The following is a 55,468-nucleotide window of genomic DNA, read 5'->3' on the forward strand; positions in this document are numbered from 1 at the left end:
GGTCCTCGAGGTCGCGCGGGGTGGCGACCCGGATCTTGAGGATGTACGACTCGTCACCGGCCACCGACCAGCACGACTCGATCTCGGGGATCTCCTCGAGGCGCTCGGGGTAGTCGTCGGGCTGCGAGGGGTCGATCGGCGTGATCGAGATGAACGCCGTCAGCGGCCGGCCGAGCTGCTCGTGGTCGACCTGGGCGCCGTACCCCCGGATCAGTCCGCGCGTCTCGAGCCGCTTGACCCGCTGGTGCACGGCGGAGGTCGACAGGCCGGTCGCCTTGCCGAGGTCGGTGAAGGACATCCGCCCGTCGTCCGCCAGCAGGGACAGGATCAAGCGGTCGGTGGTCTCCACGGCAGGGCTCGTCACGGGCTCAGAGTAGCGACGAGTCGTGGCAGGATCCGCGTGTGACCGCCCAGCGACTGATGCTCCTCGACACGGCCTCCCTCTACTTCCGCGCGTTCTTCGGCGTGCCCGACTCCGTGCAGGCCCCGGACGGCACGCCGGTCAACGCCGTGCGGGGGTTGCTCGACTTCATCAGCCGGCTCGTCGAGGAGTACCAGCCGACCCATCTCGTGTGCTGCTGGGACAACGACTGGCGTCCGCAGTGGCGCGTCGACCTGATCCCCTCCTACAAGGGCCACCGCGTCGTCGCGGCGCGCTCCGGCGTGCCCGACATCGAGGAGGTCCCCGATCCGCTGGAGGCCCAGATCCCGGTGATCGTCGAGGTGCTCAGCGCCTTCGGGATCAGCATCGTCGGCGCCGACGGCTACGAGGCCGACGACGTCATCGGCACCCTCGCCACCGGTGCCTCCATGCCGGTCGACATCGTCACCGGCGACCGCGACCTCTTCCAGCTCGTCGACGACGCGGCCGGGGTGCGCGTGCTCTACGTCGCGCGCGGGGTCGCCAAGCACGAGCGGATGACCGAGCACGCGGTGGTCGAGAAGTACTCCGTGCTCCCCCAGCAGTACGCCGACTTCGCCACCCTGCGCGGCGACGCCTCCGACGGCCTCCCCGGCGTCGCGGGCGTCGGCGACAAGACCGCGGCGAGCCTGCTCCTGACGTACGGCGACCTGGCGGGCATCCGCGCGGCCGCGGCCGACCCCGAGTCGGCGCTCGGTCCGGGCCCGCGGGGCAAGATCACCGCGGCCTCCGACTACCTCGAGGTCGCCCCGACCGTCGTCGCCGTGGCCCGCGACGTCGACCTCGGCTCGCCCGACTGCTCGTTGCCGAGCGCGCCGGTCGACCCGGACGGCCTCGCCGCCCTCGCCGAGCGCTGGGGCCTTTCCAGCCCCGTCGAGCGGCTCACGGGGGTCCTGGCGGCCCTCTGAGGTCGCGCTGCGAGGTCGCGGCTACTCCGCCACCGACGAGTAGGCGACCACACCCCGCTTGAGCGCGGCCACCGTCTGACGGGCGGTCTTGCGCAGTGGGGTGTCGCCGGCGGCGTCGGCGACCTGGCCGGCGAGGTCGAGGAGCTGCTTCATCCAGCGCACGAAGTCGCCGGCGGCGAGGTCGGTCCCGCCGAGGACCACGTCGAGGTCGTCGCCCTCGGCCCAGCGGTAGGCGGCCCACGCGAAGCCGAGGTCGGGCTCGCGCAGGAAGTCGAGCTTGTTGTCGCGCTCCAGGGCGTCGAGCTGGCCCCACACACGCACGGTCTCGACGAGCGCCGCCTGAACCCGCCCGCCCGGGACCCGCGGCGCGGTGGCGTCGTCGGCGCGCCGCGCCTCGTAGACGAGCGACGAGAGCACCGACGCGAGCTCGGAGGGGCTCAGGTCGTCCCACAGGCCTTCGCGCAGCGACTCGGCGGCGACCAGGTCCATGTCGGTGTAGATCCGTCGCAGGTGGCGCCCGCGCTCGGTGACGGTGTCGCCCTCGAGGTAGCCCAGGGCGGTGAGCACGTTGCAGACCCGGTCGAAGGTCCGCGCCACCGTGTTGGTGCGCGACTCGACCCGACGCTTGAGCGTCTCGGCGTCGCGGCCCAGCTTGAAGGCGCGCTCGGCCCAGCGGGCGTGGTCCTCGCGCTCGGGGCACTGATGGCACGGGTGCTGCTTCAGCTTCGCGCGGAGCTCGGCGATCTCGCGGTCGACCGGGCTGTCGGCGAAGGAGTCGCGGCTCACCGCTCGGCGCGGCGGCGGCGTGAGGTCGTGGGTCTTGGACCTCAGCGCCGAGGCGAGGTCGCGGCGCATCGCCGGGTTGCGCCCGTTGAACGTCTTCGGGATCCGCATCCGGGTGATCGCCTCGACCGGAGTGGCGAAGTCGACGGGCGAGAGCCGGCGCGCCTGCCGGTCGGCGGTCAGGACGTAGGGCCGTGGCTCGTGGCCGCTGGTCCCGGGGTCGAGGACGACCGCGTAGCCGGCGAACTTGCCGTTGGGGACCATGATCACGTCGCCCGGCCTCAGCCTGGCCAGCGACGCCATCGCCTCGTCGCGTCGACCCGACCGACGTTCCCGGGCCGCGCCCTTCTCGACCTCGGAGATGCGGCGGCGCAGCGCGGCGTACTCCATGAAGTCGCCCTGGTGGCAGGTGGCCGCCTCCTGGTAGCCCTCGAGCGCCTCCTGGGCCTTCTGCAGCTGCCGGGCGAGGCCGACGACGGCCCGGTCGGCCTGGAACTGCGCGAACGACTGCTCCAGCAGCTCGCGCGAGCGCTCCCGGCCGAACTGGTGCACCAGGTTGACCGCCATGTTGTACGACGGCCGGAAGGAGCTGCGGAGCGGATACGTGCGCGTGGAGGCGAGTCCGGCGACCTCGCGGGGGTTCATGCCGGGCTGCCAGAGGACGACGCCGTGTCCCTCGACGTCGAGTCCGCGTCGGCCGGCGCGGCCGGTGAGCTGGGTGTACTCCCCCGGCGTGATGTCGGCGTGCGTCTCGCCGTTCCACTTGGCCAGCTTCTCGATGACGACCGTGCGGGCGGGCATGTTGATGCCGAGGGCGAGGGTCTCGGTGGCGAACACGGCCTTCACCAGCCCGCGCAGGAAGAGCTCCTCGACGCAGGACTTGAAGGTCGGCAGCATGCCCGCGTGATGGGCGGCCACGCCGCGGGTCAGCCCGTCGAGGAACTCGTGGTAGCCGAGCACCTCGAGGTCGTCGTCGGGCAGGTGGCGACAGCGCTCCTCGACGTACGCGAAGATCTCGTCGCGCTCCTCGGTCGTGGTCAGCCGCACGTTGGCTGACAGGCACTGGGTGACGGCCGCGTCGCAGCCGACCCGCGAGAAGATGAACGTGATGGCGGGCAGCAGCCCCTCGCGGTCGAGGCGCTCGATCACCTCCACCCGGCTCGGGATCCACACGCGGCGCCCGTTGCCGACGCTGCGCGGGTTCTTGGACGAGCCCGGCTTGCCCTTGCGCGAGGAGCGCCGGTCGCGCATCAGGCGCGAGCTGGCCCAGTCGTCGCGCGCGATGCGCACCAGCTCGTCGTTGACGGGGGCGCCCTCCTTCACGAAACCGGCGCTGGCGTCGACGTCGGAGGACGCGAACAGGTCGAAGAGCCGCTTGCCGACCATCACGTGCTGGAACAGCGGCACCGGCCGGCGCTCCTCGACGATCGTGGTCGTGTCGCCGCGCACGGTGGCCAGCCACTCGCCGAACTCCTCGGCGTTGGACACCGTCGCCGACAGCGAGACCAGCGTGACCGACTCGGGCAGGTGGATGATCACCTCCTCCCAGACCGCGCCGCGCATCCGGTCGGCGAGGTAGTGCACCTCGTCCATCACCACGAAGCCCAGGCCCAGGAGCGTCCGCGAGCCCGCGTAGAGCATGTTGCGCAGCACCTCGGTGGTCATCACCACGATGGGTGCCTCGCCGTTGACCACGTTGTCGCCGGTCAGCAGCCCGACCTTCTCGGGGCCGTAGCGCGCGACCAGGTCGTTGAACTTCTGGTTGCTCAGCGCCTTGATCGGCGTCGTGTAGAAGCACTTGCGCCCGGTCTCGAGGGCCAGGTGTACGGCGAACTCCCCGACGATCGTCTTGCCCGACCCGGTCGGCGCCGCGACCAGCACGCCGCGACCGTCCTCGATCTCCCGGCAGGCGCGGGCCTGGAAGTCGTCCAGCGGGAAGTCGTAGAGGCCCGCGAAGCCCTCGTAGACGCTTGTGGTGCTCACGCGAACACCACCAGCGACGCGGGCTCACAGGTCACGGTCAGGGGCAGCGCCCCGAACCGTTCCCCGTCCGCGTAGGACACCACCCCCGGGGCTGCCACGGTCACGCTGCGGACCCGGTGGTGCTCGTACTCCGCCACGCTCGTGTGGGTGCCGGAGAACAGCTTGGGGTAGGTGCGCACCAGCTTGGGCTTGGTCATGCTGCTGATGATGACGACATCGAGCAAGCCGTCGTCGAGCAGGGCCCCCTCGGTGATGCGGAGGCCACCGCCGTACGACGTCCCGTTGCCGACCGCGACGAGCATCGCGTCCCGTCGCAGGGCGACCCCGTCGAGGTCGAGCGTGAACGGCAGCGGCCTGAACGTCCGCAGCTCGAGGAGCGTGGCGAGGTTGTAGCGCATCTGTCCCCGGGGCCAGGTCATGTCGTTGGCCCGCTCGTTGACGATGGCGTCGAAGCCGGCCGCGAGGACCGTGACGAACCAGCGCGAGCCGGAGCGAGCCAGGTCGACCGTGCGGGTGTGCGAGCCGATGACGCGGTCGGCGGCGGCGAGGGGATCGGCACGGGGCAGGTCGAAGTAGCGGGCGACGTCGTTGCCGGTGCCGGCCGGGATGATGCCGAGCGGGATGCCGGTGCCGGCCAGCACCTGGGTCGCCAGGTGCACGAGCCCGTCGCCCCCGCAGACGACCAGCGAGTCGACCCCGTCGGCGACGCTGGCGCGGGCCAGGTCGAGGGCCTCGTCCGCGTCACGCCCCTCGAGGTTGCGCACGACCAGCCCCGCGTCGCGCAGGCGGTCCAGGGCGGTCTGGCGGTAGCGCGCGCCCTTGCCCCTGCCCGACGTGGGGTTGGTGAGGAGGGCGATCTCGCGGGCCATGTCGCGACCCTATCCAGCGTCAGCGACGACCCCGCCTGTCCGCGCCGATGCGGAGCAGAGCAGCCATCCGGTCGGGCGATCCGCCCACGGCCCGCGCCAGCCGGGCGAGGGCGTCGAGGACGCGATCGGCGTCGAAACGGGTGCCAGGCACGGCGAGCACCAGCCGATCGGCGTACGACCCGAGGAGCACCTGGTCGTGCTTCCACGCCTGGTGGGCACGCAACCGCGACGCGTCGTCGGTGACCGGCACGGGGTAGGCCTCGTCGACCGCCAGGAGGTCGCAGGCCAGGACCGAGTCCTCCACCACCAGCCGGCCGGGGACGAGGTGTCCGGACCGGAGCCCCTCGTCGGCGTGCCAGACGACCTCGCCGACGCCGAGCCACTCGGGCAGGTCGAAGGGATCGACGTCGATGATCGGCGTGGGATCCATGCCGGTCACTGTGTCAGATGGACGACGGCTCGTCGGGGTCAGATGGACGACAGCTCGTCGGGCGAGAGCCCCGCGTTGGCCTTGGCGGCGGCCCGGCGACGGTCGTTCCACCGGGCGATGAGCTCGGAGATGAAGAACAGCAGCACCATCGGCACGGCCATGAAGGTCATCGTGAACGGGTCGGCCGACGGGGTCGCGACGGCCGCGAAGATGAAGATGCCGACGATGATCCACGGCCGGTGGGCACCGAGAGCCTTGCCCGACACGACGCCGGCCAGGTTGAGCATCACCACGAAGACCGGGATCTCGAAGGCGAGGCCGAACACCAGCAGGGTGCGCGTGAAGAACTGGAGATACTCGTTGAAGTCGACGAGGTTGAGGAGGTCCTCGGGGTTGAAGCCGATCAGCACCTCGAGGCCCTTGGGCAGCGTGACGTAGCCCAGCACGATGCCCACCAGGAACAACGGGCCGGCGACCGCGGCGAAGACCCGCGACCACTTGCGCTCGTTGGGGTGCAGGCCCGGGAGGATGAACGCCCAGATCTGGTAGAGCCAGAACGGCGCGGTCGCCACGATCGAGGTGAAGCCGCAGAGCTTCAGCCACAGCATCAGGCCGCCGCCGGCCCCGCTCGTGGTGGACTGCGTCGTGCCCGCGGGCAGCGCGTCCTTGGCCTGCTGGTAGGGCCCGCTGACGAACTCGTAGAGGTCGTAGCGGAAGTAGAGCGCGATGGCGAGGCCGATGATGATGAACGTCCCGGCACGCAGGACGCGGCCGCGCAGCTCACGCAGGTGGTCGCCCAGCGCCATCTGGCCGCCGGGGCCTACGGCCTGGGCGGGCTTGGTCGAGTAGAGACGGATGAACCGTCCGGCGAGGCTCACCGAGGTCTGGTCGTGGCGCCCGGCTCAGCCGGTGTGCTTGTCGGTGCGGGGCTGGGGGTCGACCACCGGATCGACGACCGGATCGACGACCGGATCGACGACGGGGTCGACGGCGGACTGCTGCGTCGGGGGCAGCTCGGGGGCCAGTGGCGCCGGCTTGTCGTCCTCGTCGTCACGCAGGCCCTTGGTCTCGGTCTTGAAGATCCGCAGCGCCTGACCGGTGCCGCGCGCCAGCTCAGGAAGCTTCGCGGCACCGAAGACGAGCACCACGATCGCGAGGATGACCAGCCATTCCGCACCCTGCGGCATACCGATCAGCGGGTTGATCATGAAGAGCTCCCAAAGTCGAGGTTGTCTGCGTCGTTCATCCTACGCCGGGCACCTCATAGAGGCTGAGCGCCGCCCGTGCACTCGCTGTGAACGACTCGGCGAAGTCGCGCGGCTCGAGGACCTCGGCGTGCGGGGCGATGCGGAAGAGCAGCTGGTGCAGCCACGCCTCGCTCGCCACGTCGAGGACCACGTCGAGGGCGCCGTCCGGGCCGGGCGTCGAGGAGACGACCGGGTAGTACTCCGGCACCCACTGCGCCTCGGGCGCGAGGCGGAGCGTGACCGGCACGGTCTCCCCGTCGCCGCTGAACCAGCCGCCGCTCAGGTCGCGCGGCTCGGCGGCCCGCTCCGTGACGGGGTCGGGCAGCTCGCTCGCGACCACGATCCGGTCGAGGCGGAAGGCGCGGTCGGCGTTGGCGGTGTGGCACCAGGCGTCGAGGTACGTCGCGTCGCCGACCCGGGTGATCGCCCGCGGCTCCACGACGCGCGTGGACTGGTCGTCCCGGCTCGGCACGTAGTAGGAGATCTCGAGCTGCCGACCGCGCTCGATCGCCCCCTGGAGCACCGGGAGCAGCTCGGCGCTCGGGGTCTCGTCGGCCTCGACGTGGATCTGCTGCGCGGCCGTCGCGGCACCCGCCGCCTCGAGCTTGGACAGGGTCCGGGCGACGACCTCCCGCGTCTCGGCCGAGGTGCTCTGCTCGAGCGCCCGCAGCGCGACCACCAGGGCCGCGGCCTCGGACGGACCGAACCGCACGGGCCGGGCGAGGTAGTCGGCGTTGTCGACGCGGATGATCCCCTCGCCCTCGAGGGCGTCGAGGTCGACGTTGATCAGGTCGTCGGGGAACCCCCCGGGCAGCCCGCACATGAAGAGCACGCGCAGGTCCTTGTCGAGCTGCGCGACGTCGACACCGAGCACCGCGGCGGCCTCGGAGATCCGCACCTCGCCGCGCTGGTGGAGGTAGGGCACGAGTGCCAGCAGCCGCCCGACCTGCTCGCGGGCCGCGTGCACCACGGGCTTCGGCGCGCTCATCGCGCGACCCCGCCCAGCCGGGCGACGATCTCGTCGCGCAGCTCGGCCGGTCCCTCGACGAGGGCGGTGGCGCCCAGGGCGAGCACCGCGTTGACCAGGTCACGCAGCTGGCCGCTGACCGTGAGCCGGTCCCACTCGGACGCGTCGTCGGGCCCCGTCACGTCCGCCTCGACGGCGCTCGCCGTCCGGCGCAGGGCGACGCCGGCGCGTTGCCGCACCAGCACCGTCGCCTCGATGTCGGGCGTGCTGTGGACCAGGCGCTGGGCGATCGCCTGGACGTCGGTGCCGACCGGGACGTCGTACGCCGCGGAGCGACCGGTCAGGGACACCTTGCCCTGCACCCGGGAGAGCCGGAAGACGCGCTCGGCCTGGCGGTCGAGGTCGTGGCCCACGACGTACCAACGACCGGACGAGCGGACCACGCCCCACGGCTGGAGGCGGCGTGAGGTCGTCTCGGCCCCGGGGCGGCGGTAGTCGAAGGTGATGACGCGGCGCTTCTGGGTGGCCTCCCAGCAGGCGTCGAAGGCCGGCTCCTCGGCGCGCAGGCTGGGCGGGACCAGGTCGAGACGGCTGGTGTCGACCTCCACCCCCTGCGCAGCCAGCTTGCGCATGGCCTCGGTGGTGGCGCGCGCCAGGGTGGCCTGCTCCCAGGCGCGGGCGGCGATGCCGAGCACGGCCGCCTCGTCGGCCTCGAACCTGATCTCGGGCAGCGACGAGGTGTCGGGCGAGATGCGATAGCCCGGCTCGTCGTCGAAGTAGCTGTCGAGCGAGCCGACCTCGATCACCACGCCGAGCTCGCGCAGGTCCTCCTTGTCGCGCTCGAAGGCCTTCTCGAAAGCCTCGAGGCCCTTGGCGTCGTCCCCGTAGTCGCCGTAGTGGGCGCGCCGGATGTCCTGCTTGGAGACGAAGCGGGTCTGGGCGAGCAGCATGATGTAGAGGTTGAGCAACCGCTCGGACTTCTCCGCCATGCTGCCGCCCGTCCGCTCAGGCCGCGGCGAGGATGTCGACGACGAAGAAGAGCGTGTCGGTGCCCTTGATCCCGGCGCTCTCGTTGCCCTTGTCGCCGTATCCGTCGGCGGGCGGGATCGAGAGGATCACGCGGGAGCCGACGGTCTTGCCGACCAGCTCCTTGTCCCAGCCGGGCACGACGCTGCCGACGCCGATCGGGAACGACGTCGGGTCCTTGGAGTAGGACTCGTCGAAGGGCTTCTTGGCGTCGTAGACCTGGCCGAGGTAGTTGACGGCGATGGTCTGCCCGCTCTTGACGACCGGGCCGTCGCCCTTGACCAGCGTGGTGTCGAGCAGGTTCTTGCTCGGCTTGTTGGCGTCGGCGAAGTCGAAGCCGGTGATCGTGCCGTCGGTCTCCACCAGGCTGGGCGCCCACTTGGCCGGCTCGCGCTCCTCGCCGGAGGGCTCGTCGCCGACCTTGGCGAGCACGTCGACGACGAAGACGATGCCGTCCTTGTTGCCGATGTTGAGCTGGGGGTTGCCGCCCTCGCCGAAGGCGTCCTCGGCGCTCGCGGCCACGGCGACGCGGGAGCCGACCTTCTGGCCCTCCAGCGCCTTCTTGAACGGCTCGGAGACGTCGCCGATCAGCAGCTGCGGCGCCTTGGACTCATAGCTGCTGTAGGCCTCGTCCTCGGTGTAGCCGTTGCCGATCCAGATGTGGGCCAGGGCGCCGTCGCCCGACTCGATCGTGTCGCCGTCGCCCTCGGTGATGACGTCAGTCTCGATGTCCTTCGGGTCGACCTGACCCTTCCACGACACCTTCGGGGCCTTGCCCACGTCGCCGCTGATGCTGACGTTGTCCAGCCCGACGCCCGCGTCGGAGGAGTCGTCGGAGCCGCAGGCGGTCAGCGACAGCCCGGTGAGGACGAGGACGCCGGTCGCGGCGATGAGCCTCGTGTGCGGGCGGGTGCGGCTGGAGCGAGACACGATGAAGTCACCTGTTCGTTGGAAGTGCAGGACGGCGCGGACACCCTATCCGGCCACTCTGAGCCGGACCTGAAGACCTCACATGCCGTCGATGAGACGCTGCACGCGCTCGTCGTACGCCTTGAACGGGTCCTTGCACAGCACCGTGCGCTGGGCCTGGTCGTTGAGCTTCAGGTGCACCCAGTCGACGGTGAAGTCGCGGCGGCGCTCCTGCGCCTTGCGGATGAAGTCGCCGCGGAGCCGGGCACGGGTGTTCTGCGGCGGGACGCTCTTGGCCTCGAAGATCTTCAGGTCGCTGGTCAGCCGGGCGACCGCCCCGCGCTTCTCCAGGAGGTAGTAGAGCCCCCGGTTGCGGTGGATGTCGTGGTAGGCGAGGTCGAGCTGGGCGATCCGCGGGTGGCCCAGCGGCAGCCCGTGCTTGGCGCGGTAGCGGTCGATCAGCTTCCACTTGATCACCCAGTCGATCTCGCGGTCGACCAGGCCGAGGTCGTCGGACTCGATCGCCTTGAGGCCGCGCTCCCAGAGGTCGAGCGACTGCTCGATGATCGGGGTGCTGATCTGGCGGCGGTCGACGAAGTCGCGGGCCTTGGCGAGGTACTCCGCCTGGATGTCGAGGGCGCTGGCCTCGCGGCCGTTGGCCAGGCGGACCTTGCGGCGCCCGGTGACGTCGTGGGAGATCTCCCGGATCGCGCGGATCGGGTTCTCCATCGTGAGGTCGCGCATCACCACGCCCTCCTCGATCATCCGCAGCACGAGGTCGCACGAGGCGACCTTGAGCATCGTGGTCGTCTCGCTCATGTTGGAGTCGCCCACGATGACGTGGAGCCGGCGGTACTTCTCCGCGTCCGCGTGCGGCTCGTCGCGGGTGTTGATGATCGGGCGGCTGCGGGTCGTGGCGCTCGAGACGCCCTCCCAGATGTGCTCCGCGCGCTGCGAGACGTTGTACGTCGCACCGCGGGGCGTCTGGGTCACCTTGCCGGCGCCGACGATGATCTGCCGGGTCACCAGGAACGGGATCAGGATGTCGGCGAGCTTGCTGAACTCCCCGGCCCGGCCCACGAGGTAGTTCTCGTGGCAGCCGTAGGAGTTGCCGGCCGAGTCGGTGTTGTTCTTGAACAGGTAGATGTCGCCGGCGATGCCCTCGTCGTGCAGCCGCTGCTCGGCGTCGAGGAGCAGGCCCTCGAGGATCCGCTCCCCCGCCTTGTCGTGCGTCACCAGCTCGACGATGTCGTCGCACTCGGGGGTCGCGTACTCCGGGTGGCTGCCGACGTCGAGGTAGAGCCGGGCACCGTTGCGCAGGAAGACGTTGCTGGAGCGACCCCAGCTCACGACCTTGCGGAACAGATAGCGCGCGACCTCGTCGGGGCTCAGCCGGCGCTGGCCCTTGAACGTGCACGTGACGCCGTACTCGTTCTCGATCCCGAAGATGCGCCGGTCCATGACCCCACACTAGGTCCGCGATGGTCACCGCGGGCCGAGAAACACGCGCGTCTCAGGGAAGGGGATCGCCCGGGTCGGCCGGCGGCGTCCCCGGGGCGGGCGGAGCGGCTGGGTCGGGGAAGGGCGGCTGCGGCGCCGGGGGCTGCGGCTCGCCCGGCTGGGCCGGGTCGGTCGGCTCCGGGGTCGGGCCCGGGGGCGGGTCGATCGGGGGCGCCGTCGGCGGGGCCGTCGGCGGGGCCGTCGGCGGGGGCACCTGATGCTCGGTCGGCTCACCGGTCAGGGGGTGCTCCAGCGGCGGCACTCCCCCGCTCACCTGGTCGGTGGGGTCGGCCGGGTCGTCGGTCGTCGGCGCGGACGGCGGGGTGGCGCCGACGTTGTCGTCGCTGCGCGCGGCGTCGGGCTGCTCGGGCCCGCGCTCACCGAGGATGTCGGTCAGCCGGGACTCCCGCAGCCGCACGAACTTGCGGGGCTGGGTGCGGGTGCGGTCGAGGATGGCGACCTCGAGGTCCTCGACGGGCACGACCCGGTCCCCGGTCTCGGCGTGACCGAGGGCGGCGACCGCGACGCCGAGCGCGGTCTCGAGGGTGGCGTCGTGCGTGTAGTGCTCCTTCAGGTGCGTGGCCACGGTCTCGGCGGCACCGCCCATGACCGCGAATCCGTGCTCGTCGGCGACCTGACCGTCGTAGGTCAGGCGGTAGAGCTGGTCGTCGGCGGAGGTCTCGCCCACCTCCGCCACGAAGATCTCGACCTCGTAGGGCTTCTCGCCGCCGCTGGAGAAGATGGTGCCGAGGGTCTGCGCGTAGGCGTTGGCCAGCCCGCGGCCGGTGACGTCGCGCCGGTCGTAGGCGTAGCCGCGCATGTCGGCGAGTCGGACCCCGGCGATGCGGAGGTTCTCGAACTCGTTGTAGCGGCCGACCGCGGCGAACGCGATCCGGTCGTAGATCTCGGAGACCTTGTGCAGCGCCTGCGACGGGTTCTCGGAGACGAACAGGATGCCGTCGGCGTACTGCACGGCGACGACCGAGCGGCCGCGGGCGATGCCCTTGCGCGCGAAGTCGGCGCGGTCCTTCATCAGCTGCTCGGGCGAGACGTAGAACGGGGTGCTCATCAGTCGGTCCTCAGATCAGGGCGGCGGCGGGGCCGTCGGGGCGCTGCATGCGGGCGGCGAGCATGCGATCGGCGATCTCGGCGACCTCGGCCTCGGTGACGCGGTGGCCGCCGTCGGCGGTGATGACGTGGACGACCGGGAAGATCCGGCGCGTCAGGTCGGGGCCGCCGGTGGCGGAGTCGTCGTCGGCGGCGTCGTACAGCGCCTGGATGACGGCGGTCACGCACTCCTCGGCGGTGAGGTCGTCGCGGTAGAGCTTCTTCAGCGAGCCGCGGGCGAACAGCGAGCCCGACCCGACGCTGTGGAAGGCGGTCTCCTCGTAGCGGCCACCGGTCACGTCGTAGCTGAAGATGCGGCCCTGGTCGGCGTGCAGGTCGTAGCCGGCGAAGAGCGGGACCACGGACAGACCCTGCATCGCGAGCCCGAGGTTGGCCCGGATCAGGGCCGCGAGCCGGTTGGACTTGCCGTCCATCGACAGCGTCGTGCCCTCGATCTTCTCGTAGTGCTCGAGCTCGGTCTGGAACAGGCGCACCATCTCGACCGCGAGCCCGGCGGCGCCGGCGATGCCGACCACGGAGTACTCATCGGCCGGGAAGACCTTCTGGATGTCGCGCTGGGCGATGATGTTGCCCATCGTGGCGCGGCGGTCGCCGGCCATGACGACGCCGCCCGGGAAGGTGGCGGCGACGATGGTCGTGCCGTGCGGCGCGAGGTCGCCGGCGTTGCCGGAGGGTACGGCGCGGCGCGAGGGCAGCAGGTCGGGCGCCTCGGCGGCCAGGAAGTCGCTGAACGACGAGGTGCCCGGCATCAGGTAGGCGGCCGGGAGACGAGGGTCGGCCATGGACCTACTGGCCGCCCTTCTGGATGAACGACTTCACGAAGTCCTCGGCGTTGGTCTCGAGCACGTCGTCGATCTCGTCGAGGATGGCGTCGACGTCGTCGTCGATGACTTCCTTGCGCTCGGCCACGTCCGACTCGACGACCTCCTCGGTCGTCGCCTCGTCCTGGCTGGACTTGCGCGGTTGCTTCTGTTCCTGGGCCATGCTCCGACCCTATCCACAAACCGAAGGCGCGCACGGCAAGGGACCACCACCAGTTGCGGGCCTCCTAGGCTGTGCGCATGGACGACATCGCGGCCAGCCTCGCCCCGACCGGGACGCTGCGTGCGTCGATCAACCTCGGCAACCCCGTGCTGGCGGGCGGGACGCCCGACGAGCCGTCCGGGATCACGGTGGCCCTGGCGCGCGAGATCGGGCGCCGGCTCCAGGTGGAGGTCGAGCTGCTCTGCTTCGACGCCGCCAAGGACTCGGTCGCCGCGATCGTGGACGGCCGAGCCGATCTCGGGTTCCTGGCGATCGACCCGGGCCGGCCGTTGAGCTTCACCGCGCCGTACGTCCTGATCGAGGGGGTGTACGTCGTGGGCGAGGACTCGACCATCGCGACGGCCGACGACGTCGACGGGTTCGGCATCCGGGTGGGGGTCAAGGAGGGCTCGGCCTACGACCTCCACCTCACCCGCACCCTCCAGCACGCAGCGATCGACCGCGGTCCCGAGGGCATCGACACGTACGTCGAGCGCCACCTCGACGTCGGGGCGGGGATCCGGCAGCCGATGACCGAGTGGGTCGCAGCGCACCCCGGCCACCGCGTCCTGGAGCCCGCCTTCATGCAGATCCGTCAGGCGGTCGCCGTGCCGCAGGACCGCCCCGACGCCGCTGTCGCATGGCTGCGTGCCCTGGTCGACGAGCTGCTCGCGACCGGGTTCGTGGCGCAGGCGCTCGAGGACGCCGGCCAGGAGCGGGGGCTCGCCGCAGTCAGCGAGCGGTGAGGCGCGAGACCAGCTCGAGGGCGGTGTCGCACTCGTCCAGCAACGCCCCGACGTGCGCCTTGCTGCCCCGCAGCGGGTCGATCGTGGGGACGCGCTGGAGCGACTCGCGCCCGGGCAGGTCGAAGATGACCGAGTCCCAGGACGCGGCGGCCACGGTGTCGGCGTACTTCTCCAGGCAGCGGCCACGGAAGTAGGCGCGGGTGTCCTCCGGCGGGTCGTGCATGGCCGACTCGACTGCCGGGTCCTCGAGCAGTCGCTCGATCCTGCCGGCCGCCGCGAGCTTGGCGTAGAGCCCCTTCTCGGGGCGGATGTCGGCGTACTGCAGGTCGATCAGGTGCAGCTTGGCGTCGTCCCACTCGAGGCCGTCGCGGTCGCGGTACTGGTTGAGCAGCTTGAGCTTGGCGACCCAGTCGAGCTCGCCGGCGCACAGCATCGGGTCCTGCTCGAGGCGCGTGAGCACCGACTCCCAGCGCCCGAGCACGTCGAGGGTCTGGGCGTCCGCGTCGTCGCCCAGCCGGTCGTCGACGTACTTCTTCGCCAGGTCGAGGAACTCCATCTGCAGCTGCACGGCCGTCATCGTGCGGCCGTCGTGCATCGTCAGCACGTGGGTCAGCGTCGGGTCGTGCGAGACGGCTCGCAGCGAGGCGACGGAGCCGCTGACGGCGAGGTCGGTGGTGATGAACCTGTCCTCGATCATCGCGAGCACCAGCGCGGTGGTGCCGACCTTGAGGTACGTCGAGACCTCGGCGAGGTTCGCGTCGCCGATGATCACGTGGAGCCGGCGGTACTTCTCCGGGTCGGCGTGCGGCTCGTCGCGGGTGTTGATGATCGGTCGCTTGAGCGTCGTCTCGAGTCCGACCTCGACCTCGAAGTAGTCGGCACGCTGGCTGACCTGGAAGCCGTGCTCGCGTCCGTCCTGGCCGATGCCGACCCGGCCGGCGCCGCACACCACCTGCCGGCTCACGAAGAACGGGGTGAGGTGGCGGACGATGTCGGCGAACGGCGTCGAGCGCCGCATCAGGTAGTTCTCGTGGGCGCCGTAGGACGCGCCCTTGTTGTCGGTGTTGTTCTTGTAGAGCACGATCGGCTGCGCGCTCGGCGCCTGGGAGGCCAGCCGCTGCGCGTCCAGCATCACCTGCTCCCCCGCCTTGTCCCACCGCACGATGTCGAGCGGCGAGGTGACCTCGGGCGTGGAGTACTCCGGGTGTGCGTGGTCGACGTAGAGGCGGGCGCCGTTGGTCAGGATCACGTTGGCCAGGCCGAGGTCCTCGTCGGTGAGCTGGCTGGGGTCGGCCACCTGGCGGGCCATGTCGAAACCGCGGGCGTCACGCAGCGGCGACTCCTCCTCGAAGTCCCACCGCGCACGACGCGCCTTCACCGTCGAGGACGCGTAGGCGTTGACGACCTGGGACGAGGCGACCATCGGGTTCGCGAGCGGCAGCCCCTGCACGGAGATGCCGTACTCGACCTCGGTGCCCATCACCCGTCGTACGCTCATGACCGTGAGCCTACGGCTGTGGGACGAACACGTGGTGCCCCGACTCGTCGACGCCTCGTTGCGGAGCCATGAGATCGGCGAGCTGCGTGACGGCGTCTGCGCCCCGTTGGCCGGCCGCGTGGTCGAGATCGGGTTCGGGTCCGGGCTCAACGTGCGGTGGTATCCGCCGGCCGTCACCGCGGTCAGCGCGGTGGAGCCGTCGGACACCGGGTGGCGGCTCTCGGAGCGGCGGCGGGCACGCAGCGCCGTACCCCTCGAACGCGTCGGGCTCGACGGCCAGCACCTCGACCTGGCCGACGACAGCCACGACGCGGCACTGGTGACCTTCAGCCTCTGCACCATCCCCGACCCGGGGCTGGCCCTGCGGGAGGTACGCCGCGTGGTGGGCGCCGAAGGACGACTGCACTTCCTCGAGCACGGCCTCGCGCCGGAGCCCGACGTCCAGCGCCGGCAGCGCCGGTGGGAGCCGCTGCAGCGCAGGGTCGCAGGCGGCTGCCACCTGACCCGTGACATCCCTGCGCTGGTGGAGGCCAACGGGTGGCGGGTGGAGAGCCTGGACCAGCTCTACCTGCCCGGCCCGTCGATCGGTCGGCCCTGGACGTTCCTGTCGCTGGGCGTCGCCCGAGCGGCCTAGCGGTCCTCCTCGCGCAGCCGCGGGACGGTTGTGAGCTCGGGACGGATGCCCTGCTTGTCGGCGTAGAAGGCGCGGATCTTGTCCATGTCGGCCGAGACGTCGCCGGTGAGGGCGAAGGTCGGACCCCAGCCGACGGTGCGCGAGGGCCGGTCAAGGTAGGCCAGGGTCACCGGGATGCCGGTCCTCTGCGAGATCCGGTAGAACCCGGACTTCCAGTAGTCGGTCTTGCTCCGGGTGCCCTCGGCGGCCAGCCCCAGCAGGAAGGTCTCGTCGACCTCGGCGTCCTCCAGCAGCCGCGCGATGGTCACGGCGGGGTCGGCGCGGTCGATCGACACGGCACCGGTGGCGCGCAGGATGGGCCCGAGGGGTCCGGCGAAGAACTCCTTCTTCACCAGCAGCCGGATCTGCACGCTGTTGTCCCACGCGAGCAGCATCGTCAGCACCCAGTCCCAGTTGGACGTGTGCGGCGCGCCGACCAGGATCCCGCGTCGCGGCACCTGCCCGGCGGTGCGCCAGCCGGAGAGTCTGAGCAGGGCGCGCGCCAGCGTGCGGCGTACGAGGAACGGTCTCTTCATGCGCGCACCGTAGCGCCGGGCCCGCCGGCGCTGGTCAGCGGCTTCGCAGCTTGCCCAGGACGGCCAGCACCACGACGACGACGAGGATGATGAGCAGGATCTTGATGATCATGTGGATCTCGCTTCTTCAGGGGTAGGGAGGGGACTTCTCAGGCCCGGCGCGACTGCCAGGCGTGGGCCACGTTGACGCCGACGATGCCGGCCCAGGAGATGACGAGCCCGACGATCGAGGGACTGTCGCCTGCCGCGATGTTGATCGCGGTGACGGGGATCCCCACGGGCACGAGCGACACGATCCCGAGCGCCAGCTGGCGCGGACCGGCCGAGGCGTGGGCGGAGTCGGCCCGGCGACGGGCGTCGAGCTCCTGGCCGACGCGCCGGGCCACCTCGGCCTCGACGCGGTCGGCGAACCCGTCGACGAGCTCCTTGTCGTAGCGCCGGCCGAGGTCGCGACGCGTCTCGAGGACGGCCTCGACCTCGGAGCGCTCGAGCTCGTCCCCCGATGTCACAGGTATTGACCGGTGTTGGCGACCGTGTCGATGGAGCGGCCCGGCTCGGTGCCCTGCTTGCCGGTGATGAGCGTGCGGATGAAGACGATCCGCTCGCCCTTCTTGCCGGAGATGCGGGCCCAGTCGTCGGGGTTGGTGGTGTTGGGGAGGTCCTCGTTCTCCTTGAACTCGTCCACGCACGCCTGGAGCATGTGCTGGACGCGCAGGCCGCGCTGGTTCTGCTCGAGGAAGTCCTTGATCGCCATCTTCTTGGCCCGGTCGACGATGTTCTGGATCATCGCGCCCGAGTTGAAGTCCTTGAAGTACAGGACCTCCTTGTCGCCGTTGGCGTAGGTGACCTCGAGGAATCGGTTCTCCTCCGACTCGGTGTACATCCGCTCCACCGTCGCGCGGATCATGCCCGCGACGCACGCCTCGGCGTCGTCGTGGAACTCCGCGAGGTCGTGGGCGTGCAGCGGCAGGTCGGGGGTGAGGTACTTGCTGAAGATGTCGCGCGCCGACTCGGCGTCGGGTCGCTCGATCTTGATCTTCACGTCGAGCCGGCCGGGGCGCAGGATGGCGGGGTCGATCATGTCCTCGCGGTTGGAGGCACCGATGACCAGCACGTTCTCCAGCGTCTCGACGCCGTCGATCTCGCTGAGCAGCTGCGGGACGATGGTGTTCTCGACGTCGGAGGACACGCCCGAGCCGCGGGTGCGGAAGAGCGAGTCCATCTCGTCGAAGAAGACGATGACGGGGGTGCCCATCGACGCCTTCTCGCGCGCCCGCTGGAAGACCAGCCGGATGTGGCGCTCGGTCTCCCCGACGTACTTGTTGAGGAGCTCGGGACCCTTGATGTTGAGGAAGTAGGACTTGCCCGAGCTGCCGGTCTTCTCGCTGACCTTCTTGGCCAGCGAGTTGGCGACGGCCTTGGCGATCAGCGTCTTGCCGCAGCCGGGAGGGCCGTAGAGCAGCACGCCCTTCGGGGGCTTGAGCTTGTGGTCCTTGAACAGGTCGGGATAGAGGTAGGGCAGCTCGACGGCGTCGCGGATCGCGTCGATCTGGGTGATCAGCCCGCCGATCTGCGAGTAGTCGATGTCGGGCACCTCCTCCAGGACGAGCTCCTCGACCTCCGACTTCGGCACCCGCTCGTAGGCGTAGCCGGCCCGCGAGTCGAGCAGCAGCGAGTCGCCGGCCTTGGGCAGCGCCTCCAGCAACGGCGCGGCGAGGCGCACGACGCGCTCCTCGTCGGCGTTGGCGATGACGAGCGCACGCTGGCCGTCCTCGAGCAGCTCCTTGAACATCACGACCTCGCCGACCTGCTCGAACTCGAGCGCGGCGACGACGTTGAGGGCCTCGTTGAGCATGACCTCCTGGCCCTTGACCAGCTCGTCGAGCTCGACGGCAGGGCTGACGTTGACCCGCAGCTTGCGACCGCCGGTGAACACGTCGACGGAGTCGTCCTCGTTGCGGGCGAGGAAGGTGCCGAAGCCGGCCGGGGGCTGCGCCAGCCGGTCGACCTCCTCCTTGAGCTTCATGATCTGGTCGCGTGCCTCGCGCAGGGTCTGCGCCAGCCGCTCGTTCTGGCTCGTCACCGCGGCGAGCGAGCGCTGGGTGTCGGCGAGCCGCAGCTCGAGGCCGCGCGACTGACCGGGCACGTCGGTGAGACGGCGTCGGAGGTCGGACACCTCGGCCTCCAGGAATCGCACCTGGTTCGCGAGCTCTTCCGGATTCATCGATTCGGACATCTGCGTCACCTCCTGTTCCTTCGGACCCTACCCATCTGGTGATGAGACGGAAGCGGATATCCAGGAGTGTTGGTCACGATTTCGATGCGGTACGGCGACGGGCGCGCGTGCGCCAGCGCACCCCCACCCCGAGCGGTGAGTCACCCACACTCCGTCGCCCGGAAGTGTGGGTGGCTCACCGCGTCCGGGTCGGGACACGTGTCGAACCGTCGCGGCGGTGGACCAGCCACCTTCCTGCGCCGAGGAACGTGGGTCACGGACCGCCGGGCGTGATGTCCGACGTGCGGCCGCTGGACCTGAGCGGCGCGTCGGACGTGACGAACTAGCGGTCGACGGGCCGGCGCACGCTCACCGGTCGGCGTACGGACGACTTCATCACGTCCGACACGCCGTCGCCTCCGGCGAGGTCGGGTCGTTGAGCCGGTGGATGGCGGCCAGCTCGTCCTCGCTGAACTCGCCGGATGCATCGAGGACCCGTTGCACGACCGCGGACTTGCGAGCGATGTAGGTGTCGATGTCGAGGTCCGGGTCGGTCGCGAGGGACAGCTTCACCTCGGCGTACGCGTCCCGCAGGTCGTCGCGGACGCGGAGGGTGTCGCGCACGGCGAGGTGGTTGCGCACGTTCACGGTGCCCGCCTCGCACACGTAGACGTGACGCCGAGGGGACGCGTCGGGTGCGGAGAACGCCTCCCGCCCGGTCACACCGAGGTCGCCGCGATGGTGGTAACCGATCCCGACCAGTGCTGCGACGGCAGCCGGCACCTCCACGCGTTCCACGATCACGTCGATGTCCAGGATCGGCTTCGCCGCGAGCCCGGGCACCGACGTGGATCCCACGTGCTCGACCCGAGCACCCGGGACGGTCGCGAGCGCCCTACGCAGGTCGACGGCGACGCGCTCGAAGTCGACGGCCCAGACCGGCGACCAGTCGACGACCTCGATCACTGCCCGGGCTCGGTGTCGACCGGCTCCGGCGACGGCAGGTCGGCGGGGCGCGGCCCGGTGTAGTCGGGACCGTAGGCACCGGGGGCCGGACGACGGGTCTTGCGGGGCGGCCGCTCCCCCGGCGCCATCCGGCGCGCCGTGACCAGGAACGCGGTGTGGCCGATCATCTTGTGGTCGGGGCGTACGGCGAGGCCCTCCACGTGCCAGTCGCGCACGAGCGACTCCCACGGGTGCGGCTCGGTGAACCCGCCGTGGGCGCGCAACGTCTCGACCACGCGGGACAGCTGGGTGGTAGTGGCGACGTAGGCGCACACGATCCCGCCCGGCACCAGCTTGTCGGCGACGACCTCGATGCAGTTCCACGGGTCGAGCATGTCGAGGATGACCCGGTCGACCTGGCCCTCGATCTCGGGCAGGCCCTCCTTGAGGTCGCCGAGCCGCAGGTCCCACGACGGGTGGGACGAGCCGGCCGGGGCGTTGAAGAACTGGTCGACGTTGCGCTTCGCGACCTCGGCGAACTCCTCGCGCAGCTCGAAGGACGTCACCGTGCCCCACGGGCCGACGGCGCGCAGCAGCGAGCAGGTGAGGGCGCCGGATCCCGCTCCCGCCTCGACCACCCGGGCGCCGGGGTAGATGTCGGCGAGAGCGACGATCTGGGCCGCGTCCTTCGGGTAGACCACGGCCGCGCCGCGCGGCATCGAGACGACGAACTCGGACAGCAGTGGCCGGAAAACGAGGTACTGGCCGCCGGCGGACGAGGTCACGGTGAAGCCCTCGTCGCGCCCGATCATCTCGTCGTGGTCGAGGTGGCCCTTGTTGGAGAAGAAGCGCTTGCCGGCGACCAGCTCGAAGTTGTGCTTGCGGCCCTTCTGGTCGATCAGTCGCACCCACTCCCCCTCGCGCAGCGGGCCGCGGTGGACGCCGGACCAGGCCTCGGCGGGGACGTCGGGACTGGCGGGCACGGAGCTGTGTGGCGTGGAGCTGTCGGGCATGCGCGGAACCCTAGTGGCGAGTGGCTCAGGCGCGTGAGTCGCGGAAGGCCTTGTCCACGTCGGAGGTGGCGAGCACTCCCAGCACCGTGCCGTCCTCCTCGAGGAGGAGGTACTCCTCCGCCGGGTGCTTGCTGATCGCCGAGACCAGCTCCTCGCCGGCGATGGTGGCGGGCAGGGTCAGTCCGTCCTCGAGGGTGCGCGCGACGCTGCTGGTCGCGACCCACGGCCGCCGCTCCTGCGGCATGGCCAGCACGGCGGCCTCGCTGACGATCCCGGTGGGGCGCCCGGCGGTGGTCGTGGTGACGATGCTGCCGGCGTCGATCTCCTGGGCGCGGCGCACCGCCTCGGCCAGCGGGGTGTCCTCGGGGACGGCGAGGGTGCGGCGGGCCAGCGGCCGCGCGACGAGCGCGGGCAGGCGGCGGCGGAGCTGAGCGTGCGACATGGCCGCCGTCGCTCCGGTCCACAGGAAGAGCCCCAGCACGATCACCAGCAGGTAGTCGAACATCGTGGGCGGTACGTCGAAGATCTCCCGCTGCAGGAGCGGCCAGGCGAGCACCGCGACAGCCGTGAGGCGACCGCCCCAGCCGGCCACGATGGTGCCCTTGGTGGCGTCGCCGGACGCCCCCCACACCACCGCCTTGAGGACGCGCCCGCCGTCGAGCGGCAGGCCGGGCACGAGGTTGAGCACGCCGATCAGGAGGTTGGCGCCGGCCAGCCCCTCGATGGCCACGCGGACCAGGCCTTCCGGCACCACGAACCACAGGCCCACCGCGGCCACGCCCACCGCGATCGACGTCAGCGGACCGACGACGGCGATCCAGAACTCCTGCCGGGGTCGGCGGGCCGATCCGTCGATCTCGGTCATGCCGCCGAGGAAGTGCAGGGTGATGGAGTTGACGCTGAAGCCGAAGCGCTGCGCCATGATCGCGTGGGACGCCTCGTGCATCAGCACCGAGAGGTAGAGGACGACGGCGAAGACCAGCCCGGCGACGTACTTCAACGCCCCCAGCCCCGGTTCGACCTGCTCGATGCGCGGCGCGATGGTGAACGAGATCAGCGCGGCGATGAGGAACCACGAGCTGGTGACCAGCACGTCGATGCCCGCCAGGCTGCCGATCCGGATCGTCCCGGGCGCCCGCGGACGCCCCGCCCCGGCGGGTCCGTCAGCACCCGAGGGCGGCGTCTGCGTCACCATCCGAGCCTATCCGGCGGGTCGGCACGCGAGCAGGGTCGGGTGGCCCGCGCCGGACGGTGAAATCGCCGTGGGACGGGCGCCGGGCCCGATACCGTGACGTGTGCTCGCCGACGACCTCCTCAGCTGGCTGCTGTGGGGTCCCCTCGTGCTGGCGTTCGTGGTCGACGCGCTCTGGAAGCGCGCGGGGCGCAGCTCGGCCGGCCGGCTGGGTCGGATGCGCGCATCGGCCCGGGTCGACGCGCTGTACTACCTGTTCTTCGTGGTCGGTCGCGGCGGCCTGCTCACCTTCCTGGTGCCGATCGGCGTGCTCCACTGGCTCGTCGTCCCCCACCTGCCGGTGCTGCTGCACCCGCACTCCTGGCTCGAGCCGGGGCTGCTGGCGACCGTGGTGCTCGCCGGCGGGACGCTGGTGCTCGGCGACTTCATGCAGTACTGGACGCACCGGTTCATGCACCGCTCGCGGTTCTTCTGGCGCTTCCACGCGGTCCACCACGCGGCGGACGAGATGACGCTGCTCACCGGCAACCGGGTGACGCTCACGGAGCGGGCGATCGAGGACCTCACCCGGATCTCGGTGCTGCTCGTGCTGGGTCTCGGCGGCGAGGCCGGGGGCGACGCGGCCATCGGCCAGGGCGCGGTGATCCTGGTCGTCGTCTACACGCTGCGCTTCGGCGACATCATCCAGCACTCCAACCTCGGCTGGACCTACGGCCGGCTCGGCTTCCTGCTCGCCAGCCCGGTCAACCACCGCTTCCACCACTCCGTCCAGCGCGTCGACCACGACTCCAACTACGGCAACCTGCTCAGCGTCTGGGACCACCTGTTCGGGACGTACAACCCGCGGATGGGCGAGGTCAACCGGTCGCTGACCGCGGACCTCCCGGACGTGGGGCTCGAGGCAGACCCGGGAGTGCGGACCTCGGGCTGGCTGGCGCTGCCCCTGGTGCAGGACGTGCACGTGTGGGCGCACCAGCTGCGACGGCTGCCGGTCGTCACGCGGCGGTGGCCGCTGCCCGCCGGCGGCGCCGCGTCCGATGCTGTCGGCCGCCCCGCCTAGGGTGCGACCCATGCAGGACACCTCCCCGGCCGAGATCGTCTCCACGCCCGTGGACGGCGTCGACGTGCTGGGCGCGCTGTCCCCCAGTCGGGCGAGCGACTTCATGACCTGCCCGCTGATGTATCGCTACCGCACCATCGACCGGCTGCCCGAGCGGCCCTCCCTCGACGCCGTGCGCGGGACCGTGGTGCACAAGGTGCTCGAGGACCTCTTCGACCTCCCCGCCGTCGACCGTACGTCCGACCGGGCCGCGGAGCTGCTGGTGCCGTCGTGGGACGCGTTGCGGGAGCAGGCCCCGGAGCTCGACGAGATGTTCGGCGGCGAGGGGGTCGACGTCGCGGGCTGGCTGGCGAGCTGTCGCGAGGTGCTCGCGCGCTACTTCACGCTCGAGGACCCGCGCCGGCTCGAGCCGGCCGAGCGCGAGCTGTACGTCGAGGCGCTGCTCGACTCCAAGCTGCTGCTGCGCGGCTTCGTCGACCGGCTCGACGTCGCGCCCGACGGCCGGATCCGGGTCGTGGACTACAAGACCGGGAACTCGAGCCCACCTGAGTTCGAGGCCAAGGCGCTGTTCCAGATGCGGTTCTACGCCCTGGTCATCTGGCGCACCCGCGGCGTCATCCCGTCGGTGCTCCAGCTGGTCTACCTCGGCAACGGCGAGATCCTGCGCTACGAGCCCGACGAGGCCGACCTGCTGGCGACGGAGCGCAAGGTCGAGGCAGTGTGGCGCGCCATCGAGGAGTGCCGGGCCACCGCCGACTGGCAGCCCAGCCGCTCGCGGCTCTGCTCGTGGTGCTCCTACCAGGAGCACTGCCCCGAGTTCGGCGGCACGGTGCTCCCGATGCCGGTGCGGCTGCCGGTGCCCGATCCCGCCGGCGACCTCGACACCGACGAGGGCATCACGGCTCAGCCCTGATCGTCGCCGTACAGCACGCACGCGACCTCGGCGCCGCCGGCCGGGCGCAGGTCCGGGTCCTCGCCCTCGTGGAATCGCACCACCACGCCGCTGCCGTCCTCGGTGATCTCGCTGACGCCCTGCCACAGCGGCTCGTCGGGGTTCTCGGCGCGGATGCGCTCGAGCAGGGCCCGGACCTGGTCGGGCGGACCGCTGCCGATGCGCGCGGTCGTGGCCGGGGTGTCCAGGTGGTCGAGGTCGCCCACGAGTGCGCGCTCGCGCTCGTAGGTCTCGGCGTCGCGGCGGGTCCAGTGCTCCTCGAGCAGGGACCTGAGGTCGCGGGACTCCCAGCCGCAGGTGGCCGTGGCCACCGGGCAGCGGGGGTGGAACGCACACCCCAGCGGCGGGCTGGCCGCGTCCGGGATCTCGCCGCGCGGCAGGTCGCGCGGCACGGACCGCGCCGGATCGGGATCGGGGATCGCCTTGAGCAGCGCGCGCGTGTAGGGGTGGCGCGGGTGCGCGAAGATCTCCTCGGTGTCGCCGATCTCCACGATCCGGCCGAGGTACATGATCGCGATCCGGTCGCAGAAGAACTTGGCCGAGGCGAGGTCGTGGGTGATGTAGACGTAGCTGAGGTCGAGGTCCCGCTTGAGGTCCAGCATCAGCTGCAGGATCTTGGCCCGCACGGACATGTCCAGCATCGAGATCGGCTCGTCGGCGACCAGGACGGTCGGCGAGTTGATGATGGCGCGGGCCATCACCACGCGCTGCTTCTGGCCGCCGGACAGGTCGCGGGGATACTTGGCGAGGAAGAGCTCGACCGGTGAGAGCCCGACCCGCTCCAGCGCGTCGACCACCCGCTCCCGGCGCTCGGTCTCGGACGTCACGCCCTGCACCCGCAGGGCGTCCCCGACCGCCACCTCCACGGTCATGGCGGGGTTGAGGGCGGCGTTCGGGTCCTGGAACACCATCGCGATGTCGCTGCGGACCTCCCGGAGCTCGCGCCGGCCCATCCGGCCGACGTCGCGCCCCTCGAACACGACGTTGCCGGACGTGATGGGCACCAGGCCGAGGAGGGCCCGTCCGAGGGTCGACTTGCCGCTGCCGCTCTCCCCCACCAGCCCGACCACCTCGCCGCGGCGCAGTGCGAGGTCGACGCCGTCGACGGCCTTGACGGTGCCGGCGTCGCGGCCGAAGAGGCGCGCGAGGGTGCTGCCCCGCAGGCCGAAGTGCACCGAGAGGTCGCGTACGTCGATGACCGTGTCGTTCCCGGTCACGGACTCAGGCTTCGTCGGCAACGGTCAGCTCCTCCTGCTTGAGCGGGCGCGTGCCGCCCTCGGGGACCAGGTCCTCCGGGCCGCGCAACCAGCACTCGACCCGACCGCCGCCGGGACGCTCCACGTCGACGGGGTCCTTCACCGCGCACACCTGCATCGCGTCCGGGCACCGCGGGTGGAACCGGCAGCCCGCGGGTGGGTCCACGAGGTCGGGCGGCGAGCCGGGGATGAACTCCAGCCCCGTCGTCGACAGGCTGATCGTGGAGCGGAGCAGCTCGCGGGTGTAGGGGTGCTGCGGGTTGCCCAGCACGTCGGCCACGGCCCCCTGCTCCACGATCCGGCCGGCGTACATCACCGCCACCCGGTCGCACGCCTCGGCCACGATCCCGACGTTGTGGGTGATGAGCAGCAGCGAGGTGTCGAAGGTGCGCCGCAGGTCGTTGAGGATGCCGACGATCTGCGCCTCGACCAGGACGTCGAGGGCGGTCGTCGGCTCGTCGGCGACCACGAACGCGGGGCGCAGCACGAGCGCGAGGGCGATCATCAGCCGCTGCCGCATGCCGCCCGAGAACTCGTGGGGGTAGGAGCGGTAGCGCGTCGGCGGGATGCCCATCACCCGCAGCACCTCGAAGGCCCGCTGCTGGACCTCGGCCCTCGGCAGCCTGGGCTCGTGCTGGCGGATCGTCTCCTCGAAGTGCTCGGAGATGCGCATCAGCGGGTTGAGGCGGGTCAGCGGCTCCTGGAAGATCATCCCGAGCTCGTGCCCGCGCAGGGCGTAGGCCTCCTTCGCGCTCATCGAGAAGACGTCGCGGCCCTTGAAGACCACCTCGCCGTCGCGCTTGGCGCCCGTCGGCAGCAGCCCCATCAGGCCGCGACCCAGCGTCGACTTGCCGCAGCCTGACTCCCCCACCAGGCCGAGGGTCTCGCCCGGCATCAGGTCGAAGCTGACCCCGTCGACCGCCCGGATCGCGCCCCGGGTGGTGCCGTACCAGACCCGGACGTCGCGCGCCGAGATCACCGGCTCGGGCTGGCGGTTGCCCGAGACCTCGTCGACCAGCTCCATGCTCACCTCGCCTCCTCCGTCGTCGACTCGCGTGCCGGCATCACGACCGGCAGCAACCGGCGACGCCGCAGGGTCGGGTTGAGCGTCTCGTTGAGCCCCTCGCCGACCAGGGTCAGCCCGGTCACGAGCAGCACGATCGCCAGGCCGGGGTAGAGCCCCGTCCACCAGATGCCCGCGCCAGCGTCGGCCAGCGCTCGGTTGAGGTCGTGTCCCCACTCGGCCGCGTCGGTCGACTGGATGCCGAGGCCGAGGAAGCCGAGCCCTGCGAGCGTGAGGATGGCGTCGGCGGCGTTCAGGGTGGCGAGCACCGGCACGCTCTGCACGACGTTGCCGAACAGGTAGCGCCGCATGATGACCCCGTCGCTGGCCCCGATCGCGCGCGCCGCCTCGACGTAGGTCGCCTCCTTGGCGCTGACGGTCGTGTTGCGGACCACGCGGAAGTACTGCGGGATGTAGATCGCCGTCAGCGAGAGCGCGACCGCGAGCACGCTGCCGCCGAAGAGCCCGGTGAGCAGGAACGAGAAGACGATCGCCAGCAGGAACGAGGGGAAAGCGAAGATCGCGTCCATGACCAGCACCAGGATCCGGTCGGGCCAGCCGCCGAAGTAGCCGGAGACGAGGCCGAGCGGCACGCCGATCACCACGCAGAACAGGATCGACAAGATGACGACCTCGATCGCCGTACGCGCTCCCCAGATGACGCGGGAGAGCACGTCGAAGAACAACCGGTCGGTACCGAACCAGTGCTCACCGCTCGGCGCACCCGCCTTGGGGAAGCGGGTGCCGTCGACCGCCGACTGCGCGAAGCCGTACGGCGCGAGCCACGGCGCGAAAACGGCGCACACGATGAACGCGGCGGTGATGACGACGCCGATCACCAGCATCCAGCGCGCCAGCCCGACGGTGTCGGTGAACGGCTTGGCGAGCAGCTTCAGGACGCCGCGCATCAGTACCTCACCCGCGGGTCGACGAGGGCGTTGACGATGTCGACCAGGAGGCTGATCAGCACGACGGCCACCGCGAAGATCGTGATGATGCCCTGGACGGCGCCGTAGTCGCGGTCGTTGATGTACTCAACCAGCTTCTGCCCGAGACCGGGCCAGTTGAAGGTCGACTCGGTCAGCACGGCACCACCGAGCAGCAGCGCGAACTGCAGCCCGATGACGGTGATGACGGGGACCAGTGCGTTGCGGAACGCGTGCTTGCGGGTCACACGGCCCCGCGAGATGCCTCGCGCCTCGGCGGCCTCGACGTAGTCGGCCTGCGTGGTCTGGAGGATGTTGACGCGCACCAGGCGGATGAACACGCCACAGATGAGCAGGCCCAGGGTGAGGGCCGGCAGCAGCAGGTGCTCGAGCACGTCGCCGATCGCCGTCGCGTCGCCGCTGAGGAAGACGTCGATCAGGAGGATGTGCGTGACGGGCTGGACCGTGAAGACGGTGATGGGGCTGGCCATCCCGGACGTCGGCAGGCCGAGGGGCTGCGCGACGTAGACCTGGAGCAGGAATCCGATGAAGAAGATCGGCGCGGCGTAGCTGAGGATCCCGAACAGCCGGATCACCACGTCCCCGACGGAGTCGCGGTAGCGCCCGGCGACCATGCCGAGCGGGATGCCGACCACGAGCGCGACGACGAACGACGCCAGCGTCAGGCTCAGGGTCGCGCCGCCGTTGTCGCGGATCACGTGCAGCACCGGCTGGTTGTCGCTGAACGTGGTGCCGAAGTCGAGCCTGAAGACCGAGGAGAGGTAGTCCCAGTACTGGTGGATCAACGGCTCGTTCAGGCCGAGCGCCTCACGGCGCTGCTCGAGGGCCTCCGCGTTGAGCCGGCCCCCGAGCGCGGCCGAGACGGGATCGCCGGGCGCGACCCGGAGCACCACGAAGACCAGGGTGAGGATCACCCAGATCATCGGGATGACCAGGAGCACGCGCTGCAGCACGTACTGCGGCAGCGAGCCGGAAGCGGAACGGGTCATGTGCATCGTCTCCGCGCAGGAGGTGTGGGGAGCCGCTCGGGACGGCCCCCCACACCGGTTGCGACGTTGTCGGTCAGCCGTCCTTGCTGACGAGCCAGAAGCGGAAGATGAAGGCGGGGTCGAGCGTGTCCTCGACGCCCGTGATGCCCGCGCCGTACACCCCGATGTTGGTGCCGACCCACGACGGGATGAACGGCACGTCCTTCGCCGCGATGTCCTGGAGCTTGCCGAACGCCTCCTCGCGGGTGGCTTCGTCGTCGGTGCCCTGCTCGTCGGCGATCAGCTTCTCGGCCTCGGGGTTCTTGTAGTTGTTCTGGAAGAACCCGCCGTCGATCAGGAACGGCGAGAGGTAGTCGTCGGCGTCCGGGTAGTCGGGGAACCAGCCGTAGAGGAAGAGGTCGTAGGCGCCTTCCTTGGAGATCGTCTGGTACTGCTCCCACTCCGTGCTCTTGAGGGTGACCGTGAAGAGCCCGCTGTCCTCGAGCTGGCGCTTCACCTCGTTGGCCTCGTCCTCGGTGCTCGGCCCGTAGTGGGTCGGGGTCCAGCCGAGCGTCAGGTCGACCGGCGTGGAGATGCCCGCGTCGTCGAGGATCTTCTTGGCCTTGGCGACGTCGGGCTCGCCGTACGCCTCCTGGTAGGAGTCCTTCTGTCCGGCGTAGCCGGGCGGGACGATGGAGTAGAGCGGGTCGACGGTGCCGTCGTAGGCGTCCTGGGCGATCGCCTCGCGGTCGTAGACCTGCGCGACGGCCTGGCGGACCGGGAGCTGCTTGGCGGCGTCGGTGCTGAGCTGCCAGACCCAGTAGCGGATCTCGGAGCCCTCGCCGGTGGCGACGGTGACCGCGTCGTTGTTCTTCAGGTCCGCGATGTCGGTCGGGCTGAGGCTGCGCCACGCGACGTCGACCTCGCCGTTCTCGGCCGCGAGCTTGAGGGCCGACGGCTCGGAGTAGTACTTGACGAAGACCTGCGCGGACTGGCCGGCGTTCTCTCCGGAGTACTCGTCGTTGATCTCCAGCACGGCCTGCTCGCCGGCCTTGTACTGGCTGAGCTTGTACGGGCCCGACCCGATGATGCTCTCGTCGTCCAGCTTGGTGTCGGCCGGGAAGACGTCCTCGTCGACGATCGCGGCGGCGCCGGGATAGGTCAGGACGTACTGGAACGTGGTGTCCGGGTGGTCGAGGTGGAAGACCACCGTCAGGTCGTCGGGCGTCTCGATCGCACCCTCATTGAGGGTGACGGTGCCGTCGTCGGCGGTGTCGGTGATGCTGCCGAGGAGGTAGATCGCGGCGCCGTTGGGGTCCTGGATCGCGATCGAGCGCTCGAAGCTGTACTTCACGTCGGACGAGGTGAGCTCGTCGCCGTTGGAGAACGTCAGACCTTCCTTGAGGGTGCAGGTGAGGGTCTCCGGGTCGTCGTAGGTGCAGCCCTCGGCTGCGTCGCCGACGATCTCGGTCGACTTCGCCGGCACCGTGACGAGGGTCTGGTAGAGGTTGTACTCGAGCGTGGACGAGCCGAGGTCGTAGGAGCCGGCCGGGTCCAGCGCGGTCACGGTGTCGGTGGTCCCGAGGATCCAGGGGGCACCGCCCCCGCCGCTGCTGTCGCCGCCGCCGCCGCCACCCGAGTCGTCGTCGCCGCCACAGGCGGCCAGGCTGCCGACCAGCAGGGTGATGGCCCCGAGCCGCGCAAGGTGGAGTGGACGCATGACTCCTCGCTCTCCGTCCGGATCCCGGACATCGGTGTTCGCTCGGTCAAGCAACGTACGCCGATGGGTGTGAGTTGCGCCACCACCGACACTCGAACCGCAACTCTTCCGTGACGAGACCGATGCGCCACGCACGCTGGGCCGGCTGCGGGTGTGCGCGAGCGGGTGGTGCTACCGGGTGCTGCTACTGGCGAGCTCGCGCACGGCGGCGGTGTCCAGGCCGGCGAGCGTGTCGACGAAGACGCGGCGATCGCTCTCGAGGATCGGCACGTGGTTGGGGACGCACAGGACGAGGCATCCCGCCTCCTCGCCCGACTTCGCACCGGTGTTGGAGTCCTCGATGGCCAGGCAGTCCTCAGGCGCGACGCCGAGCTCGGCCGCCGCGGTGAGGTAGGGCTCGGGGTGCGGCTTGCCGAACTCGACCCGGTCGCCGGTGACGATCGAAGCGAAGGTGTCGTCGGGAAGGTGCTCGAGGATCGGCTCGACGAAGCGCTGCCACGACATCGTGACGAGGGCGCAGGGCACGTCGTTGGCGCGCAGGTCGGCCAGCAGCTCGCGTGCTCCGGGGCGCCACGGCACCGACTCGCGCACCCGCTCCACGACGCCGTCGAGGAGCTCGTCCACGATCTCCTGAGGGGTGAGGTCGATGCCCATGTGGACGCGGATGTAGACCCCCGACTCGAGCAGCGCGTTGCCCACGAGGTTGAGTGCGTGCTCCTCGGACCACGTGCCGCCGTACTTCTCGGCCATCGCGTACTCGGTGGCGATCCAGTAGGGCTCGGTGTCGACGAGCGTGCCGTCCATGTCCCAGAGGACCGCTGCCGGTCGCTGAGCCGCAGCAGGTCGGTCGGTGATGCTCAGGATGCCCTCCAGGGAGCGTCGGGGACGTCAGGTGCGACGGTCCCACCCTAGGGCCGGGGCGTACGGCGCGGTGACCCCCCGCCGAGGGGTGGTCACGGGACGCCACGAGGGCGAAGGTCCCTGTCCTGACCGACCTCCGGCCGTGGCGGGACCCACGCGGGCCGTCGAGGCTGGAGCGATGGACGGATCGACTGCCACGCCACTCACCAGGTCGACACCGACGTCCGGCGCGGTCGTCGTCGGCTGCGTCGGCGACGCGCCGTCCGGGCGTGCGCTGGGCTGGGCCGCGCAGGAAGCGGCCTCCGCGGGACGGCGGCTGGTGGTCGCCCACGTGCGGACGGTCTCCCCTGCCCTCCAACAGTCCGGCTACGCCGTACAGCTCTCGGCGACACCGCCCGTCGACGGGAACGAGGCCCAGCTCGACGCGGTCGTCACCCGGACCCTCGCGCGGTTCCCCGGGCTCGACGTCGAGCACGTGGAGGCCACCGGGGACCCGGCCGACGAGCTCGTGCTCCTCAGCCGCGGTGCGCACCTGCTCGTGCTCGGGTCGCGTGGCACCGGGGCGGTGCGCACCATCCCGTCCGCGCAGGTCGGGACGCGGGCCGCCCGGTCGGCCACCTGCCCGGTGGTGGTCGTGCCGCGGCACCGCGTCGGCCTGGCGCGTCGCGGCGTGCTCGCCGGGGTCTCGGTCCGGCACAGCGCCCCCGAGGTGCTGGAGCACGCGTTCTCCCACGCAGGCCTGCACGACCTCCCGCTGACGATCGTCCACGCCAGCAAGGACACGCTCCGCGCCCCTGCTCAGGAGCGTGACCGGTGGCTCGCCGAGGCCGTGAGCGGATTCGGCGAGCTGCATCCGGACGTCGCGGTCAGCACCCAGGTCGCCACCGGCCGCCCGGCACGGGTGCTGCTGCAGCTGGCCGAGCAGATGTCGCTCCTCGTGGTGGGCCGGCACCTGGCTGGGGGCGGCCACCTGCTGGGCCACGTCCGCAGCAGCATCGCCGACCGGGCGCCGTGCCCGGTGATGGTGGTCCCGCCACCGGAAGGCTCCCGACCGGCCGGGTGAGCAGGCGCCCTCAGGCCACGGGCACAGCCGGCGCGTCCAGCTCCGGCTCCCGGGCCACCGGCGCGTCACCGGCCGGGACGATCCGGACCGGGCAGTGGGCGTGGAGCAGCACCGTGCGCGCGCTCGCCCCGAGGTGCGCGGCAGCCGGGAAACCGTGCGCGCGGCGAACCAGGACCAGCTCGTCGGCCTCCCGCGAGGCCTCCACGAGCGCGTGGGCAGCGAAGTCGTGCACGACCCGCACCTCGACGTCGACGTCCGGGTGCGACCGGCGCCACGGATCGACCAGGTCGTCGACCTCGCGCTCGGCCCGTGCCGCCCACTCGTCGAGCGTCGCCCGGTCGGAGACGATGACGTCGTCGTACGCCGCGGGGAAGCGCCAGGCGTGCAGGACCACCAGACGGCTCCCGGACGCCTGGGCCACCGCGAGGGCCTCACCGACGAGCGCATCGGAGTGGTCCGGGCGCTTGATGCCGACCACCACAGTCCGGGTCGACCCGTCGGCCCGCCAGGTCTCCGGGACGGAGACCACCGGCACCGCGGCTCGAGCGGCGACACCGGTCGACACGTTGCCGGTGAGCAGTCGCATCGGGGCCGTGCGCCGGTCACTGCCCACCACGATCGCGTGGGCGTCCCGGCCGGCCGTCGTGAGCGTCTTGACCACCGGACCGCGACACAGGTGGGTGTCCACCTCGACGGCCGTCGCCGGCCCGGCCTGCGCGACGGTGGTCTCGAGGGTCGAGCGGCCCGCCGCCATGAAGTCGTCGGGGGGAAGCGGATACACGCCGGTCATGGGCACCACATCCGGGACCACGTGGTACACCTCGACCCGCCCTCCGCTGAGGGTGGCCGCCCGCAGTGCGTAGCGCATCGCGTTGACGCTGGCCGGGGTACCGTCGACCCCCACCACCACGTCCGACGTGCGCTGCCTGGTCGTCTCGCTCTTCGACATGGTCATGCCCTTCCTGGTGCCGGTGGGTTCGTCGGCTCCAGCCTCGCGACGGGCTGCGCCCCGCGGCAGGGCCGGATGGCGAGCAGGGCGGTGGTCTTCGTACCGCTCGAAGCGGGCCCTAGGTCCCTGTCGCGCCCGCGACGTCGCTCGCAGGATCGGACCATGGCCACCGAGCTGCCCGTCCCCGTCGAGGTGACGATGTCCGACGGCCGCAGCGCGACCATCCGCGCTCCCCGGGAGTCGGACCGGGCGGCGTTGCTGTCCCTCCACGACCAGCTCGACGACGAGACGCTGCGGCTGCGCTTCTTCAACGTCAACCACGCCGCCGGCCCGCACTACGTCGACCACGTGCTCACCGGCCGCGCCAGTGACGTGACGGCCCTGGTGGCCGTCGTGGGCGGCGAGCTCGTCGCACTCGGGACGGCCGAGACGGTCGCGGCGCAGGTCGCGGAGGTCGCGTTCGTCGTCGCGGAGCGCGAACGTGGTCACGGGCTCGCCACCCTGCTGCTGGAGCACCTCGCGTCGATCTGTCGAGGCAGGGGCATCACCCGCCTGGTCGCCGACGTGTTGTTCGAGAACACGCAGATGGCGCAGGTCTTCGACGACGCCGGCTACTCCGTGGCCCGCCACGCGAACGTCGGTGTGCTCACCTACGAGATGGGCACGGAGCGAGTCAGGGCTCGCGGACCACGGCGACCGTGCACTGCGCATGACGCAGCACCGCCTGGCTGACGGAGCCGAGCAGCAGCCCGCCGACGAAGCTTTGCCCGCGCGCACCGACCACCACCATGGACGCGACCGTGGACGCGTCCACCAGGCAGGTCGCAGGGTCGACCGGGACCGCCTCGGGCTCGATCTGCGCGTCGGGGTGGTCCTCCCGCAGGCCCGCGATGCTCTCGGCGAGCAGGAGCTCTCGACGTTCTTCGTCCTCCAGGGTGCGCGGGACGGCGCTCCACACGTCGGTCGACGGGTTGCGCACGTGCCAACCGTGGAGGGCGACGACGTCCTCACCCGTGAGCTCCGCGCGGTGGCAGGCGAACTCCAGGGCGGCTCGGCTCCCGGCCGATCCGTCCACGCCGACCACGATGCGCCGGGCGGTCGCCGCGTGCGGGCGACGCACGACGACCACGGGGCAGGACGCATGCCGCGCGACCTGCTGGCTCACCGACCCCAGGAAGACCTCGCCGACGACCTCGTGGCCGTTGCTCCCGACGACGAGGAGCGACGAGGTGGTCGCGGCATCGAGGAGCTCGGTCACCACCCGACCCACGCGGTGCTCGAGCGCCACGTCGAGCACCCCGGCCCGGGCGAGCCTCGCACGAGCCCCGTCGAGCACGCCGGGCACCGGGCTGGGGACCACCTGGGAGACACCGTGGTGGGGCGACGACATCGTCGGCCCCGGCTGCACGTCCTCGACCATCATGACCACCAGCGGAGTGCCGGTGTGCCTGGCCTCCTCGGCCGACCACTCGAGGGCGAGCTCGGCCGCGGTCGATCCGTCGTACGCGAGCAGGATGGGTGAGGGCGTCATGGATCCACCATCGCCTCGCCCACCGGCGAGAGGCAGGGTCGATCGGCCCTTGCCTGCGGGGCCATCAGCACCCGCGAGCCTGCGGGTGCCTGGCGGCGAACACCGCGGCCTGGGTGCGGCTGGACAGCCCGAGCTTGGTCAGGACGGCAGACACGTAGTTCTTCACCGTCTTCTCCGACAGCTGCATGCGCCCGGCGATGTCGCGATTGGTCAGCCCCTCTCCGATCAGGTCGAGGATCCGCTTCTCCTGCGCCGTCAGGATCGCCAGCTCCTGGTCGGAGTCCGGGCCGTTGCGGATCCGCTCCAGGACCCGGCTGGTCATCGCCGGGTCGAGCATCGACTGGCCGGCCGCGACGCGGCGCACGGAGTCGACGAGGTCCGCGCCGCGGACCTGTTTCAGGATGTATCCCGACGCCCCGGCCATGATCGCCGCGAACAGGGCCTGGTCGTCGTCGTACGACGTCAGGACCAGCCCCTTGATGGTGGGGTCCACCGACCGGACCTCGCGGCACACGTCGATGCCCGACCCGTCCGGCAACCGACCGTCGAGGATGGCCACGTGCGGTCGCAGCGCCGGTATGCGCGCCGTCGCCTCCTGCGCCGACCCGGACTCCCCCACCACCTCGATGTCGCCCGCGGCCTCCAGGAGGTCCCGGATCCCGCGGCGCACCACCTCGTGGTCGTCCAGCAGGAAGACGCGGATGGTTGCGTTCGCGGGCCCATCGCTGGGCCGGGTGCCGACGGGGTCGTCCATGCGCATGACGCTAGGCCGCGACGACCGGTCGGTCAGCGGTCGATGGTCCCGGGTGGTCCGGGACCTTGGTCATCCGGGTCCCGGTCGGTCGTCGTGCCCGCTCGCCCCGCGCCGTACGACCTGACCGTCCCGAAGGTCCGGGTCGGGTCACGACCTCGGACCCTGTCCGCCGCCGCGCCGCCGACGCGACGCTGGCAGTCCACCGACGAGAGGAACGGATCGATGAAGGCACTGCGCCTCGAGGCCTGGAAGTCCCCCGCCGTGCTCCGCGAGGTCGAGCGGCCCGACCCGGGGCCGGGAGAGGTCCTGGTGCAGGTCGGGGGTGCGGGCGCCTGCCACTCGGACCTGCACCTGATGCACGAGTTCAGTGAGGGTCAGCTCCCCTGGTCGCCGCCGTTCACGCTCGGTCACGAGAACGCCGGATGGGTGCACACCCTCGGCCCGGGAGTGTCCGGTCTCGACCCGGGACAGCCCGTCGCGGTGGTCGGCGCCTGGGGATGCGGGACCTGCGCGCGCTGCCGCGCCGACCTGGAGACCTACTGCGACCACCCCGAGCGGACCTCCGCACCCGGGGGCGGCGGCGGATTGGGGCTGGACGGCGGGATGGCCGAGTTCCTCCTCGTGCCCGACGCGCGCCACCTGGTCGCCCTGCCCGACGGGCTGGACCCGGTGCGTGCCGCCCCCCTGACCGACGCGGCCCTCACGCCCTACCACGCCGTACGGCGCTCGTGGGGCAAGCTGACGCCGGGATCGACCGCCGTCGTCATCGGTGCGGGCGGGCTGGGTCACCTCGGCGTCCAGGTCCTGCGCGCCACCACCGCGGCCCGGATCATCGCCGTCGACCCGCGGGACACGGCACGGGCACTCGCCGAGCGCGGCGGAGCGGACCTCGTCCTGGCGCCCGGCGACGACGTCGTCGACCAGGTCCGGGAGGCCACCGGAGGATTGGGGGCCGACGTGGTCCTCGACTTCGTCGGCGCGGACGACACGCTCCGGGCCGGGGCGGCGATGTGCCGTCAGATGGCCGACCTGACGATCGTGGGGCTGGGTGGCGGCGCCCTGCCGGTGTCGTTCTTCGGCGTCCCCTACGAGGTCAGCGTCCAGTCGACCTACTGGGGCAACCGGCGCGAGCTCGTCGAGGTGCTGCAGCTGGCCGCCCGTGGGCTGGTGGACGCCGAGGTCCGGGTCTTCGGGCTGGACGAGGCCGTCACCGCCTACGAGCTGCTCGAGGTGGGCGCGATCGACGGCCGGGCCGTGGTCTCTCCGAGCACGGAGTACCGACCGTGAGCACCGCGGTGACGCCCGGCGACCAGCCGCGGGCCGCGGTGCGGGCCCTGGTGGTGTTCGAGTCGATGTTCGGCAACACGGCCCGAGCCGCAGACGCGGTGGCGCAGGGCCTACGCGGGGCAGGCGTCGAGGTCGAGGTGGTCGACGTCCGTGCCGCCCCGGCACTGCTTCCACCCGATCTCGACCTCCTCGTGGTGGGAGCACCCACGCACGCCTTCGGGTTGAGCCGACCAGCGACCCGCACCGACGCCGTCCGCCAGGGCGCGCCACCCGAGCGGGCCGTGACCGGGATCCGTGAGTGGCTCGAGTCGCTCGAGGTGCCTTCCGGCTCGGCGACGCCGCTGCTGGCCGCCTTCGACACGCACGCCACACGGGTGCGCTGGTCCCCGTGGTCCGCCTCGTCGAGCATCGCCAAGGTGGCGGCCCGCCGCGGGCTGGGCTGCGATGCCCGGCTGGGGCTCGTCGTGGACGACGTGGCGGGCCCGCTCGTCGACGGCGAGCGTGAACGCGCCGTCGACTTCGGGGCCGCCCTCGCCGCACGGTGCCGGTCGCGGAGTGCCCGCCCCGGCTGACGGCCGTCAGGTCGGGGTGGGCATGGCCGGCACGGTCCACTCCACCGTCGTGCCCGTGCCCGCGGCGGACTCCACCACGAAGGTGCCACCGTGCCTCAGGGCGCGGGCGCGCATGTTGTCGAGTCCGCTGCGAGGTGCCTCGGTGTCCACGCCGCGGCCGTTGTCGCTCACCGTCAACGTGACGAGCCGACCGTCCACCCCGATGCGCACGTCCACCTCGCTGGCGTGGGCGTGCCGACTGATGTTGGTGAGGGCCTCCCCGAGGACGGCGAGCAGGTCGGGGACGACGTCGACGCTGAGGGCCGTGCGGAGCGGACCGTCGAGCCGCAGCGAGGGGCGGATCTTCATCGTGCTCCCCGCGCGGGCGACCAGGCGCTCGATCTCGCTCTGCACGTCCGCGGCCGAGTCCATCGCCCCCAACGAGAAGATCGTGCGGCGGATGTCCTTGATCGTGTCGTCGAGGTCGTCGATCGCCTGCGCGAGCCGCCCGCCGAGCTCGGCGTCCGTCGTCAGGGTGGCGGCGCTCTGGAGTCCCAGGCCGACCGCGAACAGCCTCTGGATGACGAGGTCGTGGAGGTCGCGTCCGATGCGGTCGCGGTCCTCGAACAGCGTCAGTCGTTGTCGGTAGGCGCGGCTGCGCGCGACGTGAAGGGCGAGCGCGGCCTGCTCGGCGAAGCTCGCCGGGAGCGCCGCGTCGACCCGGCGGAACCCCTCTGCGTGGGCGGGGGTCCAGGCTAGCGACAACACGCCCTCGACGCCCTGTCCCGACCGGAGCGGCACCATCACCACCGGCCCGAGCTCGGGCCACCCCTCGATCGAGGAGGGGTCGACGGCGCGCTCGTCGGACGCGAGGTCGTCCACCGAGACCGGTTCGCCCGTCCGGATCACCACGCTGGCGAGAGACTCCTCCATCGGGAGCCGGCGCATGGCCTCGAGGTCGACAGGAGCACCCGAGACCACCGCGAAGCACAGGGCCGAGGGATCTGCACCGGTGACGATCCAGGCCACGTCCGCCCCGGACACGGATCGAGCCCGGTCGGCGACCGCCTGGAGCCCGTGGTCGGCGTCGGACTCCCCGGCCAGCAGCGCCGCGATCTCGGCCGTGGCGGTCAACCACGTCTGCCGGTGCTCGGCCTCCTGGTAGAGCGTCGCGTTCTCGATCGCGACCCCCGCCGCCGCGGCCAGGGCGATCACGACGTCCTCGTCGATCTCGGTGAAGTCGGTGCCCCCGACCTTCTCGGTGAGGTAGAGGTTGCCGAACACCCGCTCGCGCACGCGGATCGGCACCCCGAGGAAGGAGCTCATCGGTGGGTGTCCCTCGGGGAAGCCGTAGGAGGCCGGGTGGGCGGCGATGTCCCTGAGGCGGATCGGACGGGGGTCGTCGATGAGGAGTCCGAGCAGGCCGTGGCCGGTCGGCAGCGCACCGATGCGGTCCACGACGTCGGCCTCCATGCCGTGGTGGACGAAGGTGCGCAGTCGACGCTCGTCCCCCGACGCCAGCACCCCGAGCGCGGCGTACCTCGCGTCGACGAGCTGACCCGCGATGGACACGATGCGTGCCAGCACCCCGTCGAGGGTCAGGTCGCCGGCCATCGTGACGACGGCGTCCAGCAGCAGCCGCAGTCGGGCCTGCTGGTCCAGGGCCCCCTCCATCCGGCCCAGGACCTCGCGCAACAGGTCCTCGAACTCGACCTCCCCGAGCGAGGACCCGGCGAGGTGCTCACCACCACGTGGTCCCGGTCGCGCGCCGTGTTCCATCGAAGCTCCTGACCACGTGGGATGCGGATCCGAGGGGTCCCACGCTATCGATCCCGGTCGGCACCCGGGAAGCATCGACGCGCGCGCGTCCCGGGCGTCCCGTCGGGACGGGACGAACGGCCCTGTGACGGGCGGGTGCCCGTCGACACGCTGGACGGAGCGAACCAGAGCCCTCGGAAGGACCGCACATGAGCGACACGATCCACGTCCCGGACAGGACCATGCGCCGCATCGTCGAGCTGGCGACCCTGGCTCCCAGCGTGCACAACACCCAGCCGTGGCGGTGGCGAGCCGCGGACGACCGGCTCGAGCTGCGGGCCGATCGTCGACAGCAGCTCCCCGCGACCGATCCGACCGGGCGCGACCTCGTCATCAGCTGCGGCGCCGCGCTGCACCAGGCCGAGGTCGCTGCGGCGGCGCTCGGCTGGCGGGCGTACGTCGACCGCTTCCCGGACCCGTCCGATCCCGACCTCCTGGCGCGCCTGGACCTGGCCCCTGCGCCACCGCCCGGCAACGCCGCCGGCGAGCTCGAGGCCATCGCCCACCGGTGCACCGACCGGCGGCGCTTCACGTCCTGGCCGGTGCCCGACGAGCGTCTCGACCAGCTCGCGCACATCGCCAGCCAGTGGGGCACCCGCGCCGTGGCGCTGACCGGTGTGTCCGAGCGCTTCCGCGCCGAGCGGCTGGTGCTGCGGGCGACCGTCCTCCAGCAGTCCGTCCCGGCCATGGCGCTCGAGGAGGCGGCGTGGCGCGACCGTTCCCGCGTCGACGGGATCCCCGGCGCCGTCCTGCCCTCGTCCACCGCGACACCGCGGGCCCACCCCCACCGCTTCGCCGGGGGCGACCTCGAGGAGACGGGTGAGCGGACCGTCGAGGGATCGGACGGACTGATCGTGCTCTTCGACGTCCACGACGACCACCACGCGTGGCTCCGCGCCGGCGAGGGCCTGAGCGCCATGTGGCTCGCCGCCACCACCGCCGGCCTCTCCGTGGTGCCCCTGAGCCAGGTGGTCGAGCTGCCCGAGACCAGGGTGGCGTTCCGCCACGAGGTCCTGGGCGGTCTCGCGCACCCGCTGCTCCTGGCCAGGGTCGGGTGGCAGGCCATCGGCCGCGGCGACCTGGTCCGGACACCGCGCCGGGCACTCGAGGCCGTGCTCGACCTCGACCCGGGACAGGTCCGGTGACCGTGATGGACGCCGCGCAGTGCTGGGAGTTCCTGCGCGGGCACGAGCTCGGGCGGCTCGCCTACCACCTCGCCGACGAGGTGCACATCGTTCCCGTCAACTACGCCGTCCACCACGAGCCCGCGACGGACCGGCGCTCCCTGCTCTTCCGCACGGCCGAGGGCTCGAAGCTCCTCGGTGTGGTCATGAACGCCGACGTCGCCTTCGAGGTGGACGAGGTCGTCGGCGAGCACGCGACCAGCGTGGTGCTGCGTGGTCGGGCACGCCGGCTGGAGGAGGACGAGGAGCACCGCAGCGAGGATGTCCCGCTCCATCCGTGGGTGGACACGGAGAAGTGGAACGTCGTGGAGATCGAGGTGAGCGAGATCAGCGGCCGCGATCTCGAGCTGTCGCGTCCCTGGACCCACCTCGTCCAGCGCGACGACTGACCGCGACGACCGACCGTGAGGGCCCGGGTCGGTCGTCACGCGAGGCCGAGGGCCCGGGCCTCCTCCCAGAGGTCGTCGCGCACGCTCGGGTGCGCCGCGTGCTCGATCAGGTTGCGGGCCTGGTGGCGCTCGTCGCGGCCCCACATCCACGCCAGCCCCTGCTCGGTGACGACCGCGCCGTGCTGGAAGGAGGTGACGGGTTCGTCGACCAGCGGCACGATCGTGGACACGTCGGCCTTCGGGTGCCAGCTGCGCAGCGCCATGAACGCCCGTCCGCCGGGCGAGTGGCTCGCGCCGACGGTGAAGTCGGTCTGGCCGCCGAAGCCGCTGTGGATCCGGGCGTCGATGCGGGATGCGTTGGCCTGGTCGAACAGGTCGATCTGGAGGGCGGTGTTGATCGAGGTCATGGCCGGCTGCGCCGCGATCCGGGTGGGCGAGTTGCTGGTCTCGGTACGGAGCATCGTCACCCGCGGGTTGGCGTCGACCCAGTCGTAGAGCTCCTCGCTGCCGAAGACGAACGACGTGCGCAGCGGGGTGTCGCGGTCGAGGGCGCCGGCCGACTCGAGGGCGAGGACACCGTCGCTGAACATCTCCGTCCAGATCCGCAGGCCGCGACGCTCCAGCAGCCCCGCGACGGTGGCGTCCGGGACCTCGCCGATCCCGGCCTGCAGCGTCGCGCCGTCACCGATCTCCGCGGCCACCCGGGACCCGATCAGGCTGGCGTCCGGGGCCGGCGGCCGCGCCGCGTGCGTCGCGAGCGGTTCGTCGACCTCGACGCCGAGGTCGAGGTCGTCCACGGACACGACGGCGTCCCCGAACGTCCATGGCATCCGCGGGTTGAGCTGGGCCACGACCAGCCCGCCGCGGGCACGGGCCGCCTCGATGGCGGCCGGGAGCACGTTGACCTCCAGCCCGAGGGACACCCGGCCCTCGCGCGGCGTCGTGGTGTGGACCACGACCACGTCGGGGGCCAGGGGCCCGACGAAGAGCCGCGGCACCATCGACAGGCGGCACGGGACGTAGGACAGCCGCGGGTGGCGACGGAACGCCGGTCCGACGAACGACGTCTCGGGCACGACCCCGTCGTGCATCGGCAGGCCGGGCTGCGCGTTGAGCACCTGGAGGCGCACGGCCGGCAGCTGCTGCACAACCGCCCCGACCAGGGTGACCGGGGACGCGAAGTTGCCGCTGGCCACCACGCGTGGGACGCCCCCGGCACCGGTGGTCGCGCAGTGCTCGGCCACCGAGGAAGCAGCTGTGTCGAGGTCGACGAGGCGCATGGGCACAGCCTGCCAGCCCCACCCCTAGGCTGGCCCGCATGCGCCTGCTCCTGCTTCGCCACGGCCAGACCCACGCGAACGTCCAGGGCTCCCTCGACACCGCCTTCCCCGGTCTCGACCTCACGGACCTCGGGCGCCGTCAGGCGGAGGCCGCGGTCCGTGCGCTCGCCGACGAGCCGATCGGCGCTGTCGCCGTCTCGACCCTCACCCGCACCGGCCAGACGGCCGCCCCGCTCGCCGAGGCCCGCGGGCTCACGCCGGTCGAGCACGACGGGCTGCGTGAGATCGCTGCCGGCGACTTCGAGATGCGCTCCGACCACGACGCGTTGCTGGGCTACCTCGGCACGATCGCCCGGTGGCTCGAGGGTGACCTCGACACCCGGATGCCGGGCGGTGAGTCGGGCACCGAGTTCCTCGAGAGGTACGACGCAGCGATCGCCGCCACCGCCGCGCTGGGCGTGGACACGGCGCTGGTCGTCAGCCACGGAGCCGCCATCCGCACGTGGGTCACCCGCCGGGCCGACGGCGAGCACGCGCCCGTCCACGAGCCCCTGCACAACACCGCGTGCATCACCCTCCACGGCGACCCGGAGCGGGGCTGGTCGATCGTGTCGTGGGAGCGCGAGCCGGTCGGCGGGGAGTGGCTGGACGACGAGTCCGCCGCTGACCCGACCGCTGACGACCCGACCGTGGAGGACCCGGGCGTGGAGGACCCGGGCGACTCCCCCGGTCAGTCCTCCGGGTCGTAGCCCAGGTTGGGCGAGAGCCAGCGCTCGGCGGTGGCGAGGTCCCAGCCCTTGCGCTCGGCGTAGTCGGCGACCTGGTCGCGACCGAGCCGGCCGACGACGAAGTACTGCGACTGCGGGTGCGCGAAGTACCACCCGCTGACCGAGGCGCCCGGCCACATCGCCATCGACTCCGTGAGCTCGATGCCGATCCGGTCGACGTCGAGCAGGCTCCAGAGCGTCTGCTTCTCGGTGTGCTCGGGGCACGCGGGATAGCCGGGCGCCGGACGGATCCCGACGTACTCCTCCGCGATCAGCGCCTGGTTGTCGAGCTCCTCGTCGGGCAGGTAGGCCCAGAGCTCGGTGCGCACGCGCTGGTGCATCCGCTCGGCGAACGCCTCCGCGAGACGGTCGGCGAGCGACTCGAGGAGGATCGCGGAGTAGTCGTCGAGCTCGGCCTTGAACGCGGCGATCCGGTCGCCGCTGCCGAGGCCCGCGGTGACGGCGAACCCGCCGACGTAGTCCTCGAGGCCGGTCGAGGCGGGCGCGACGTAGTCCGCCAGCGAGCGGTTGGGGATGCCCGCGCGGTGCTCGCCCTGCTGGCGCAGGTGGTGGAGCGTCGTGAGGACCTCCGAGCGTGACTCGTCGGCGTACACGATGGTGTCGTCGCCGTCACCGGCGGCCGGGAAGAAGCCGATGACCCCGTTGGCGGTCAGCCACTTCTCCTCGATGATCCGGTCCAGCATCACCTGCGCGTCGTCGTAGAGCTTGCGCGCGGCCTCGCCCGACGTGGGGCTGTTGAGGATGTCGGGGAAGCGGCCCTTCATCTCCCACGCGTTGAAGAACGGCTGCCAGTCGATGTAGTCGCGGAGCTCGGCGATGTCGTAGCCCTCGAACACCTGGACGCCGAGGTCCTTCGGGACCGGCGGGACGTAGCCCTCCCACTCGATCGGCGAGCGGTTGGCACGTGCGGCCTCGAGGCTCAGCATCGGCCGGTCGTGCTTGGCGGCGTGACGCTCCCGCAGGGAGTCGTAGTCGGCCTTGACGTCGGCCATCAGCCGGTCGCGCTGGTCGTCGGCCAGCAGCGCGGCCGCGGTCGGCACGGAGCGTGAGGCGTCCTTGACCCAGATGACCGGGCCGTCGTACTTCTTGTCGACCTTCACCGCCGTGTGGGCGCGCGACGTGGTCGCGCCGCCGATCATCAGCGGGATCGTCAGTCCGGTGCGCTGCATCTCGGCGGCGAAGTGCACCATCTCGTCCAGCGAGGGCGTGATCAGGCCGGAGAGGCCGATGATGTCGGCGTCGTGCTCGGCGGCGGCGTCGAGGATCTTCTGGGCGGGCACCATGACGCCGAGGTCGATGACCTCGTAGTTGTTGCACTGCAGCACCACGCCGACGATGTTCTTGCCGATGTCGTGCACATCGCCCTTGACGGTCGCCATCACGATGGTGCCGTTCTTGGTCTCCGCGTCTCCGGGCTGCTTCTCCGCCTCGATGTAGGGCAGGAGGTAGGCGACCGCCTTCTTCATGACCCGCGCGCTCTTGACCACCTGCGGGAGGAACATCTTGCCGGCGCCGAACAGGTCGCCGACGACGTTCATGCCGTCCATCAGCGGACCCTCGATCACCTCGATCGGTCGACCGCCGGCGGCCGCGATCTCGGCGCGCAGCTCCTCGGTGTCCTCGGTGACGTGCGCGTCGATGCCCTTCACGAGGGCGTGCGTGATGCGCTCGCGGATCGGCAGGGCGCGCCACTCGGCCGCGGCCTTCTCCTCCACGGCGTCGCTGGCGCGGTACTTCTCGGCGATCTCGAGGAGCCGCTCGGTGGCCTGCATCGGGTCGTCGAGCCGGTTGAGGACGACGTCCTCGATGGCGTCGCGCAGCTCGGGGTCGATGCTGTCGTAGGTGACCAGGGCGCCGGCGTTGACGATGCCCATCGAGAGGCCGGCCTGGATGCCGTAGTAGAGGAAGACCGCGTGGATCGCCTCGCGGACGGCGTTGTTGCCGCGGAACGAGAACGAGACGTTGGAGATGCCGCCCGACACCTGCGCGCCGGGCAGGTTCTCGGTGATCCAGCGCGCGGCCTCGATGAAGTCGAGGCCGTAGGAGGCGTGCTCCTCGATGCCCGTCGCGACGGCGAAGACGTTGGGGTCGAAGATGATGTCCTCGGGCGGGAAGCCGACCTCGTCGACCAGGATCCTGTAGGCCCGCTCGCAGATCCGCTTGCGGCTCTCGAGGTCGTCGGCCTGGCCGTTCTCGTCGAAGGCCATCACGACCACCGCAGCGCCGTACTTGCGGCACAGCCGGGCGTGCTCGCGGAACTTGTCCTCGCCCTCCTTCATGGAGATCGAGTTGACGATCGGCTTGCCCTGGACGCACTTGAGGCCGGCCTCGATGATCTCGAACTTCGAGGAGTCGACCATCACCGGCACGCGGCTGATGTCGGGCTCGCTGGCGACGAGCTTGAGGAAGCGCTCCATCGCGGCGACGCCGTCGATCATGCCCTCGTCCATGTTGACGTCGATGACCTGCGCACCGTTCTCGACCTGCTGGAGCGCGACGCCGAGCGCGGTGTCGTAGTCACCGGCCTTGATCAGGTTGCGGAACTTCGCCGAGCCGGTGATGTTGGTGCGCTCGCCGACGTTCACGAACAGGCTGTCGTCGTCGATGGTGAACGGCTCGAGGCCGGACAGGCGCATCGCGACCGGCACCTGCGGCACCTCGCGGCGCGCCTTGCCCTCGACCGAGCCGGCGATCGCGGCGATGTGCGCGGGAGTGGTGCCGCAGCAACCCCCGACGATGTTGACGAAGCCCGCGTCCGCGAACTCGGCGATGATCGCCGACGTCTCCTCGGGCGCCTCGTCGTACTCGCCGAAGGCGTTGGGCAGCCCGGCGTTGGGGTAGCACGACACGAAGGTGTCGGCGATGCGGCTCATCTCCTCGATGTAGGGCCGCATCTCCTTGGCGCCGAGCGCGCAGTTGATCCCCACCGCGATGGGCCGCGCGTGCCGCACGGAGTTCCAGAAGGCCTCGGTCACCTGGCCCGACAGGGTGCGGCCCGACGCGTCGGTGATGGTGCCGGAGATGATGACGGGCCAGCGCCGGCCGTACTCCTCGAAGAGGCTCTCGACGGCGAAGACCGCCGCCTTGGCGTTGAGGGTGTCGAAGATCGTCTCGATCATGACCAGGTCGGCGCCGCCGTCGAGCAGGCCGCGGCCGGCTTCCATGTACGCCGCCACGAGCTGGTCGTAGGTCACGTTGCGCGCGGCGGGGTCGTTGACGTCGGGCGAGATCGAGGCCGTGCGGGTGGTGGGGCCGAGCGCGCCCGCGACGAAGCGGGGACGGGACGGGTCCTGTGCGGTGACCGCGTCGCACTCGCGACGGGCGAGGCGCGCCGACTCGTGGTTGAGCTCGTAGGCCAGCTCCTGCATGCCGTAGTCGGCCAGCGAGACCGCGTTGGCGTTGAAGGTGTTGGTCTCGATGATGTCCGCGCCGGCCGCGAGGTACTCCCGGTGGATGCCGGCGATGATCTCCGGCTGGGTGAGGGTCAGCAGGTCGTTGTTGCCCTGCACGTCGCTGGGCCAGTCGGCGAAGCGCTCCCCGCGATAGCCCGCCTCGTCCGGGCGGTCGCGCTGGATCGCCGTGCCCATCGCGCCGTCCAGCACCACGATCCGCTCGTTCAGCATCGCCGTCAGGACATCGGTCGCGTCGGGGCGCAGGTCGGGCGTGCTGACGGAGTCAGCGGTGAGGGCGGGCACAGCAGTCACAGGGCTCGGAACTCCAATCGCGTCGGTGCTCCAGCCTACGAACGCGGTCCACACTGCGGACAGCGTTACCAAGGGCTGGACGGGCGGGACCGATGCTTCCACCGCGGGGGTGCCCGGCGAAATCCTCGGCGCCGGGCGGCGCCACAAGGGCTCGGATCGAGGACCGGGGATCTAGGCTGGCGAGGTGATCGAGTTCGACGACGTGCAGGACCTCGTCTCCCCCGTGGTGATCGCCGCCTTCGAGGGGTGGAACGACGCTGCCGACGCGGCCTCGGGCGTGGTCGACCACCTGATGGAGGTCTGGAACGCCCGGGTGGTCGGGGCCATCGACCCGGAGGAGTTCTACGACTTCCAGGTCAACCGCCCCCTCGTCGGGACGGACGAGAACGGCCACCGCCGGCTCACGTGGCCGACGACACGCGTGGCGATCGCGTCGCCGCCCGACCTCGACCGCGACGTCATCCTGATCCGCGGCATCGAGCCCAACATGCGGTGGCGCCAGTTCTGCGCCGAGCTGCTGGCCGCCTGCGACGACCTCGGTGGCGAGCTGGTGATCACGCTCGGCGCGCTGCTGGCCGACTCGCCCCACACCCGTCCCATCCCCGTCACCGGCAGCGCCACCGAGCCCGACCTGGTCGACCGGCTCAAGCTCGAGCAGTCGACCTACGAGGGACCGACCGGCATCGTCGGGGTCTTCCAGGACGCTTGCGTGCAGCTCGACATCCCGGCCGTGTCCTACTGGGCCGCCGTGCCCCACTACGTCGCCCAGCCGCCCTGCCCCAAGGCCACGCTCGCGCTGATCGGGCAGCTGGAGGACCTGCTCGACTGCTCGATCCCGCTCGGCGAGCTGCCCGACGACGCCCGCGCCTGGGAGCGCGGTGTCGACGAGCTCGCCGAGGAGGACGAGGACGTCGCCGACTACGTCCGCTCGCTCGAGGAGTCGCGCGACACCGCCGACCTGCCCGAGGCCAGCGGCGAGGCCATCGCCCGGGAGTTCGAGCGCTACCTCAAGCGGCGCTCGGAGGACTGAGGCGCCGTACCACCCACCCCGCCAGCGGTGAGCCACCCACGTTCCAGCGCCGCGGGAGGTGGCTCACGCACCGCCGCGGGCGGGTCGCGGCGGCGTACGGCGAGGGGTCAGAGCTCGAGGCCGAGCGCCGCGTCGAGGAGCGGCCGGAGGGTCGCAGCGGCGTCGGGGTCGCTGGTGTCGGCGAGCCCGTGCGCGGTGTCGCCGAGGGTGGAGGCGACCCAGTCGTCGATCGCCGCGACGGCGGTGGGGGCGTCGAGGTCGTTCGCCAGGGCGGCGAGCACGGCCTCGACGACCGGGGCGGCCGGGGCGCCGGCGCCGAGGGTGAGCGCCTTGCGCCACTGGCCGACGGAGTCGACGGCGTCCCAGAGCTGGTCGTCGGTCCACTCCCAGTCGCTGCGGTAGTGGTGGCGCAGCAGGACCAGGCGGATCGCCATCGGGTCGATGTCGCTGTTGCGCAGCGCCGAGACGAAGACGAGGTTGCCCTTCGACTTCGACATCTTCTCGCCGTCGTAGGCCACCATCCCGGCGTGCGCGTAGGTCTTCGCGAAGGGCTGGCCGGGGTCGGCGACCTGAGCCTCGCCGGCGCACATCTCGTGGTGCGGGAAGATCAGGTCGCTGCCCCCGCCCTGGACGTCGAAGGCGTTGCCGAGGTGCTCCAGCGCGATGGCCGTGCACTCGATGTGCCACCCCGGTCGACCCGGCCCGAACGGGCTCTCCCACGACGGCTCGCCGTCGCGCTGGCCGCGCCACACGACGCAGTCGAGCGGGTCGCGCTTGCCCTCGCGCTCGGGGTCTCCCCCGCGCTCGCCGAAGATCCGCAGCATCTCGTCGCGGGTCCAGCCGGACACCCCGCCGAAGGCCGGGTCGGCGGTCACCGAGAAGTAGAGGTCGGTGTCGACCTGGTAGACCGCACCGGCCTCCTGGAGGCGGGTGATGAGGTCGATGACAAGGGGGATGGACTCGACGGCGCCGATGTAGTGGTCGGGCGCCAGCACCCGCAGCGCCTGCATGTCCTGACGGAACAGCTCGGTCTCGCGCTCGGCCAGCTCGACCCAGTCGACCTTGACCTTGGTGGCCCGCTCGAGCAGCGGGTCGTCGACGTCGGTGACGTTCTGCACGTAGGTGACCTCGTGCCCGGCCGAGCGCCAGGCGCGGTTGAGGAGGTCGAAGGCGAGGTACGTCGCTGCGTGACCCATGTGCGTGGCGTCGTACGGCGTGATGCCGCAGACGTAGAGGCGGGCCGGGCCCTCGGGGCGGGTCTCGACGAGCTCGCCCGACGCGGTGTCGTGGAGCCGGACGGCCGGTCCGGGGACGCCGGGAGCGGGGACGGCAGGAGAGGACCAGGCGTGCATGAAAGGCACCCTATCCGGGTCAGAATGGCGGCCAGGGGATGACCGGCCACTCGTCGCGCGGGGAGGGCAGCACGCCGGTGTCGAGCAGGGTGCGGCACCGGCGGGCGAACGCCTCGATCTCGGCGTCCAGCACGTGCTCGGCCAGCACGTCGCCGAGGGCGCCTCCCACATCGGCGAGCACGCGGCGTACGCCTCCGACCTCCTGCTCACGCAGCGGCTCGCCCATCCAGCCCCACAGGACGGTGCGGAGCTTGTGGTCGACGTGGAAGGTGAGGCCGTGGTCGACGCCGTAGCGGTGACCGCCGGCCATCGCCAGCACGTGGCCGCCCTTGCGGTCGGCGTTGTTGACGAGCACGTCGAAGACGGCCATCAGGCGCAGCGCGGTGGAGTCCTCGTGGATGAGCGAGACCTCGCGGTCCCGCGCGTCGACGCCGTCGAAGACGTGCCGGAAGCCGTCGGGCGTGCGTCCCGCGGGCACGAGGTCGACGGCGTCCTGGGCGGGGTCGGGCTCCTGCCAGACCTGCACCATCCCGGGTCCGTGCGGGCCGTCGCGCAGGATCGTGCGCGGGACGACGTCCCAGCCGAGCGCCTCGCTGACGGTGTAGGCCGCGACCTCGCGCCCGGCCAGGGTGCCGTCGGGGAAGTCCCACAGCGGACGCTCGCCGGCGACCGGCTTGTAGACGACCCGGAGGCCGTCGACCTCGCCGACGAAGGTGGCGTTGGAGGCGGGCATGACCCGGCCGTGGAGCGTGAGCTCCCCCGACATCTCGTCGGCGACGGCGTCGGTCACTGCTGTTGCGGGTCGCGGCGCCGGAAGCCGTTGGCCCGCACGCAGAGGTGGCCCTCGGGGTCGATCGGGTTGCCGCAGAACGGGCAGTCGGGCCGGCCGGCCCCCACCACGCTGCGTGCCCGGTCGACGAAGGCGCGGGCGCCACCGGCGGTCAGCTTGACGACGAAGATCTCCTCGGGCTCCGGCTCCTCCAGGTCCTCGTCGACCTGGTCGGGGGCGACGACCGCGGCCTCGGTGAACGGGAACACCTCGATCACGATCCGCTCCAGCGACAGGTCCCACGACAACGTCATCGTGCCCGCGCGGAACTCCTCCTCGATCGGCTGCTCGAGCGGGTTGTTGTCCACGAGGTCGAAGGGCGTGACCGCCGGGATCAATGCGGAGGTCTCGGACGCGCGCATGACCTCGTCGAGGAGCTCGTCCACGCGCTCGGAGAGGGCCTCGACCTGCTGCTTCTCCAGCGCGACGCTGGTGAGGCGGGCGCCGTCGCGGGCCTGGAGGAAGAAGGTGCGGGCACCGGGCGGGCCGACGGTGCCGACCACGAACCGCTCGGGCGGGTCGAAGGAGTGGATCAGGGGCATGCAATCACCCTAGCCAGCCGTGGTTGGCCCGGCTCCCCCGCCGACCACCGCGTCGTCCGCGGCTCGGCGGGAGCGGGGCGAGCGCTTCCGCTTCGTGACCGGCGGCGTGAGCCAGGACAGGTCACCGGCGGCCGTGTTGGTGCCGAGGACGAAGGGCCGGGACTCGGTGTAGCGCACGATCGAGACCGAGGCCGGGTCGACGTGGATGCGCTGGAAGAGGTCGAGGTGGGTGCCGAGGGCGTCGGCCAGGATCGACTTGATGACGTCGCCGTGGCTGACCGCGAGCCAGACCGCGCCGGGACCGTGCTGCTCCTCGACGAGGCGGTCGTGGCGGCGTACGGCCTCGACCGCGCGGTCCTGCATCGCGCGCATCGACTCACCGCCCGGGAAGGCGGCCGCCGACGGCTGCTGCTGCACGACCTTCCACAGCGCCTCCTTGGCCAGGTCCTTGATCGGTCGTCCCTGCCACTCGCCGTAGTCGCACTCGCTGAGCTTGCGATCCGTCGTCAGCCCGGGTGGCGCCGCCTGCTGCGCGACGATCGCCCTCGCGGTCTGCCTGCAGCGTTCGAGCGGGCTCGTGACGGCGGCCGCGAGCCGGACCGCGGCCAGTCGCTCGCCGACCGCCTCGGCCTGCGCGAGGCCGTGGTCGTCGAGCCGCACGCCGGGCAGCCGGCCGGCCAGCACCCCCGACGTGTTCGCGGTCGATCGGCCGTGGCGGACGAGGATCACGGTTGCCATGCACCGGACCCTAGTGGCACTAGCCTGACGGTCGTGATCGTCGACAACGCGCTCTACCACGACGGCGTGCGGGTCGCCCTCGACGGCGACGACCCCAGCCTGGGGCACGCGCGCGTCCCGTGCGATCCCGGCGACTTCCAGTGGGTGGGCATCCACGACCCCACCGACGACGAGCTCGCCCTGATCGCGAAGATGTTCGACCTGCACCCGCTGGCCGTCGAGGACGCCGGCGACTCCCACCAGCGGCCCAAGGTCGAGCGCTACGGCGACACGCTGTTCCTCGTGCTCAAGACGCTCTGGTACGTCGACGACCAGGACGCCGTCGAGACCGGCGAGATCAACCTGTTCATCGGCCGCGACTTCGTGGTGACCGTCCGCCACGGCCAGGGCGTCAACCTCGCGGACTCGCGCCGTGACCTCGAGCAGCGCGCCAAGGTCCTCGAGCACGGGCCGATGGCGGTGATGTACGCCATCTGCGACCGCGTCGTCGACGAGTACGAGCGAGTCGGTGCGGCGCTGGAGGAGGACGTCGACGAGGTCGAGGAGTCGGTCTTCTCCCCCGCCCGCACCAACGACTCGGTGCGGATCTACACCCTCAAGCGCGAGATCGCGGAGGTACGCCGCGCGGTGCTCCCGCTCCGGGAGCCGATGCGTCGTTTCGCGGCCGGCCAGCACGAGAGCATCGACGACGAGACGGCCACCTACTTCCGCGACGTCGCCGACCACCTCCAGCGCGTCTCCGAGGTCATCGACACCCTCGACAACCTCCTCTCCACGGCCTTCGACGCCCACCTCGCGCGCATCTCGGTGCAGCAGAACGAGGACATGCGCAAGATCTCGGCGGGAGCGGCACTCGTCGTCGTACCCACCCTGATCGCCGGTGTCTACGGCATGAACTTCGACCACATGCCCGAGCTGCACTGGACCTACGGCTACGCCTTCGCCATCGCGCTGATGGTCGGCGCCTCGGCAGTCCTGCTGTGGTTCTTCAAGAAGTCGGGATGGCTCTGAGCACGGCCCCACCCCGGCTCACCGCCTGGCAGGTCGTGTGGTGGTTCGGCTTCGTCAGCCTGGCCGCGGACATGGTCTACGAGGGCGCTCGCTCGATGTACGGCCCCGTCCTGGCCGCGCTCGGCGCCTCCGCGGCGGTCGTCGGCCTCGTGACCGGCGCCGGCGAGGCGATGGCGCTGGTGCTTCGACTGGTGTTCGGCCCCGTCGCCGACCGGACGGGTCGCTACTGGACGCTGACGATCGTCGGCTACGGCCTCACCGCCGTGTGCGTGCCGCTGCTGTGGTTCGCCCCGCGGGTGGGCGGCGCCGGTCTCGCCGTGGCGATCGTGCTGATCCTGCTGGAGCGGCTGGGCAAGGCGGTCCGGTCGCCCTCGAAGTCGGCGCTGCTCGCCCACGCCGCGGGCGCGGTCGGACGTGGTCGCGGGTTCGGCGTGCACAAGGCGCTCGACCAGGTCGGCGCGTTCGCGGGCCCGCTGGTCGTGGCCGCGGTCGTGGCCGGCGCCTCGCTGTGGGCGGGCATGGCCGTGCTCGCGCTGCCCGGGGCGGTCGCGATGGGGCTGCTCGCCTTCCTGTGCCTGCGCGTCCCCGACCCGTCGGTCTACGACCCGGACGCGAGCCGGCAGCCCCACGTCGGCGACGAGCGACGCGGCTGGCTGCGCGACGCCGTCGGCGCCGACCTGCCTCCGGTGTTCTTCCGCTACGCATTCGCCTGCGCCCTGACCACCGGGGCGCTGGTCACCTTCGGCATCATCGGATACCACCTCACCGTCGACGACCTGGTGCCGCTGGCCGCGGTCCCGCTGGTCTACGCCGGGGCGATGGCGGTCGAGGCCGTCGCCGCCCTCGTCGTCGGCGCCGTCTACGACCGCACGGGCGCGCGGGTCCTGCTCGTCGTGCCGGTGCTGGTCGCCGTGGTGCCGGCCCTCGCGCTCGGCGGGACGCTCGCGTTCGTGGTCGTCGGCGTCGTGGTGTGGGGCGTCGCGCAGGGGGTGCAGGACTCGACCATCAAGGCAGCCGTGGCCGACCTGGTCCCGGCGCAGCGGCGCGCGACGGCGTACGGCGTGTTCGCGGGCATCCAGGGCGCGCTGGCCATCGTCGGTGGTGCCGGGGCGGGGTGGCTCTACGACCGTTCGCTGCCGGCGCTGGTGGTGGCCGTCGCGGTCACCCAGGTGGTGGCGCTGGCGCTGCTGGCGACGACGCTGCGACGTACGCCCTGATCTCAGGCGCTGAGGATGCCCGCCCCGAGGAGCACCAGCGTCGCGGTGCCGAGGGCGACGCGGTAGAGCACGAACGGCGTGTAGGACTTCGTGGAGACGTAGCGCAGGAGCCAGGCGATGGCGGCGTAGCCCACGACGAAGCTGATCACGGTCGCGACGATGGTCGGGCCCCAGCCGTAGGTGTTGTCGCCGCCGGGGATCTCCTTGAGCTCGAACAGCCCGGCCCCGACGACCGCCGGGATGGCGAGCAGGAAGGCGAAGCGGGTCGCGGCCTCGCGCTCGTAGCCCAGCGCCCGGCCCATCGAGATCGTCGCGCCGCTGCGGGAGACACCTGGGATCAGCGCGAGGGCCTGGGCCAGCCCCATCAGGACCGCGTCGCGCAGGCTGATGTGCTTGATCACCTTGTCGTTCCTCGAGAGCCGGTCGGCCACCCCGAGCACGATGCCCATCACGATCAGCGTGCAGCCGATGATCCACAGGTTGCGGAAGTCCTTCTCGATGACGTCCTTGAGCAGCACGCCGAGGACCACGATCGGCAGCGAGCCGACGATGATGTACCACCCCATCCGCGAGTCCGCGTGGCCGCGCCACTCCGGCTTGGCCAGCGAGAGCACCCACGCCTTGCCGATGCGCCAGATGTCGTGGCGGAAGTAGATGAGGACGGCCAGCTCGGTGCCGATCTGGATGACGGCCGTGAACGCCGCGCCCGGGTCGCCCCAGCCGAACAGCTCCGGGAAGATCCGCAGGTGCGCGCTGCTGGAGATGGGCAGGAACTCGGTCAGGCCCTGGATGGTGCCGAGGACCACGGCCTTGAGGAGATCGATCACGAGGCAGAAGCGTACGGGCGCGTCCCTGCACCCAACCTGACGGGCGCGTCGCTAATCTCGGCGCATGCAGCAACGTGCGGTCGGCTCCACGGGACTCAAGGTCTCCCGCCTCGGTCTGGGCACCATGACGTGGGGCCGCGACACCGACGAGCACGAGGCGCGTGACCAGCTGATCGCCTTCGCCGAGGCCGGCGGCACGCTGCTCGACACGGCCGCGGGGTACGGCGACGGCGCGAGCGAGGAGCTGATCGGCACCCTGCTCGGCGACGTGCTCGGACGAGACGAGGTCGTGCTCGCGACCAAGGCCGGCATCTCGCGGCGCACGGGCGAGCGCGTCACCAACACCTCGCGCGGCCACCTGCTGACCTCCCTCGACGCGTCGCTCAAGCGGCTGCGCGTCGACCACGTCGACCTGTGGCAAGTGCACGTGTGGACCGACGACACCCCGGTCGAGGAGACGCTGACAGCGCTCGACCTCGCGGTGTCGTCCGGCCGGGCGTCGTACATCGGCATCTCCAACTACTCCGGGTGGCAGACCGCGCAGGCGGCGACCTGGCAGCGCGCCGTGCCGGGCCGCTCGACCCTGGCCTCGACGCAGGTGGAGTACTCCCTGCTGTCCCGCGGCGTCGAGCACGAGGTGCTGCCCGCCGCCGCCGCGCTCGGGCTCGGGGTGCTCCCCTGGTCGCCGCTCGGTCGGGGCGTGCTCACCGGGAAGTACCGCACCGGCACCCCGTCGGACTCGCGGGCCGCCTCGCCGCACTTCTCCGGCTTCGTCAACCCCTACCTCGACGAGCGGGGTCGCGGCATCGTCGAGGCGGTCGTCCGTGCCGCCGAGGGCCTGGGCTGGACGCCGCTCGAGGTGGCCCTGGTCTGGGTGCGCGACCGGCCCGGGGTCACCGCCCCGATCGTCGGCGCCCGCACCGCCGCCCAGCTCCAGGGCGCGCTCGGCATCGAGGAGCTGGCCCTGCCACGCGAGATCGTCGACGCCCTCGACGACGTGAGCGGGGACTGACGTGGCCCGGGTGCAACGCCGGCCACCTCGGGCGGGCGTGGAGTGGGAGTTCGACACGCTGACCCTGCCGCGCGACTTCTCCCGCAACGTCGTCACCCGGATGCTGGTCGAGCGGGCCGAGGTCGGCGGGTGGGAGCTCGACCGCCTGCGCATCGGGAACGACGGCGTGCGCCGCGTGGTGCTGCGCCGCAAGATCATCCGGGCGCGGCTGACACTCTTCGGCTGAGTCGCCGCCGCTCGTCAAGTTTCCCCGGCTAGCCGGGGAAACCCCGACTTCGTGGGGTTTGCATGCCCCCCTAAGTTCGAATTTCCCCGCTTAGCCGGGGAAACCGAAACCGGGTGGTAGATCCTCAGATGTCGCCCAGGAACCGGTCGAAGACCCGCGCCCCGAACTCCAGCGCGTCGACCGGCACCCGCTCGTCGACCCCGTGGAAGAGCGCGGTGAAGTCGAGGTCGGCGGGCAGCCGCAGCGGCGCGAAGCCGTAGGAGCGCATGCCCAGCTTGGTGAAGTGCTTGGCGTCGGTGCCGCCGCTCATGAGGTACGGCGCCACGACGGCGTCCGGGTCCTCGGCGAGCAGCGACCGGCTCATCGCGGCGACGAGGTCACCGTCGTAGGGCATCTCCCAGGGCTGCTGGTGCGAGAGGTGGTCGAACTCGATCCCGTCGCCGGCGAGCTCGCGCAGGGTGTCGAAGAACTCGTCCTCGAAGCCGGGCAGGAAGCGGCCGTCGACGTGCGCCGTCGCCTCGGTCGGGATGACGTTGACCTTGTAGCC

General features: G+C 71.5%; 55 protein-coding genes (2 of these 55 only partly in view). 17 read left to right on the forward strand and 38 right to left on the reverse strand.

Going from position 1 to position 55,468, the window contains the following annotated elements:
- Positions 1-364 carry the 5' portion of an Lrp/AsnC family transcriptional regulator gene (locus tag C7S10_RS19990; RefSeq protein ID WP_108346324.1) on the reverse strand. The gene continues 89 nt to the left of window position 1, outside the view, so 364 of the gene's 453 nt are visible here — the first part of the coding sequence; its start codon is at positions 362-364; its stop codon lies off the left edge, out of view.
- Between the two features lie 56 nt (positions 365-420).
- On the opposite strand from C7S10_RS19990, the gene C7S10_RS19995 reads away from it, so the two are divergent.
- On the forward strand, positions 421-1,329 hold the full coding sequence (locus tag C7S10_RS19995; protein WP_108346464.1) for a 5'-3' exonuclease: 909 nt from the start codon (positions 421-423) through the stop codon (positions 1,327-1,329).
- A gap of 21 nt (positions 1,330-1,350) precedes the next feature.
- On the opposite strand, the gene C7S10_RS20000 is transcribed toward C7S10_RS19995, so the two are convergent.
- The 12 genes from C7S10_RS20000 to C7S10_RS20060 form a co-directional block, all read right to left on the reverse strand.
- Positions 1,351-4,095 carry a DEAD/DEAH box helicase gene (locus tag C7S10_RS20000; protein ID WP_108346326.1) on the reverse strand — a complete coding sequence of 915 codons (2,745 nt, stop codon included), beginning with the start codon at positions 4,093-4,095 and terminating at the stop codon, positions 1,351-1,353.
- On the reverse strand, positions 4,092-4,964 hold the full coding sequence (locus tag C7S10_RS20005) for a diacylglycerol kinase (RefSeq protein ID WP_108346328.1): 873 nt from the start codon (positions 4,962-4,964) through the stop codon (positions 4,092-4,094). Before C7S10_RS20005 ends, C7S10_RS20000 begins: the two co-directional genes overlap by 4 nt.
- A gap of 19 nt (positions 4,965-4,983) precedes the next feature.
- Positions 4,984-5,394: a hypothetical protein gene (locus C7S10_RS20010; protein WP_133176575.1), complete on the reverse strand. Its 411-nt coding sequence runs from the start codon at positions 5,392-5,394 to the stop codon at positions 4,984-4,986.
- Between the two features lie 38 nt (positions 5,395-5,432).
- The gene (tatC, locus tag C7S10_RS20015; RefSeq protein WP_243395494.1) at positions 5,433-6,272 is read right to left on the reverse strand and encodes a twin-arginine translocase subunit TatC; all 840 of its coding nucleotides are present in this window, start codon (positions 6,270-6,272) and stop codon (positions 5,433-5,435) included.
- A 24-nt stretch (positions 6,273-6,296) separates the two neighbouring features.
- The gene (gene tatA / locus C7S10_RS22910) at positions 6,297-6,602 is read right to left on the reverse strand and encodes a twin-arginine translocase TatA/TatE family subunit (protein WP_243395495.1); all 306 of its coding nucleotides are present in this window, start codon (positions 6,600-6,602) and stop codon (positions 6,297-6,299) included.
- A 34-nt stretch (positions 6,603-6,636) separates the two neighbouring features.
- Entirely contained in the window at positions 6,637-7,629 is a 993-nt protein-coding gene (locus C7S10_RS20025) for a helix-turn-helix transcriptional regulator (RefSeq protein ID WP_108346332.1), read from the reverse strand.
- Entirely contained in the window at positions 7,626-8,597 is a 972-nt protein-coding gene (locus C7S10_RS20030) for a helix-turn-helix transcriptional regulator (protein ID WP_108346334.1), read from the reverse strand. The genes C7S10_RS20025 and C7S10_RS20030 overlap by 4 nt, the downstream gene beginning before the upstream one ends.
- A 16-nt stretch (positions 8,598-8,613) precedes the next feature.
- Entirely contained in the window at positions 8,614-9,564 is a 951-nt protein-coding gene (locus tag C7S10_RS20035) for an FKBP-type peptidyl-prolyl cis-trans isomerase (RefSeq protein ID WP_165807249.1), read from the reverse strand.
- A gap of 78 nt (positions 9,565-9,642) precedes the next feature.
- A complete protein-coding gene (gene pafA, locus C7S10_RS20040; RefSeq protein WP_108346339.1) occupies positions 9,643-11,004 on the reverse strand; it encodes a Pup--protein ligase in 1,362 nt (453 codons plus the stop codon).
- A 52-nt stretch (positions 11,005-11,056) separates the two neighbouring features.
- A complete protein-coding gene (prcA, locus tag C7S10_RS20050; RefSeq protein WP_423802727.1) occupies positions 11,057-12,112 on the reverse strand; it encodes a proteasome subunit alpha in 1,056 nt (351 codons plus the stop codon).
- A 10-nt stretch (positions 12,113-12,122) separates the two neighbouring features.
- A complete protein-coding gene (prcB, locus tag C7S10_RS20055) occupies positions 12,123-12,953 on the reverse strand; it encodes a proteasome subunit beta (protein WP_108346341.1) in 831 nt (276 codons plus the stop codon).
- A 4-nt stretch (positions 12,954-12,957) separates the two neighbouring features.
- A complete protein-coding gene (locus C7S10_RS20060) occupies positions 12,958-13,155 on the reverse strand; it encodes a ubiquitin-like protein Pup (protein ID WP_108346343.1) in 198 nt (65 codons plus the stop codon).
- Between the two features lie 77 nt (positions 13,156-13,232).
- Between C7S10_RS20060 and C7S10_RS20065 the strand changes: the two genes are divergently transcribed.
- A complete protein-coding gene (locus C7S10_RS20065; RefSeq protein ID WP_108346345.1) occupies positions 13,233-13,940 on the forward strand; it encodes a type 2 periplasmic-binding domain-containing protein in 708 nt (235 codons plus the stop codon).
- Here the strand turns inward: C7S10_RS20065 and dop are convergent.
- Complete coding sequence (gene dop / locus C7S10_RS20070) at positions 13,927-15,438, reverse strand: depupylase/deamidase Dop (RefSeq protein WP_108346347.1); 1,512 nt, start codon at positions 15,436-15,438, stop codon at positions 13,927-13,929. The genes C7S10_RS20065 and dop overlap by 14 nt on opposite strands.
- A gap of 4 nt (positions 15,439-15,442) precedes the next feature.
- Here dop and C7S10_RS20075 point away from each other — a divergent pair, with 4 nt between their 5' ends.
- Positions 15,443-16,072, forward strand: a complete 630-nt coding sequence (locus tag C7S10_RS20075) for a class I SAM-dependent methyltransferase (RefSeq protein WP_243395496.1) — start codon at positions 15,443-15,445, stop codon at positions 16,070-16,072.
- Here C7S10_RS20075 and C7S10_RS20080 read toward each other — a convergent pair.
- The 6 genes from C7S10_RS20080 to C7S10_RS20105 all read right to left on the reverse strand — a co-directional run bounded on the left by C7S10_RS20080 (position 16,069) and on the right by C7S10_RS20105 (position 22,015).
- Positions 16,069-16,647 (reverse strand): 1-acyl-sn-glycerol-3-phosphate acyltransferase, encoded by a 579-nt coding sequence (locus tag C7S10_RS20080; protein ID WP_108346351.1) that lies wholly within the window; start codon positions 16,645-16,647, stop codon positions 16,069-16,071. The two genes, C7S10_RS20075 and C7S10_RS20080, sit on opposite strands and share 4 nt — an antisense overlap.
- A 149-nt stretch (positions 16,648-16,796) precedes the next feature.
- Positions 16,797-17,156, reverse strand: a complete 360-nt coding sequence (locus C7S10_RS20085) for a hypothetical protein (protein WP_108346353.1) — start codon at positions 17,154-17,156, stop codon at positions 16,797-16,799.
- Positions 17,153-18,883 carry a proteasome ATPase gene (arc, locus tag C7S10_RS20090; protein ID WP_108346470.1) on the reverse strand — a complete coding sequence of 577 codons (1,731 nt, stop codon included), beginning with the start codon at positions 18,881-18,883 and terminating at the stop codon, positions 17,153-17,155. The genes C7S10_RS20085 and arc overlap by 4 nt, the downstream gene beginning before the upstream one ends.
- Positions 18,884-19,258: 375 nt before the next feature.
- Positions 19,259-19,828, reverse strand: coding sequence for a GrpB family protein (locus C7S10_RS20095; RefSeq protein WP_108346355.1), 570 nt, complete (start codon positions 19,826-19,828; stop codon positions 19,259-19,261).
- Positions 19,825-20,820 carry a tRNA (adenine-N1)-methyltransferase gene (locus tag C7S10_RS20100; RefSeq protein ID WP_114327808.1) on the reverse strand — a complete coding sequence of 332 codons (996 nt, stop codon included), beginning with the start codon at positions 20,818-20,820 and terminating at the stop codon, positions 19,825-19,827. The genes C7S10_RS20095 and C7S10_RS20100 overlap by 4 nt, the downstream gene beginning before the upstream one ends.
- 25 nt (positions 20,821-20,845) lie before the next feature.
- Positions 20,846-22,015 (reverse strand): site-2 protease family protein, encoded by a 1,170-nt coding sequence (locus tag C7S10_RS20105; protein ID WP_108346359.1) that lies wholly within the window; start codon positions 22,013-22,015, stop codon positions 20,846-20,848.
- A gap of 100 nt (positions 22,016-22,115) precedes the next feature.
- Here C7S10_RS20105 and C7S10_RS20110 point away from each other — a divergent pair, with 100 nt between their 5' ends.
- Together C7S10_RS20110 and C7S10_RS20115 are read left to right on the forward strand one after the other, a co-directional pair.
- On the forward strand, positions 22,116-23,072 hold the full coding sequence (locus tag C7S10_RS20110; protein ID WP_108346361.1) for a sterol desaturase family protein: 957 nt from the start codon (positions 22,116-22,118) through the stop codon (positions 23,070-23,072).
- A 10-nt stretch (positions 23,073-23,082) separates the two neighbouring features.
- Entirely contained in the window at positions 23,083-23,985 is a 903-nt protein-coding gene (locus tag C7S10_RS20115) for a RecB family exonuclease (protein ID WP_108346363.1), read from the forward strand.
- Here the strand turns inward: C7S10_RS20115 and C7S10_RS20120 are convergent.
- The 6 genes from C7S10_RS20120 to C7S10_RS20145 all read right to left on the reverse strand — a co-directional run bounded on the left by C7S10_RS20120 (position 23,976) and on the right by C7S10_RS20145 (position 30,851).
- The gene (locus C7S10_RS20120; protein WP_243395498.1) at positions 23,976-25,241 is read right to left on the reverse strand and encodes an ABC transporter ATP-binding protein; all 1,266 of its coding nucleotides are present in this window, start codon (positions 25,239-25,241) and stop codon (positions 23,976-23,978) included. The genes C7S10_RS20115 and C7S10_RS20120 overlap by 10 nt on opposite strands.
- 4 nt (positions 25,242-25,245) lie before the next feature.
- Positions 25,246-26,304, reverse strand: coding sequence for an ABC transporter ATP-binding protein (locus tag C7S10_RS20125; protein WP_108346367.1), 1,059 nt, complete (start codon positions 26,302-26,304; stop codon positions 25,246-25,248).
- A gap of 2 nt (positions 26,305-26,306) precedes the next feature.
- Positions 26,307-27,251, reverse strand: a complete 945-nt coding sequence (locus tag C7S10_RS20130; RefSeq protein ID WP_108346369.1) for an ABC transporter permease — start codon at positions 27,249-27,251, stop codon at positions 26,307-26,309.
- Positions 27,251-28,279, reverse strand: a complete 1,029-nt coding sequence (locus C7S10_RS20135) for an ABC transporter permease (protein WP_108346371.1) — start codon at positions 28,277-28,279, stop codon at positions 27,251-27,253. Before C7S10_RS20135 ends, C7S10_RS20130 begins: the two co-directional genes overlap by 1 nt.
- A gap of 73 nt (positions 28,280-28,352) precedes the next feature.
- The gene (locus C7S10_RS20140; RefSeq protein ID WP_108346373.1) at positions 28,353-29,978 is read right to left on the reverse strand and encodes an ABC transporter substrate-binding protein; all 1,626 of its coding nucleotides are present in this window, start codon (positions 29,976-29,978) and stop codon (positions 28,353-28,355) included.
- Between the two features lie 171 nt (positions 29,979-30,149).
- Positions 30,150-30,851 (reverse strand): HAD family hydrolase, encoded by a 702-nt coding sequence (locus C7S10_RS20145; RefSeq protein ID WP_341476760.1) that lies wholly within the window; start codon positions 30,849-30,851, stop codon positions 30,150-30,152.
- Positions 30,852-31,017: 166 nt separating this feature from the next.
- On the opposite strand from C7S10_RS20145, the gene C7S10_RS20150 reads away from it, so the two are divergent.
- A complete protein-coding gene (locus tag C7S10_RS20150) occupies positions 31,018-31,902 on the forward strand; it encodes a universal stress protein (RefSeq protein WP_165807250.1) in 885 nt (294 codons plus the stop codon).
- 10 nt (positions 31,903-31,912) lie between these two features.
- On the opposite strand, the gene C7S10_RS20155 is transcribed toward C7S10_RS20150, so the two are convergent.
- A complete protein-coding gene (locus C7S10_RS20155) occupies positions 31,913-32,857 on the reverse strand; it encodes a universal stress protein (RefSeq protein WP_108346379.1) in 945 nt (314 codons plus the stop codon).
- A 156-nt stretch (positions 32,858-33,013) separates the two neighbouring features.
- Here C7S10_RS20155 and C7S10_RS20160 point away from each other — a divergent pair, with 156 nt between their 5' ends.
- On the forward strand, positions 33,014-33,583 hold the full coding sequence (locus C7S10_RS20160; protein WP_165807251.1) for a GNAT family N-acetyltransferase: 570 nt from the start codon (positions 33,014-33,016) through the stop codon (positions 33,581-33,583).
- Here C7S10_RS20160 and C7S10_RS20165 read toward each other — a convergent pair.
- Positions 33,525-34,382, reverse strand: a complete 858-nt coding sequence (locus C7S10_RS20165; RefSeq protein ID WP_108346383.1) for a universal stress protein — start codon at positions 34,380-34,382, stop codon at positions 33,525-33,527. The two genes, C7S10_RS20160 and C7S10_RS20165, sit on opposite strands and share 59 nt — an antisense overlap.
- 64 nt (positions 34,383-34,446) lie before the next feature.
- The gene (locus tag C7S10_RS20170; protein ID WP_108346474.1) at positions 34,447-35,136 is read right to left on the reverse strand and encodes a response regulator; all 690 of its coding nucleotides are present in this window, start codon (positions 35,134-35,136) and stop codon (positions 34,447-34,449) included.
- A gap of 222 nt (positions 35,137-35,358) precedes the next feature.
- On the opposite strand from C7S10_RS20170, the gene C7S10_RS20175 reads away from it, so the two are divergent.
- Both C7S10_RS20175 and C7S10_RS20180 read left to right on the forward strand, forming a co-directional pair.
- Positions 35,359-36,423, forward strand: a complete 1,065-nt coding sequence (locus C7S10_RS20175; protein WP_108346476.1) for an NAD(P)-dependent alcohol dehydrogenase — start codon at positions 35,359-35,361, stop codon at positions 36,421-36,423.
- Positions 36,420-36,995 carry a flavodoxin domain-containing protein gene (locus C7S10_RS20180; RefSeq protein ID WP_207769492.1) on the forward strand — a complete coding sequence of 192 codons (576 nt, stop codon included), beginning with the start codon at positions 36,420-36,422 and terminating at the stop codon, positions 36,993-36,995. Before C7S10_RS20175 ends, C7S10_RS20180 begins: the two co-directional genes overlap by 4 nt.
- 6 nt (positions 36,996-37,001) lie before the next feature.
- Here C7S10_RS20180 and C7S10_RS20185 read toward each other — a convergent pair whose 3' ends face one another.
- Positions 37,002-38,753, reverse strand: coding sequence for a sensor histidine kinase (locus C7S10_RS20185; RefSeq protein WP_108346385.1), 1,752 nt, complete (start codon positions 38,751-38,753; stop codon positions 37,002-37,004).
- A 188-nt stretch (positions 38,754-38,941) separates the two neighbouring features.
- Between C7S10_RS20185 and C7S10_RS20190 the strand changes: the two genes are divergently transcribed.
- Together C7S10_RS20190 and C7S10_RS20195 are read left to right on the forward strand one after the other, a co-directional pair.
- Entirely contained in the window at positions 38,942-39,937 is a 996-nt protein-coding gene (locus C7S10_RS20190; RefSeq protein ID WP_108346387.1) for an Acg family FMN-binding oxidoreductase, read from the forward strand.
- A 5-nt stretch (positions 39,938-39,942) separates the two neighbouring features.
- The gene (locus C7S10_RS20195; protein ID WP_108346481.1) at positions 39,943-40,365 is read left to right on the forward strand and encodes a pyridoxamine 5'-phosphate oxidase family protein; all 423 of its coding nucleotides are present in this window, start codon (positions 39,943-39,945) and stop codon (positions 40,363-40,365) included.
- Between the two features lie 35 nt (positions 40,366-40,400).
- On the opposite strand, the gene C7S10_RS20200 is transcribed toward C7S10_RS20195, so the two are convergent.
- Positions 40,401-41,645 (reverse strand): acetyl-CoA hydrolase/transferase family protein, encoded by a 1,245-nt coding sequence (locus tag C7S10_RS20200; RefSeq protein ID WP_108346389.1) that lies wholly within the window; start codon positions 41,643-41,645, stop codon positions 40,401-40,403.
- Positions 41,646-41,683: 38 nt separating this feature from the next.
- On the opposite strand from C7S10_RS20200, the gene C7S10_RS20205 reads away from it, so the two are divergent.
- Positions 41,684-42,394 (forward strand): histidine phosphatase family protein, encoded by a 711-nt coding sequence (locus C7S10_RS20205; RefSeq protein WP_108346391.1) that lies wholly within the window; start codon positions 41,684-41,686, stop codon positions 42,392-42,394.
- Here the strand turns inward: C7S10_RS20205 and metH are convergent.
- Positions 42,376-46,056: a methionine synthase gene (gene metH / locus C7S10_RS20210; RefSeq protein WP_207769496.1), complete on the reverse strand. Its 3,681-nt coding sequence runs from the start codon at positions 46,054-46,056 to the stop codon at positions 42,376-42,378. The genes C7S10_RS20205 and metH overlap by 19 nt on opposite strands.
- A gap of 265 nt (positions 46,057-46,321) precedes the next feature.
- Between metH and C7S10_RS20215 the strand changes: the two genes are divergently transcribed.
- Positions 46,322-47,167 (forward strand): PAC2 family protein, encoded by an 846-nt coding sequence (locus C7S10_RS20215; RefSeq protein ID WP_108346395.1) that lies wholly within the window; start codon positions 46,322-46,324, stop codon positions 47,165-47,167.
- A 107-nt stretch (positions 47,168-47,274) separates the two neighbouring features.
- On the opposite strand, the gene mshC is transcribed toward C7S10_RS20215, so the two are convergent.
- The 4 genes from mshC to C7S10_RS20235 are packed head-to-tail and all read right to left on the reverse strand — an operon-like array spanning position 47,275 to position 50,628.
- A complete protein-coding gene (gene mshC, locus C7S10_RS20220) occupies positions 47,275-48,519 on the reverse strand; it encodes a cysteine--1-D-myo-inosityl 2-amino-2-deoxy-alpha-D-glucopyranoside ligase (RefSeq protein WP_108346397.1) in 1,245 nt (414 codons plus the stop codon).
- Between the two features lie 19 nt (positions 48,520-48,538).
- On the reverse strand, positions 48,539-49,309 hold the full coding sequence (locus tag C7S10_RS20225; RefSeq protein WP_341476758.1) for an SCO1664 family protein: 771 nt from the start codon (positions 49,307-49,309) through the stop codon (positions 48,539-48,541).
- Complete coding sequence (locus tag C7S10_RS20230; RefSeq protein WP_108346399.1) at positions 49,306-49,890, reverse strand: DUF3090 domain-containing protein; 585 nt, start codon at positions 49,888-49,890, stop codon at positions 49,306-49,308. Before C7S10_RS20230 ends, C7S10_RS20225 begins: the two co-directional genes overlap by 4 nt.
- 9 nt (positions 49,891-49,899) lie before the next feature.
- Entirely contained in the window at positions 49,900-50,628 is a 729-nt protein-coding gene (locus C7S10_RS20235; RefSeq protein WP_108346401.1) for a histidine phosphatase family protein, read from the reverse strand.
- 33 nt (positions 50,629-50,661) lie between these two features.
- On the opposite strand from C7S10_RS20235, the gene corA reads away from it, so the two are divergent.
- On the forward strand, positions 50,662-51,639 hold the full coding sequence (corA, locus tag C7S10_RS20240; RefSeq protein ID WP_108346403.1) for a magnesium/cobalt transporter CorA: 978 nt from the start codon (positions 50,662-50,664) through the stop codon (positions 51,637-51,639).
- Positions 51,630-52,856 (forward strand): MFS transporter, encoded by a 1,227-nt coding sequence (locus C7S10_RS20245; protein WP_108346405.1) that lies wholly within the window; start codon positions 51,630-51,632, stop codon positions 52,854-52,856. The genes corA and C7S10_RS20245 overlap by 10 nt, the downstream gene beginning before the upstream one ends.
- 2 nt (positions 52,857-52,858) lie before the next feature.
- Here the strand turns inward: C7S10_RS20245 and C7S10_RS20250 are convergent, their stop codons facing one another.
- Positions 52,859-53,683, reverse strand: coding sequence for an undecaprenyl-diphosphate phosphatase (locus tag C7S10_RS20250; RefSeq protein WP_243395499.1), 825 nt, complete (start codon positions 53,681-53,683; stop codon positions 52,859-52,861).
- Positions 53,684-53,747: 64 nt separating this feature from the next.
- Between C7S10_RS20250 and C7S10_RS20255 the strand changes: the two genes are divergently transcribed.
- On the forward strand, positions 53,748-54,695 hold the full coding sequence (locus C7S10_RS20255; protein ID WP_108346407.1) for an aldo/keto reductase: 948 nt from the start codon (positions 53,748-53,750) through the stop codon (positions 54,693-54,695).
- A 1-nt stretch (position 54,696) separates the two neighbouring features.
- Positions 54,697-54,921: a DUF5703 family protein gene (locus C7S10_RS20260; protein WP_243395500.1), complete on the forward strand. Its 225-nt coding sequence runs from the start codon at positions 54,697-54,699 to the stop codon at positions 54,919-54,921.
- A gap of 124 nt (positions 54,922-55,045) precedes the next feature.
- On the opposite strand, the gene C7S10_RS20265 is transcribed toward C7S10_RS20260, so the two are convergent.
- Positions 55,046-55,468, reverse strand: partial view of a M20/M25/M40 family metallo-hydrolase gene (locus tag C7S10_RS20265; protein ID WP_108346411.1) — the 3' end only. It continues 909 nt past the right edge of the window; the window shows 423 of its 1,332 coding nt (coding positions 910-1,332); its start codon lies beyond the right edge, outside the window; it ends in the stop codon at positions 55,046-55,048.

The sequence above is a fragment of the Nocardioides currus genome (assembly GCF_003057875.1).
GTDB lineage: Bacteria > Actinomycetota > Actinomycetes > Propionibacteriales > Nocardioidaceae > Nocardioides > Nocardioides currus.

Excerpts from the sequence above, each read along its gene's own strand:
- C7S10_RS20125 (WP_108346367.1), bottom strand. The coding sequence starts at position 26,304 with ATGGAGCTGGTCGACGAGGTCTCGGGCAACCGCCAGCCCGAGCCGGTG.
- C7S10_RS20065 (WP_108346345.1), top strand. The coding sequence starts at position 13,233 with ATGGACGACATCGCGGCCAGCCTCGCCCCGACCGGGACGCTGCGTGCG.
- dop (WP_108346347.1), bottom strand. The coding sequence starts at position 15,438 with ATGAGCGTACGACGGGTGATGGGCACCGAGGTCGAGTACGGCATCTCC.
- C7S10_RS20010 (WP_133176575.1), bottom strand. The coding sequence starts at position 5,394 with ATGGATCCCACGCCGATCATCGACGTCGATCCCTTCGACCTGCCCGAG.
- C7S10_RS20100 (WP_114327808.1), bottom strand. The coding sequence starts at position 20,820 with ATGCCCGACAGCTCCACGCCACACAGCTCCGTGCCCGCCAGTCCCGAC.
- C7S10_RS20235 (WP_108346401.1), bottom strand. The coding sequence starts at position 50,628 with ATGGCAACCGTGATCCTCGTCCGCCACGGCCGATCGACCGCGAACACG.
- prcA (WP_423802727.1), bottom strand. The coding sequence starts at position 12,112 with ATGAGCACCCCGTTCTACGTCTCGCCCGAGCAGCTGATGAAGGACCGC.
- C7S10_RS20175 (WP_108346476.1), top strand. The coding sequence starts at position 35,359 with ATGAAGGCACTGCGCCTCGAGGCCTGGAAGTCCCCCGCCGTGCTCCGC.
- C7S10_RS20030 (WP_108346334.1), bottom strand. The coding sequence starts at position 8,597 with ATGGCGGAGAAGTCCGAGCGGTTGCTCAACCTCTACATCATGCTGCTC.
- C7S10_RS20230 (WP_108346399.1), bottom strand. The coding sequence starts at position 49,890 with ATGCCCCTGATCCACTCCTTCGACCCGCCCGAGCGGTTCGTGGTCGGC.
- C7S10_RS20060 (WP_108346343.1), bottom strand. The coding sequence starts at position 13,155 with ATGGCCCAGGAACAGAAGCAACCGCGCAAGTCCAGCCAGGACGAGGCG.
- C7S10_RS20165 (WP_108346383.1), bottom strand. The coding sequence starts at position 34,382 with ATGACGCCCTCACCCATCCTGCTCGCGTACGACGGATCGACCGCGGCC.
- C7S10_RS20005 (WP_108346328.1), bottom strand. The coding sequence starts at position 4,964 with ATGGCCCGCGAGATCGCCCTCCTCACCAACCCCACGTCGGGCAGGGGC.
- tatA (WP_243395495.1), bottom strand. The coding sequence starts at position 6,602 with ATGATCAACCCGCTGATCGGTATGCCGCAGGGTGCGGAATGGCTGGTC.
- C7S10_RS20135 (WP_108346371.1), bottom strand. The coding sequence starts at position 28,279 with ATGACCCGTTCCGCTTCCGGCTCGCTGCCGCAGTACGTGCTGCAGCGC.
- C7S10_RS20205 (WP_108346391.1), top strand. The coding sequence starts at position 41,684 with ATGCGCCTGCTCCTGCTTCGCCACGGCCAGACCCACGCGAACGTCCAG.
- C7S10_RS20105 (WP_108346359.1), bottom strand. The coding sequence starts at position 22,015 with ATGGTGACGCAGACGCCGCCCTCGGGTGCTGACGGACCCGCCGGGGCG.
- C7S10_RS20195 (WP_108346481.1), top strand. The coding sequence starts at position 39,943 with ATGGACGCCGCGCAGTGCTGGGAGTTCCTGCGCGGGCACGAGCTCGGG.
- C7S10_RS20170 (WP_108346474.1), bottom strand. The coding sequence starts at position 35,136 with ATGGACGACCCCGTCGGCACCCGGCCCAGCGATGGGCCCGCGAACGCA.
- metH (WP_207769496.1), bottom strand. The coding sequence starts at position 46,056 with ATGCTGAACGAGCGGATCGTGGTGCTGGACGGCGCGATGGGCACGGCG.
- C7S10_RS20115 (WP_108346363.1), top strand. The coding sequence starts at position 23,083 with ATGCAGGACACCTCCCCGGCCGAGATCGTCTCCACGCCCGTGGACGGC.
- C7S10_RS20155 (WP_108346379.1), bottom strand. The coding sequence starts at position 32,857 with ATGACCATGTCGAAGAGCGAGACGACCAGGCAGCGCACGTCGGACGTG.
- prcB (WP_108346341.1), bottom strand. The coding sequence starts at position 12,953 with ATGGCCGACCCTCGTCTCCCGGCCGCCTACCTGATGCCGGGCACCTCG.
- C7S10_RS20245 (WP_108346405.1), top strand. The coding sequence starts at position 51,630 with ATGGCTCTGAGCACGGCCCCACCCCGGCTCACCGCCTGGCAGGTCGTG.
- C7S10_RS20190 (WP_108346387.1), top strand. The coding sequence starts at position 38,942 with ATGAGCGACACGATCCACGTCCCGGACAGGACCATGCGCCGCATCGTC.
- C7S10_RS20185 (WP_108346385.1), bottom strand. The coding sequence starts at position 38,753 with ATGGAACACGGCGCGCGACCGGGACCACGTGGTGGTGAGCACCTCGCC.
- pafA (WP_108346339.1), bottom strand. The coding sequence starts at position 11,004 with ATGGACCGGCGCATCTTCGGGATCGAGAACGAGTACGGCGTCACGTGC.
- mshC (WP_108346397.1), bottom strand. The coding sequence starts at position 48,519 with ATGCACGCCTGGTCCTCTCCTGCCGTCCCCGCTCCCGGCGTCCCCGGA.
- C7S10_RS20080 (WP_108346351.1), bottom strand. The coding sequence starts at position 16,647 with ATGAAGAGACCGTTCCTCGTACGCCGCACGCTGGCGCGCGCCCTGCTC.
- C7S10_RS20150 (WP_165807250.1), top strand. The coding sequence starts at position 31,018 with ATGGACGGATCGACTGCCACGCCACTCACCAGGTCGACACCGACGTCC.
- C7S10_RS20025 (WP_108346332.1), bottom strand. The coding sequence starts at position 7,629 with ATGAGCGCGCCGAAGCCCGTGGTGCACGCGGCCCGCGAGCAGGTCGGG.
- C7S10_RS20200 (WP_108346389.1), bottom strand. The coding sequence starts at position 41,645 with ATGCGCCTCGTCGACCTCGACACAGCTGCTTCCTCGGTGGCCGAGCAC.
- C7S10_RS19995 (WP_108346464.1), top strand. The coding sequence starts at position 421 with ATGCTCCTCGACACGGCCTCCCTCTACTTCCGCGCGTTCTTCGGCGTG.
- C7S10_RS20255 (WP_108346407.1), top strand. The coding sequence starts at position 53,748 with ATGCAGCAACGTGCGGTCGGCTCCACGGGACTCAAGGTCTCCCGCCTC.
- C7S10_RS20130 (WP_108346369.1), bottom strand. The coding sequence starts at position 27,251 with ATGCGCGGCGTCCTGAAGCTGCTCGCCAAGCCGTTCACCGACACCGTC.
- C7S10_RS20140 (WP_108346373.1), bottom strand. The coding sequence starts at position 29,978 with ATGCGTCCACTCCACCTTGCGCGGCTCGGGGCCATCACCCTGCTGGTC.
- C7S10_RS20160 (WP_165807251.1), top strand. The coding sequence starts at position 33,014 with ATGGCCACCGAGCTGCCCGTCCCCGTCGAGGTGACGATGTCCGACGGC.
- arc (WP_108346470.1), bottom strand. The coding sequence starts at position 18,883 with ATGTCCGAATCGATGAATCCGGAAGAGCTCGCGAACCAGGTGCGATTC.